Raw genomic sequence first — 57,671 nt, 5'->3', positions numbered from 1 at the left:
GGCACGACAACAGCCTGGCTGGCGTGCTGGAGCTTCGCGAACGGTCCTCTTTCTCTCCAATCCCGCTGCTGACGAACCCTTCCCTTTCTCTGGATGCTCTGCCTCAGGAGTACCCTCAGTACGGGACAAGCGATTTCAGACGGCCGGCCTATCAGGTTCTGCTGGCTGACGGCACCCGGACCACCGAACTTAAATACGCGGGCTACAGAATAACTTCCGGAAAACCTGCACTTGAAGGACTGCCTGCACTCTATACAGAAGCGGATCACGAAGCCAAGACGCTGGAGCTTACCCTTAATGACGACTATACCGGCCTGACCGTCAAGCTGCTGTATACAGTCTTCGCTGACCACAGCGCCATCGCCCGCTCGGTCCGGTTTGAGCATAACGGGCAGGCGCCGCTCCGGCTTGAGCAGGCACTTAGCGCCTCGGTTGATTTTGCCGATTCGGCCTACGATACGCTTCACCTGAGCGGGGCCTGGGCGAGAGAGCGCCATGTTCAGCGCCGCCGCCTTAGCGCCGGGGCCGCAGTTTCGCTGGAGAGCCGCCGGGGCTCAAGCAGTCATCAGGCCAATCCCTTTCTCGCGCTTCTCCGCCCCGGCGCGGATGAAGACCAGGGAGATGTCTATGGCTTCAGCCTTGTATACAGCGGCAGCTTTGCGGCAGTTGCAGAGGTCGAGCAGTTTAACCAGACCCGCGTGAGCATTGGCATTAACCCGTTCGATTTCTCCTGGCTGCTGGAGCCGGGCCAATCCTTCCAGACTCCTGAGGCTGTGCTCGTCTACTCCGGCGAAGGACTGGGCGGCATGTCGCGTACCTATCACCGGCTTTACCGGACCCGGCTGTGCCGCGGCGTTCACCGCGACAAGACCCGTCCGATCCTCGTCAACAACTGGGAAGCGACTTATTTCGATTTTGATGCCGACAAAATCGCAGCCATTGCCAAGGAAGCGGGGCCGCTGGGCATCGAACTCTTCGTGCTCGATGACGGCTGGTTCGGCAAACGCGACAGCGACAACAGCTCGCTGGGCGACTGGTTTGAAGACCGGCGCAAGCTGCCCGGCGGACTGGCTGACCTCGCCGGCCGGGTAAACGCCGAAGGCCTTCAATTCGGACTGTGGGTTGAACCGGAGATGGTGTCACCCGAGAGCGAATTGTACCGTAAGCAACCTGACTGGTGCCTGCACGCTGCGGGACGCCGCCGTACGGAAGCGCGCAACCAGCTCATTCTGGATCTCTCCCGTCCCGAAGTCTGCGATTATCTGTATGAGACATTGAGCGCTGTTTTTGCCAGTGCGCCGATTACCTATGTCAAATGGGACATGAACCGCAATATGACGGAGATTGCCTCCGCCTCTGCCAGCCCGGAGCGGCAAAAAGAAACCGCCCACCGCTATATGCTGGGCCTGTATGATTTGATGGAGCGCTTGACCTCACGTTTTCCGGACATTCTGTTCGAGAGCTGCTCCGGCGGCGGCGGCCGGTTTGACCCGGGAATGCTGTTCTATATGCCTCAGACCTGGACCAGCGACAACACCGATGCGATTGAACGGCTGGCGATTCAATACGGCACCAGTATGGTATATCCCGCCAGCAGCATGGGCGCCCACGTCTCAGCGGTACCGAACCATCAGGTGGAACGGATCACCTCTCTCGCTATCCGCGGCGATGTGGCGATGAGCGGCAATTTTGGCTACGAGCTGGACCTTACCGCCTTCACCGGGGCAGAAAAGCGTCTGGCAGCCCGCCAGATCGCCCAGTACAAGGAAATACGCGAACTGGTGCAGCAGGGCGATATGTACCGGCTGCTGAGCCCTTTTGAAGGGAGCGGCGAAACAGCCTGGATGTTCGTGAGCGAGGACAAAACAGAGGCCTTTGTAGCTTATTTCCGCGTGCTCGCAAAACCTAACGCGCCAATATCGCGTCTTCCGCTTAAAGGACTGGACCCTGAGCTGGATTACGTGATTGAGACAGGCGCCGCATCTGATGATGGCGCGGCGGATCACAGCGGAGCGGAAGGTTCAGCATCGGCGGGAGCCTCCGGCTCCGCCTTTCAAGAAGGATTCGGCGGCACGCTTCACGGCGGCGACCGCCTGATGCGTATCGGACTTGTCGTTTCCGATCTGCACGGAGATTTCGCCAGCTGCACCTACCGTCTGAGAGCCGCGCGGCGCTGATCCGGCGCTTCGTGCATTCAGCGGCAGAGGGCATGTCCGCAAGGGACTGCCCCCTATTATGAATGTTCGCCCTCCCGGTTAACACAACCCGATAATGGCCCCCTGCTTCCACAAATAATGTGGGGCAGGCGGCCATTTTTTTCAGCCATAACAGTATCCAAAGGGCCGATGCAGCAGACGTAATCGAAGGGACGCCGTATCAGATTGGCGGTAAGCATAGCATGCCGGTAAGCAGCAATTGGTGGTAGGCATCTGATTGGTGGTAAGCGTGAGCTTGCCCGGTCCGTCACCGTAACCCATAACCGAGGCCGTCTTGCTTCCCGTTTGGCTTACAGCACAGTCGGCGACGCTCCAACAGCGGCACTTCTGCCGTTGTTTCCGGGCAAACCCGACGGCAGGCTGCCATTTCCTAAATCCTTAGCAGGCCAGATGTAACTTTTTTACAAACAATGAGTCTATATAGTAGAGGTTCCAGATTAAGCGCTCTGGTTACAACTTAGAGAAGGAGGATTCGCAATGGGAAAGGGACAAATTCTCAAAACTCTCAGCGGTGCCATCTGTGCTGCACTGATGCTGCCGCTCGGAGTAGGCGGAGGGACAGCCCAGGCAGAAGAAGCAGCAGTAAGCATAAGAAATCCGTATTATCAGCAGGTGGAGGCAACGGTAGTACAACCTGCCTGGTCCCTGCCGGTTGCTAAGCCCAAGGTGGTAAATAACCTGGAGCCGGTGACAGCTGTCGCAGAGAACGGCAAGGTATTTATGTTGCAGCCAAACGGCAAGCTGGCCGCACTGAATGCTGCAAGCGGCGCCAAGCTGTGGGAATACGGCAGCCAGCTGGCTCAGCGGATGGTGTACAACAACGGCGCCATTTACGGAATGACCACTGCGGGTGCGCTCTACAAGGTCAAAGAGGACAACGGAAGCAAAGTTTGGTCTGCTGCACTAGGCTACGGAACTGCGGACAGCATTACGGTAACCGGGGGAACGGTGTATGTGACCCAAGGACAAAAAATGGCTGCAGTAGACGCAGCAACCGGCAAGGTCAAATGGCGGATTGCCGAAGATCCGAACAATTACTATTATGGATCAAAAGCGCTTGAGGCGGAGGGGGTTGTCGTTAGAAATTATGCCGTATCCGGCGCAATAACCGTGTCCCTGGTAGCCGTCTACGATAAAACGACCGGCACCAAGCTGTGGGAGGCTTCCAGACAGCAGGCTCCGCTGGCCATCAAGGATGGCGTTCTCTATTCAGAGCGTGAATTATTCATGCTGGATGATGATCCGGTGAACCGCAAAATCCAAATCGCCGCCTTCAATCTCCGTACCGGAGCACTCAAGGGAGAACGCACTTACAGCTGGACGGACAAAGCCGCAACGGACGGAGTGTATCACGGGGGCGGCTCCTATAGCTCTGCCTTCCTTAACGGGAACGATTTGTACATTCACCAAGGCCAGCGCCTGGTTCTATACGATTTCTGGAACTATGTGTCCGGCGCAGAGCCGGTGAAGAAATGGGCACAGGAAAGCTATGATCAGCGGAATCCGCTGAACCTTGTGCATCAGGACCGGATCTATTTCACCGATGAGCACAGCCATGGCCTGATTGCCATGAAGCTGGCTAACGGACAATATACACGCTTCGATCAGGGAGAGAATAATACGGTACAAGCCGCAATATTCGGCAAAGGGGTCTATGTCGGACAGTCCGACGGACTGCTGCATGCCTATGACCTCATAAGCTCCAAACCCGTATTTACCGTTCGCACCGGATCACCTGAATTTGCTCCGCTGCTGAAGACTGGCGGCATGCTGTTGGTTCAATCCGGCGGCAAGCTGCATGGGATCAAACTGCCCGCTTCCCTGAAATAAGGAGAGACCACAACAAAGAGCCTGCGCATGGCAGGCTCTCTTTTTTGAATATATCTGCTCCACCCTAAATCCTGTGCAGGCTGTTATGTGTTCAACAAACCGTTCTTCTTCCGTTCCTAGGCCGAGGCTTCAATAATCTGCCCTGCCAAAGCAAGCAAAGCCTCCTTGGTCAGATGCCCGCGGGTTTCCCGGATAATGTAATTGACACGGGTCTGCGGATTCATCCATGCCACCGACTTGTATTCCATTTTATCTATAGCTGTGTACATCACCTCTTGACCGCCCACGTCCAGCTTCTCCGACTGCGCCGTTGCCGGCTCGGATTCAACCGTCTTGTCATTGGGCCCTGCAGGTTCGGCAACGATGCCGAGAACTCCTCTTTTGCCGTTCTTCTCTGAGGGCATATTATAGATTAAGTTTACAGTGGTACGCTTCTCCTGCAGCTTCTTGACATATATTTTCTTGCCGGATGCCTTCCCCTCTGCGATCACTTGATTGTATATCTTCGCCTCTTCTTTTTGCGATAAATACGGAGCAATCTCTGCGACCCACAAGTTGTAGCCTTCCGGCTGCTGCTGGAGCCGCAAAGGTATGGCGGTGTTGCCCGCAGCATACTTCTCTGCGTATTCATTGTACGTATTATACCTAATTGAATACTTTGCACTCGAAGTGGATGATCCGGCAGAACTGGCTTGATATTCCTTGTCATTGATGTACACATATCTGATTTCTCCGGGCTTAAGCGTTTCACTTAATGCTTTCTTTTCCATATCTTTGAGATTCTTAAATTTCTTCATCTCTTGCTCCGTTTTCGCTTTCGCAGAGGCTTCGCCGGTCAGGGCTATCGTTTTGAATCCCGCCTTAATGGCGGGTCTTGCCGCAGACGGAGCACTGGAATTATCAGCGGCAGCCTCACCTGCGGGGGTGTACCCTAAGCCGAACAGCAGGGCCGTACTGGCCATAGCAATGAGCGTTTTTCTATAATGCATATTTTTAAATACCACCTTCCTGGTTGTGTAAGTCCCTTATATAACACCTATGTCGCTGCATTTGTGACGTCTTTATTTCCACCTGCGGCATCTTAGTTCATCATACCGGCAGCAATATGGATAACCTCCTCTTTAGTCAAGGAAGACTCCGGCGTGGTAGTCAAATTGTATAACATATTGTTTTCCGGGTCCGCCCAGACAAGTTTGTATTTATAACCCAATTTTACTTCCCCGTTTTTAGAGTGATCCATAAAGATCAGCTGGGTTCCGTTGACCAGAATGTTCTCCATGCTTGTATTTTTGGTCCACAACAAGCTTTCTATAATTCCGGTCTTTTCCTTGAGGCGTTTGACCGAAATATCCACCTTAGTCTGCCCCTTTTTGTAACTCAACCCGGAATTATCAAAATTAATGCTATCCAGAGGCTCTTTTCTCCAGGGGACCCGGAAGCCGCCTTCCAGCTTGATTCCACCGGTCAGGGCCAGCAATTCCTTTTCTTTGATCTCAAAATAAGGTTGAATCACCGCCTGGTCAAAAACGTACCCTTCCGGCATATACTCCGGCTGTTTCAAATCCGGTGCTGTGTACTTCTTTGCCTTGGCAACATAGCTGGAATAGTCCTTAAATAACATCATGCGGTTAACAACGCCAATCATGGGAGGCTCACCCCCAGCCTTTTCCTGTCTGAGCACATATGAAGCGAACTCCCCGGGCAGCAGCAATTTTTCTACAGCCTTGTATGCCTCTGAATATTTTGCCCTAAAAAGTTTTTCTTCTTTGCTTTCCTGAATCTGAGGAACTTTTTCCTCTGAAGGGGATACTGGCCTGTTGGATCTTACCACCTTCCCCCCTTCCTCCGTTACCACAAGCGGCTGGTAGGGCAGCACTTCAAACTGGAATTTGGCGGCTTGCCCAGGGCCTTCGACAAATAAGAAGTAGCCGCCTCCGAGCGAGGCAATCAGGACCAGCGCCGCTGCCCATCTCCCCGCTTGCCGCCTCAACGTTCGTTTGCGGTACCGCTCTGCCTCGACTACCGGCTCCATACTCTGCATAATATCGGAGGTGTTCCCCGCCTGCAGCTGAGAGGCATGCTCCATCATAAGGCGGTTATTACCAAGCCCGATGGCTTCCATTACAGAATCATGAACATCAACCAGCGGAAGCTGATCAGAATGATCCCCCTCCTTCAGAAACAACTCTTCGGAAGTCAATTCGTCCTTGCACATAACTGCTTCTCCCTCCTCACAATGGATTCCCTCAGCTTGCTCCTTGTCCGCTCGTAGCGTTTCCTTACTGTAACCGTGCTTTTACCCAGAATTTCAGCAATCTCCGCAAATGATTTATCTTCAAAAATGCGCAAAATCACCAGATTCCGTTCCTCGATGCTAAGCTTCTGCAGGGCTGCGGCGACAGATTCGCTGAACAGCCGGTTTTCTACCACTTGTTCAGCGCTCTTAGCCGTTACATCCTGCCTGAGCAGCCTTCGCAGCTGATTCTGGAACTTTTGCCGCCGCAGTTGGTTTAAGCAATGATGATAGGACACCCTATAGAGCCACGAGGTAAAATTAGCCTGCAGTTTGAAGTCCCAGATGTTCTGATAGGCCTTAATAAATATGTCCTGAACCGCATCCTCCGCCTCCTCCCTGCTGTTCAGCAAGCGAAAGCAGTAGACATAAATCCGTTGCTGGTAGAGTCTGATAACATCTGAAAAAAGATAGACCTCTCCCGCTTGTATCCGCTTTATCTTCTCTTCTATAGAATCCACAACTGTCTCCTTTCTGCTGTCAATACAGGTATAACACTTGAGCCGTCTGTTGCGTGACATTTTTTTGTGTTCCTGCTCCCGGTGATGGACACAACCCGATGAGAGAATATATTTTTTTGGATCTAATCTATGAAAAAGCTTCCGCTTTTGAGTAAAATGCTATATTATATTGTTCAAATGTATATTAAAAAATATTTATGTATATTAATTCGTTACATGTGATGTGAATTTAATATATTCACAGCAGCATTACTGTGCGGATTTATGGGAGGGATGCATAAACTTACAGACATTGGAGTCTTTTACTAGCAAACCTATTAATAGAGAGAACTAACTGGGAGGTAAATGATGTCTAAGAAATTATTATCCTTATTAATCGCGTTAACCCTGACGTTGTCCGGAATCCTTCCGGCAGCCTATGCCGGTGAAGTTGCAGCTGAGGCACAGCCGCAAGTTCAGACCGCCCCTGCATCTGCGGCTTCCGGCGCTTCGTCTACGGTTACCGCAGAAGTCTATCAACCGGCTGCACCTACAGTATCCACAGAAGTCTACCAAGCCTCGATGACCGAGGCCAGAACACTGCCTATTACACTGGCCCTTCCTGAGGGTGTGACAGCAAACCAGCTTACCTGGAACTTTGGCAGAACGGCGGAAGAGATGAAGCCGCTGGCACAGTGGAAAAAATGGAACAATGCTTCCAGTGTTAGAGCATATACAGGAGATCCTTTCATAAAAGTAAGCTATGAGCCTGCTTCGCCTTCTACGGTAACAGCTCTGGTATACTTCGATATGCCTTTCGGCGGCAATCTGTCGATTAGCGGCATCCGCGCCGAATATGTGAAGCTTGCAGGTACATACAACCTGACGGCAACCGCTCCTGACGGTCATGTGCTGGTACAGCAGCAAGTGAAGCTGAACCCTTATGATACCTATCATACATATGATGAGATCAAACCGGCGATTGATAGAATTACCGCTGACAGCAACAATAAATACGGCCGTTATGTGGAGTATCAGCAGATCGGAACGTCCACGCAAGGACGGGCGATCCACTTCTCCATCGTAGCCAAGGACAAAGCGTCCGTAGACCAATATTTGAACGAAACGCTGCCGCTGATGAACAATGACCCTGCTGCATTGCAGGAGATGATCAAAAACGGCCAGCTGCAAAATTATAAAGTGCCGATCTGGCTGAACAACATCCATGCGGATGAAGCCAATGGGGTAGATGTAATTATTAAGTTTTTGGATACGCTGATGACCCAGAAAATCGTAAACTATGATACCACCGACGCCAAAGGCAATGTTGTTCCGGTGGCACTGGATATCGATAAGGCGCTGGACAACGTGATTTTCCTGCTGGATTATGTGGAGAACCCGGATGGCCGTGCGCTCAACACGCGTGCAACTTCGACGCTGCTAGACCCGAACCGTGACAACTCCTACCAGACACAACCGGAGACTCAGGCAGTTACAGCGCAAATCGCCAAATGGACACCGCTGAGCTTCCTGGATATGCACGGTTTCGTGAGCGGCTTCCTGATTGAGCCCTGCACACCGCCGCATGATCCGAACATCGAATACGATCTGGTTTTGGACAATATGCTAGAACAGGCTACAGCAATGGGGAATGCAGGAATCGCTAATACCAAATACAATGCGTACCACATTCCTTATCTGGAAGCCGAGAAGCTGAAGAATGATCCGAATTATGCTAATCCTTACGGCAATGCGACCGGATGGGATGATGCTTCGCCGGCTTACACCGCAGTTTATGCGATGCACCAAGGGGCGCTTGGACACACCATTGAGGTGCCGGAGCTGAACGAGGATTCTCTGGATGCTTTCTACTATGCAGCACTGGCTGCTACCCATTATGTGCAGAATAACAAAGAAAAGCTGTTCCTGAACCAGCTGGAAATCTTCAAACGCGGCATGAACAATGAAGACCACAAAGAGGTCGACAAGTATTTGGTAAATGCTAAATATGAATCCATCGGCCGTAAGCGTGCAACGGAAGCAACGAACTTTTTCCCTGAATATTATGTGCTTCCAGTAGCCAAGGATCTGCAAAAAAACGAACTGGAAACGTACAAAATGGTGCAATACCTGCTTCGTAACGGTGTGAAGGTAGAGCAGACTACTACGCCAGTAACTGTAGATGGAGTCACTTATCCGTCAGGCACCTATGTAGTGAACATGCATCAGGCCAAACGCGGTTACGCCAACCTGGTTCTGTATGACGGGCTGGACGTATCCGACTTCAATGAAATGTATTCCGACACTGTGCAGAATTTTGCCGACATGCGCGGATTTGACCGGTACATCAGCCGTACAGCCGGCGCATTCACCGGCAAGACCCAGCAAGTCAGCAGCGTCGTTATTCCAACGACAGATCTGAATCAATACCGGTTTGAGCAAAATTACGTCATCCGCAACAGCAACAATGATGCGATCAAAGCGGTTAACGAATTGCTTGCGAACAAAAAAGCGGTAACCCTGCTCTCGAACGGCGGACCCGGCTATGAACAGGGCAGCTTCCTGGTCTCCAGATCGAACCTGAAAACTGTAGCGTCCAAGTATCTCTTGGACCTTGTGCCGTTCAGCGCATCAGCGGACAAGACAGGCAAGCTGCTCAAGCCGGCGAACGTAGGCATTGCCGGAGCACCTTCATTCATCCTGGCTGATCTTGGATTCAAGGTGACTACCGATACGGCTGTGGCTGATGTGCTGGTCAATGCGGGCACCAGCCTGATTGCCGGCGGTAAACCGTTCATCGGATATGGGCGTACGATGCTGAGCAGTATTAAATCCCTGAAAATTTTGCCGGGCCTGGATTACTCCAATCCGGTCAACAAATCTAATAACCCGGCAGCACATGAGGGCTTGTTCAAAGCAACCGTCTCACAGGACAGCGTAATTACGGCTCCTTATGCAGACAACGAATACCTGTATACTGTATCCGCCGCTTATATCACAGCTGTGCCGGAAGGTGCGGAAGTACTGGCGAAATACGGAACAGGCGAAGATTTCTTCAAAGCAGGCTGGTGGCCAAACAGCGATGCGGCAAAAGGCCAAGTGCTGGCACTGAATTACCAAAAGGATAATATCCATGTAACCTTGTTCGCAAACGATCTGCTGAACAAATATCATCCGCAGAACCAGTTCAGATTGCTGGCGAATGCAATCTATGCTTCGTCTCCGGCAGCTACGGAAGCAGACGGCATGGATAACGGTGCACTTGAGCCTGAACCGGCTTCACCGTCTAATCCGGGTTCAGGTGCACCTGCTGCAACCGCAACGCCAGCACCAACCGCAACACCGGCACCAACCGGAGCTCCGGCATCACCGCAGCCAACCGCAACAGCTGCACCAGCTCCGGCGGTCCACTTCACGGATCTGGGCAGAGTAGCATGGGCAGTATCTGCTATCGAAGAATTGACGGCTAAAGGTATCCTTAACGGCGTTGGCGGCAATGCGTTCGCACCGCTCAAAGAGGTAACCCGTGCCGAATTCATCACGATGATTGTCCGTGCCTTTGACCTTCAGACAGAGAATGCTTCGGCAACTTTTAGTGACGTGTCTGCTGCGGATTGGTCCTACAGCTATATTGCTGCCGGTGTCAGCAATGGCCTGATCAACGGTGTAGGCAACGGGAAGTTCGAACCGAAACGCTCCATCACGCGGGAAGAGATGGCCATCATCGCCGCAAACGCACTGACGAAGTTCAAAGGCAAATCGGTTACCAATGCCGATGCTGCGCTTGCGAACTTCAAAGACAAATCGAGCATTGCCCCCTACGGTAAAAACGCAGTAGCGCTGCTTACCCAGGAAGGCATTGTGAAAGGCATGACAGTTAGCACCTTTGCGCCAAAAGGTATTGCCAACCGTGCGCAAGCCGCTGTCATTATCAGCAATATCATCAACCTGCAATAATCCGAATGGATTATTAGCAGTGAACGTGAACAGGGATGCCCCCAGCCGCAAAGGCGAGGGGCATCCCTGTTTGCTGTGGAGCCGGGTTCATGCTACAACAGCCCGGCCAGTTTTCTTAACACAATATCTTCGGTATGTACAACTTCATTCATTCTAGTGTCTATTTCGTCTAAAATACTGTCATTTTTAGTTATATTATATTTTATAGACAGGTTCCGGATCGTTAAGGAGTGTTTTACAACCTTCTCATATTCACTAGCCAAATCGTACTTTCCCAAATTTAGATAATGCATTCGTTCTGCCATGCACTTCTTATGTTCCCATAAAAGGTGGGGAATACGGATATCCAGACTTTTAGTCCCCTTCATCTCTTGTACTTGCTTGTTCAGCTGCTGTATGTAGCTGTACACTTCATGACCAAATATCCAATATTGTATATTCTGCACATAAGCGTGCGGCCCATCCACCGGAATTTGATCCCAGTAAATCCCTTGATCAATAGGTTTTGAGGATAAATAACCTTCGATTTGATTTCGGAGATGTGTGGCGCTAAGTGTATATTCGCCTTGTTTGCTGTTTAGCACCCGGAACAACCTGCGGAAGTGCTCACAAATATCGCTTTCCCAGGCTTTTATGAGCTGCTGGTATGAAATCACCGTTTGTATAAACTTGCCATTATCCAGATTATCCGCTATGTAAAATACACTGGCTGCCTCATCATACCCGTATACAAGTACTGAATGTTCTTTGTGCATTTTTTGATAGCAGGTGCTTTGCGGGATATAGTATTGATCCAAATAGAGCCAAATGTACTGGTTCTGGTTCAAATAACCGGTTAAAACCTCCTTAATGTTGAATGAATATTGAGAGTAAATGGTTTTATGTGGCGGTTTGTACACCTCCAGCCATGGACATGACGTAGATCCTTCCCCATACTCAAAAAAAGTGAAATGATCCGTAAAATACAAAGTATCATCACAAGTGTTAATGCCTATGGATATAAAATTACTATAATACCAGGGCAGATAGCCTTCATCTTTTGCAATAATCGAAAATAGCGCAGCGTATACATTGTAAGTACTTAGCTTGGGTTCATACATTGGAAGAATCCTGCTCTTCATCTGCAATTCTCTCCTAACGCCCCTCCCATGAGGAGGCTTTTTTCATTTTACAATTTTCGACATTTTAGTGCGATATGACTATTTATTGATAAATTATGATAATTATTGGAGGATATTCACTGCTTTCGACGAATTAATATCAGCAGTTTATTATTTTCAACAAATCCATTTATAGACTTTATTCATTCAGATGATCCTCTCTATCCTGAAAGGAGTCGGCTATGAACTGGTACATTTTTTTTGTGAAGACAGGCGATGAACTTTGTGTAAAAGACTGGTTGAACAACACTTTTGACAGAGAAACACTGTATTCTATCGTCCCAAAGAGAATAGTTCCCGAGAAAAAGAATGGAAAGCTTCTATACGTGGAAAAAAATTTGTTTCCAAGCTACATTTTCGTAAAAACAGTCATGGATTTCTCCACTTACTACCTGATCAAAAGGAATTCCAAAATCATCAAGATGCTGAACTATCTGAACAAAGAAGATTTAACCTGCCACAGAACAATTGCCGCACACAAGAAACAGTCTGCTGTGACTACAGTAGATAAAGAGGAGCTTTACTTCAAAAAGATTCCCGAGGAAGAGATGTCGATTATTTTAAAGCTTTTGAATCAGGAGGAAGAGATTAATTTCTCCAAGGTCTACACCATCGAATCCAAGGTCTATGTGGAGTCCGGACCGCTAAAGGGACTGGAAGGCATTATCAAAAAAATTAACAAACATACACGCCGGGCGAAAGTCCTGGTATCGCTCATGGGTGATCAGCGTATCATCGAACTCGGTATTGAATTCATAGAACCTGTTGGCAGCAGAGAATTAATCATGTAATCTTTGGATGAAGCAGATACTGTCTTTCTCTATGCGCTCAGGCGAATGCCGGAAGGCTACCCTTAAGGGAGGTTCAACCGTGTTACAGATCTATGCAGTCGCTATATCCCATTTCCCAAATACTCAGCTTCTCCCCCTGCTCTCCTGTGTATCCAGAGAAAAAAGTGAAAAGCTCTCCAGGTTTCATCATCAGGAAGATCTGATTCGGGGGCTGATTGGGGACCTGCTTGTCCGAAAAATAATTTCGGAGACATTTGCTGTGCCGGTAAAAGGGATTGTTTTTGATACGAATTCATACGGCAAGCCCTGTTTGGCTATACCTGACAACAGCAGCTTTCATTATAATGTATCGCACTCTGGAGACTGGGTGGTCTGTGCCATAGATGACTGTCCTGTCGGGATTGATATTGAAAAAATACAGCCTGTTCAACTCGAGATTTCCAGGCGTTTTTTTGCCCGGGAGGAAGTTGAATTTATCGAGAAGGCCCCCTCTGATGAGCAAAGGCAAAAACGGTTTTTTGCGGTTTGGACGGCAAAAGAAAGCTATATCAAGGCGATCGGCCAAGGCCTCTCCCATTCCTTGAACAATTTTTCTACAGTCCGGGAAGGAAGTGTCGAAGGCTGGCGGGTATTTGATCATTGTAACTGGTATTTGAAGGCATATAACCTTGATGACAGGTACGCTCTTGCTGTTTGCGGACAGAGGTCCCAGGTTTGTGATACGGTCAGGGTGATTTCTCCCGATGACATTATCCGGTACGTTCTGGGCGATCCCCAGCAGCAAAATGTCCATTAGAACTGCCGGGCGTTAAGTGAATAACAGGCTCCGCCGAATGATGACGGAGCCTGTTCACTGTCATCTGGGCTAAACCCTGCTGGAAGCAACGCCAAGGTCTGGATTCCGCTCTTTTTTATACTCTTCCTGCAATAATCCATAGATCTCCACATCAACGATGCCTTTACCGGACCATAACGTGGCCTGCCTTAATGTTCCTTCATACTTGAAGCCGTTTTTCAATAATACGCGTTTGGAAACTTCATTTGCCGGCATCACTTCGGCTTGAATTCTGTTCACTTCCACTTCCTGAAACAGGAAACGGACAACGCGGCTGACAGCCTCTGAAGCAAGCCCTTTTCCCCAATGCGCTTCCGCTAAAAAATAGCCGATGGTTATCATATCTACTTTTTGATTAAAATCAAAAGCTTCTATGATCCCAACCAGTGTATCCTTGTCGTTATTAGCAAAGATTCCCCACTTCAATCTCGATTTTTTATGAAAATCTCTTTCAAAGTGTCCAATCATCGTTGCCACGGTAGCTTTATTATGTTTGGGTATAATACCGCAATACTCAAAAACCGTATCATTGCTATAAATGCCAAACACCTCTTCTAGGTGACGCTCTTCAATCTTTTGGAGTGTTAAATGCTCAGACACAAGCACTGGAAATTGGCTGAATAAATGGTGTGTATTCACTGCTGTCCCCTTTCATGTTGACGGAAGCACGCTCTGTCTTTTCAATAAATCTCCCAGACCGGTTTCCAGATTACTGGTAATCACCTGTATAATTTCTATAAAGCCGCTAATCAGCTCACCGATAGCTTCTTCTGAAAACAACGATTCAAAATAGGTTATCTCAATCCCCAGGCTGCTGCTCTCCTGCACTACAATGAAGTGAAGATCGAACTTGCCCGGGACACTGTCGTGCCCGAACGAAACCATGTCAATGGCGTCAATTTGTTCTGCTGCCTCCATTTCGGCAAATTGAAACATTACATTGAATAAGGGCCGTCCCTGGAGATTGTGGGAACCATTCAGTTTCTCCACCAGACGGTCAAGCGGATAATCCTGATTTTCATAGGCTTCAATCAGCTTGTCTTTCACCTGATACAAATATTCCTGAAACGACAGCTTGCGGCAGGCAAAAAAGCGGACCGCCAGTGTATTGACCAACATCCCGACGATGTTGTCCAAGCCCTCATGATGTCTTCCCGATGTTGGCATGCCTACGACGATATCCTCGCAATCCGACAGCTTAGACAGTAAAGCGGTGAATGCGGCCATCAGCACCATAAACAGCGTTGATTCTGTTGTTTGTGCCAGACGGTGCAATGCACAGGCGGTTTGTTCATCTATGGCAAAATAGGCGGTCCGGGAAGGATCTTCCCCTGCCCGGTGTTCCGTCCCGCGGCCATCCCATGGAAGCGCGGGGACAGGCTCATGGAATACTCCAAGCCAGTACTCCTCCTGCCTGTTCCATTGCTCGGTGCCCGCCAGTAGACTCTGCCTTACCGCATAGTCTTTATATTGGAGCTTCAGAACCTCCAATTCTCTGTTCTCATACAGAGCCGCCAGGTCCTTCAGCAGAATGCTTACAGACGTACCGTCTGTTATGATGTGGTGCATATCGATAATCAGTACGGTTTCTTCCCGGTCTGTAAGCCGTATAAGTGCGGTCCGGAAAAGAGGCGGCTTATCGAGACGGAACGGTCTGACAAAGTCCTGGATCAGGAGTACCGTTTCTGTTTCGCTTAGCTCATATACCGGAAAAGCAAAAGAAACGGCAGGATTGATCTTTTGTCTCAGCATGCCGCTGTCCGCGTCCAGCTCGATGGTCGTCCGCAGCGATTCATGCCGGTTGACCAGCTTCTTCAGGGCCTCTTCAAGCCGCCCGGCGTCAAGCATACCCTTAATTCTGCGGATGACAGGAACATTGTAAGCCGTGCCTCTTCCCGATAGCTTATCCGCCATAAATATACTTCTTTGCGCCGGGGATGCCGGATAATAAGTTTCCTGCTTGCGTTCTGCTCCCGACAGCATATCGATCTCCGCCAGCTCCCGGTCCAGGTTACCGGCCATATGTTCCACTATATTCACGTAGTGGTGAAGAAACCGCTCCATCGTGTCTCTGCGGAACAACTTCGTGCAGTACTCCAGGTTCAGTTGTAGGCTGCCGTCTTTTTTTTCGGCAGCTTCCAGCGTAAGATCAAATTTGGCAATGCCGTTATTGACCGGGTAAGCCGTCATCTGCACATTTTGGATATCCGGGGTATACCCTTCCATATTCTGCAGGACGAACATGGTGTCAAACAATGGATTCCGGCTGAAATCCCGGGGCAGCTGCAGCTGCTCAATCAATTGCTCAAACGAGAATTCCTGATGCTCATAGGCTTTCAGACAGCTCTCCTTCACTTCGGCCAGGAAGCTCCGCACGGTTTTGTCCCGCTGCGGGAAGCTCCGCAGCGCCACGGTGTTGACGAACATCCCCACTACAGGTTCAAGCTCCGCATGCCTTCTTCCTGCAAACGGCGAACCCACGATGATGTCTCCTTGCCCCGTATATTTGTGCAGCAGCACATCATACGCAGCCAGCAGCACGATGAACAAGGTCGTGTCCGTGGCCTCCGCGAGCCGCTTCACCTCTCTGGTCCGCTCTGCGTCCAGCCCGGCGTGTAGCTTATCCCCTTCGAAGCTTTGCACCACGGGCCGGGGATAATCCGGCGGCAGGTCCAGCACCGGCAGTTCTCCTTGGAACTGCTCCAGCCAATAGCGTCCCTGCTCCCGTATTGTCCCATCCTGCCTGTTCTGTGCGGATTGCCAGCTGGCATAATCCTTGTACTGCATCCGCAGCGGCTCCAGCACCGCCCCTTCATAGAGCGCCGTGAATTCCTTCAGCACAAGATCCTGGGACACGCCGTCGGTGATCATGTGATGCATATCCAGCAGCAGGAGATGCTCCTCATGGCCTGTCCGGACCACCTTGACGCGGAACAGCGGGCCTGTCCGCAGTTCAAACGGACGGACAAACGGCCCGATCAGGGAACGGTGATCCCCGCCGGGTACGTCCTCATACTCGAAAAATCCCCTGGCCTGGGGAAGCACGTTCTGGACCACGGTATCGCCGATCATTTCGAAGCAGGTCCGCAGCGATTCATGCCGCTGGCTGAGCGCCGCAAACGCCGCCTCGCAGCGGGCCGGGTCAAACGGTCCCTGCACCTGCGCGGCCCAGGTGACATTGTAGGCGGTGCCGATCGCCTCGAATTGCTGCAGGACGTACAGCCGCTCCTGCTGCGACGAGAGGCGATAATACGCCTGCTGCGGGTCTGCCCGCGGGATGGACACGAAGCGCTGCTTCGGCGCTTCCCGGATTACCCCCGCAAGCTGCCGGACCGTCGGCGACCGGAACAGCTTCTGAATCGGGAGGCTGACCCCGAACGCCTTCTTGATGCGGGCAAGCAGCGCAATCGCCTTCAGGGAGTGCCCGCCCAGGCGGAAGAAGTTATCCTCCGGGCCGATCCCCGCCACGCCCAGCACCTCCTGCCAGAGCCCGGCCAACCGCTGCCCGATCTCGTCCGTGAGCGCAGCATCCTCCCCGTCTGCCTCGTCTGCCGCAACACCGGTTCTCGTCATCGGCTCCGGCAATGCCCGGCGGTCCAGTTTTCCGTTGGGCGTCAGCGGCATGGCCTCCAGCAGCACCACGTGCTGCGGAACCATATAGGCGGGCAGCTTTTCTTCCAGCTCCCCGCGCACCTGCTCTGCGGTGGTTCCAATGGCTGCCACCACATAGGCGCACAGCGTGGTGTCCCCCGCCGCATCCTGCCCGGCGGTTACCACCGCTTCACGTACCCGGGGGCTGTCCAGCAGCTTCCGCTCGATCTCCTCAATCTCGATGCGGAACCCCCGCACCTTCACCTGGTGGTCCACCCGGCCGATGAACACCACATTGCCGTCCGGCCGCCGCTTCACGATATCTCCTGTCCGGTACACCGTCTCTTCCGGCAGGTCCGCGCTGTGCACGAAGCGTTCCTTCGTCAGCTCCGGGGCTTGGTAGTAGCCGCGTCCTACGCCGGCTCCCCCGATGCACAGCTCCCCTTCCACGCCTTCAGGGACAAGCTTCAGTTCAGAGTCCACCACATACAGCCGTACGTTGTCAATGGGGGTGCCGACGGGCAGTTCATCCCCGCCCGTCCAGTCTTCGCCCCGCAGCCGGTAATAGGAAGCGATATCCGTACACTCGGTCGGGCCGTAGGTGTTAATGATCTCTGCCCGGCACTGCCCGCTGCGAAGCCAGGGTCCCAGCTTGGTCATATGAACCGGTTCTCCGCCAAGGAACACTGCGCGTAGGCTGCTCAATTGATGATACCCACTGTCCGCCGCGCACTCCACCAGCGGGTAGAACGCGCTGGGCGTGCAGTTAATCACCGTGATGCCTTCCCGTCCGATGGTCTCCGCCATGTGTTCATAATCGTACAGGCCCGGCTCGAACAGCACCAGCCGGCCACCGGCCACCAGTGCCGCATACAGATTTTTCTGCGCCAGATCGAAGCTGGCCGAGGCAATTTGCAGGATGCGGTCCTTCGCAGTGAAGGCGAACTCCCGCGTGTACCAGTGGAGCAAATTGACAAACGAATGCGAACGGATCATGGCTCCCTTCGGATTCCCTGTCGAGCCTGACGTATAAAGCACGTACATCAGCCGCTCGGGTTGGTAGGCAAGCGGCAGACTTCCGTCCGGCAGCTCCGCCGCCAGCAGGTCCTCAATGGACACGGCTTCGGTTACGGCTTCCGCCACCCGGTCCCTGAACTTGTGCTGTACCAGCAGCAGCTTCGCCTGGGAATGGCGCAGCAAGTAACGGAGCCGCTCTGCCGGATAATCGGGATCAACGGGAGTGTAAGCCGCTCCCGCCTTGAGCACCCCGAGCAAAGCCGCCACCAGCTCCAGGGACCGCTCCGCCATGACGGCGACAACGTCCTCTTCCCCGATTCCCCTCGCGTGAAGCGCCTGCGCGATGCGGTTGGACTGCCCGTGAAGCTCCCGGTAAGTCAAGTGCTTAGCTCCCAGCGAAACCGCAATCTCCTCCGGGCGCTTCAGGACCTGTTCCTCCAGCAGCATGGCGATGCTCTTTTCGTAAGGATAGGGAACCGCTGTATTGTTCCATTCATGAACCAGCCGCTTGCGCTCTGCTCCCGACAGTATATCGATCTCTGACAGCTCCCGGTCCAGGTTACCGGCCATATGTTCCACTATATTCACGTAGTGGTGAAGAAACCGCTCCATCGTGTCTCTGCGGAACAATTTCGTGCAGTACTCCAGGTTCAAGCGAAGGCTGCCGTCTTTTTTTTCGGCGGCTTCCAGCGTAAGATCGAATTTGGCAATGCCGTTATTGACCGGGTAAACCGTCATCTGCACATCTTTGATATCCGGGGTATACCCTTCCATATTTTGCAGGACGAACATGGTGTCAAACAATGGATTCCGGCTGAAATCCCGGGGCAGCTGCAGCTGCTCAATCAATTGCTCAAACGAGAATTCCTGATGCTCATAGGCTTTCAGACAGCTCTCCTTCACTTCGGCCAGGAAGCTCCGCACGGTTTTGTCCCGCTGCGGGAAGCTGCGCAGCGCCACGGTGTTGACGAACATCCCCACTACAGGTTCAAGCTCCGCATGTCTTCTTCCTGCTAACGGCGAACCCACGATGATGTCCTCTTGCCCCGTATATTTGTGCAGCAGCACATCATACGCGGCCAGCAGCACGATGAACAAGGTCGTATCCGTGGCCTCCGCGAGCCGCTTCACCTCTCTGGTCCGCTCTGCGTCCAGCCCGGCGTGTAGCTTATCCCCTTCGAAGCTTTGCACCACGGGCCGGGGATAATCCGGCGGCAGGTCCAGCACCGGCAGTTCTCCTTGGAACTGCTCCAGCCAATAGCGTCCCTGCTCCCGTATTGTCCCATCCTGCCTGTTCTGTGCGGATTGCCAGCTGGCATAATCCTTGTACTGCATCCGCAGCGGCTCCAGCACCGCCCCTTCATAGAGCGCCGTGAACTCCTTCAGCACAAGATCCTGGGACACGCCGTCGGTGATCATGTGATGCATATCCAGCAGCAGGAGATGCTCCTCTTGGCCTGTCCGGACCACCTTGACGCGGAACAGCGGGCCTGTCCGCAGTTCAAACGGACGGACAAACGGCCCGATCAGGGAACGGTGATCTCCGCCGGGTACGTCCTCATACTCGAAAAATCCCCTGGCCTGGGGAAACACGTTCTGGACCACGGTATCACCGATCATTTCGAAGCAGGTCCGCAGCGATTCATGCCGCTGGCTGAGCGCCGCAAACGCCGCTTCACAGCGGGCCGGGTCAAACGGTCCCTGCACCTGCGCGGCCCAGGTGACATTGTAGGCGGTGCCGATCGCCTCGAATTGCTGCAGGACGTACAGCCGCTCCTGCTGCGACGAGAGGCGGTAATACGCCTGCTGCGGGTCTGCCCGCGGGATGGACACGAAGCGCTGCTTCGGCGCTTCCCGGATTACCCCGGCAAGCTGCCGGACCGTCGGCGACCGGAACAGCCTCTGAATCGGGAGGCTGACCCCGAACGCCTTCTTGATGCGGGCAAGCAGCGCAATCGCCTTCAGGGAGTGCCCGCCCAGGCGGAAGAAGTTATCCTCCGGGCCGATCCCCCCCACGCCCAGCACCTCCTGCCAGAGCCCGGCCAACCGCTGCCCGATCTCGTCCGTGAGCGCGGTATCGTCCCCGTCTGCCGCAGCACCGGTTCTCCCGACCGGCTCCGGCAATGCCCGGCGGTCCAGTTTTCCGTTGGGCGTCAGCGGCATGGCCTCCAGCAGCACCACGTGCTGCGGAACCATATAGGCGGGCAGCTTTTCTTCCAGCTCCCCGCGCACCTGCTCTGCGGTGGTGCCGGGTGCTGCCACCACATAGGCGCACAGCGTGGTGTCCCCCGCCGCATCCTGCCCGGCGGTTACCACCGCTTCATGTACCCGGGGGCTGTCCAGCAGCTTCCGCTCGATCTCCTCAATCTCGATGCGGAACCCCCGCACCTTCACCTGGTGGTCCACCCGGCCGATGAACACCACATTGCCGTCCGGCCGCCGCTTCACGATATCCCCGGTCCGGTACACCGTCTCTTCCGGCAGGTCGCCGCTGTGCACGAAGCGTTCCTTCGTCAGCTCCGGCGCATGATAGTAGCCGCGTCCTACGCCAGCTCCCCCGATGCACAGCTCCCCTTCCACGCCTTCAGGGACAAGCTTCAGTTCTGAGTCCACCACATACAACCGCACGTTGTCAATCGGTTTGCCGATGGGCAGCTCATCCCCGCCCGTCCAGTCTTCAGCCCGCAGCCGGTAATAGGAAGCGATATCCGTACACTCGGTCGGGCCGTAGGTGTTAATGATCTCTGCCCGGCACTGCCCGCTGCGAAGCCAGGGTCCCAGCTTGGTCATATGGACCGGTTCTCCGCCGAGAAACACTGCCCGCAAGCTTTTCAGTTGGTGGTAACCGCCGTCTGCCGCGCACTCCACCAGCGGGTAGAATGCGCTAGGCGTGCAGTTAATCACCGTGATGCCTTCCCGTTCGATCGTCTCCGCCATGTGCTCATAATCGTACAGGCCCGGCTCGAACAGCACCAGCCGCCCGCCAGCCACCAGCGCGGCATACAAGTTTTTCTGCGCCAGATCGAAGCTGGCTGAGGCAATTTGCAGGATGGTGTCCTTCGCAGTGAAGGCAAACTCCCGCGTGTACCAGTGGAGCAAATTGACAAACGAATGCGAGCGGATCATGGCCCCCTTCGGATTCCCTGTCGAGCCTGACGTATAGAGCACGTACATCAGCCGCTCGGGCCGGTAGGCAAGCGGCAGACTTCCGTCCGGCAGCTCCGCCGCCAGCAGGTCCTCAATGGCCACGGATTCCGTTTCAGCTTCGGTTGCGGTTTCGGCCTTAACACCAGCTTCGGCCTCCCCTTCGACATTAGCATCAGCTTCGACTTTAGCATCAGCTTCGGCCTCGGTTTCAGCTTTGGCATCAGCTTCAGCTTCGGCTTCCGCCACCCGGTCCCTGAACTTGTGCTGCATAAGCAGCAGCTTCGCCTGGGAATGGCGCAGCAAGTAACGGAGCCGCTTTGCCGGATAATCGGGATCAACGGGAGTGTAGGCCGCTCCCGCCTTGAGCACCCCGAGCAAAGCCGCCACCAGCTCCAGGGACCGCTCCGCCATGACGGCGACAACGTCCTCTTCCCCGATTCCCCTCGCGTGAAGCGCCTGCGCGATGCGGTTGGACTGCCCGTGAAGCTCCCGGTAAGTCAAGTGCTTAGCTCCCAGCGAAACCGCAATCTCCTCCGGGCGCTTCAGAACCTGTTCCTCCAGCAGCATGGCGATGCTCTTTTCGTAAGGATAGGGAACCGCTGTATTGTTCCATTCATGAACCAGCCGCTTGCGCTCTGCTCCCGACAGTATATCGATCTCTGACAGCTCCCGGTCCAGGTTACCGGCCATATGTTCCACTATATTCACGTAGTGGTGAAGAAACCGCTCCATTGAACCTTGCGAGAACAGGGCTGTATCGTACTCCAGTTTCAGCAGAATTCCATCTTCTTTCCTTTCGGGCATCAATGCAAAATCATATTTATCCAATCCGGTTTCGGCATCACCCGTCTGGAATAAGGCATCGAACAGGGGGTTTCTGCTTGGATCACGGTCAAGATTCAGCTTCTTCACCACTTCGGCATAGGGGGTGTTCCGGGGATTGCTGGCTTCCACACAAATAGCTTGAATACGATTTACATATTCCCGCCAAGTTGCAGCCCAATTCACTTGTCCCGCCAGAACGCTGAGGCCTGCGCCCCCTTCCCAGCCGGACTGCTGAACCGGACCGCAAGCCCATCCGACACAGACGGTATCCTGTCCTGTATATTTAGAGAGCAGCAAGATGTAACATGCAAGCAGCGCGGTTTCGGCAGATACCGCTTCGCGTTCCGCTAAGCGCTCCAGCCTGCATGCCAGCTCCCCGCTTGTCCGGAGCATGACAACCTCCCCTGCAAAGCTTCTGGCAGCCGGACGGACATAATCCAAAGGCATATTTAACGCATGCGTGCCGTTGCCTATAAGGTTATGCCAGTATTCGCCAATTTGCCCGTCACACGCCGGCTGTCCGGGCTGCACTTGCAAAGGTTCCCCTGTATGGCTAACACCTGAAGGCTCCTGTTCCATGATTCGCTCTCCTTTGGCGGTAAAATAGGCATAGGCATACGCTTTGCCGCTACTCTGTACCCTGAATACCTATGGTTTCAAAGACTGCAGCTAAACCGGCAAGATCCGGTTCCCTGAAGACAGAATAATGATCGCCTTCAACTTCCCGGAAGATGACGGGACGGTAAAAAAATGCGTTCCAACCGTTTGCTTCGACCCCTCTGGATTCTGCCGCCTTAATCAAATACGCCTGTGCGAATACCTTACGCGCCGGATTGTAATGAACATAGGCATTCTGCAGGTCGAGAAACAGATTCACATAATGGTAGAAGTCGTTTGTGTTGCGCTGCGCATACGCTGGAATTGCCCGCATAATTTCCACGGGGACCAGCGTTTCCAGTGCCTCATAGCCAAGGCCGCTTTCTTCCATGTGCCGGGCAAGCTTCTTGTATAAACCGTATAATGTGGTTTCATCCCTCAGCCCGGTTATCCATTCAAAAGCAGGCAGTGCCCCCTCCAGCTGCCGTCTGAAGCTTTCAATCTCTGCCTCATCGGGTGTTTGCAGATGCCGGTGCATTCCCGGGTGGGAGGAGTCAATCAAGGCGAGCAGGTTCACCTCATCGCCTTCAGCTTCAATCTGCTTGGCGGTCTCATACGCCAGCAGGCCGCCTAAACTCCAGCCGGCCAGCGAGTACGGGCCGTCTTCCTGAATTTTTTTGATTTTGGCAAGATAGGATTTGGCAAGCTCCTCCACAGTGACGCCGTGCCGCCATTGACCGTCGGTGATCTCTGCCGGGACACCGTAGCAGGTATACTTGTCGCCCAGACGGGCCGCAAGCCCGAAATAAGCGTCGATGCTTCCGCTGATATCGTGAATAAAAAAAAGAAAAGGAGCCTCCGCCGCCCCCTTGTGAATCAGGATCAGATCATGTTCACTGCTTAAAGGCGCTTGCGAAATCTCAGTCCGGATGTATGCCGCTATTTCAGCAATCGTCTGTTTCGTATAAACCTCGCTCACCGGCAGATCTATCCCCATCTCCTGACGGATTCTGGCTGCCATCAGGATAATCCTCAGGGAATTGGCTCCAACCGAAAACAGATTGGTACGGACGCCAACCGCTGCGAGGTGCAGCACCTCCCGGCAAATTTCTGCCAGCTTTAGCTCGATCTCATCTGCAGGCAGCTCATCTCCGGCCTGATTGGCTACAATCTCCGGTACCGGCAAAAGCTTCCTGTCGGCTTTTCCGCTGGAATTGAGCGGAATCTTCGGAACCTCCATGATATAATCCGGCACCATCAGCCGTGGAAGCTTTTGGCCGAGATAGCTTCTCAACTCCCCGGAGTCCAGTCCGTGCTTAGGCACATAATACAGGCAAAGCGCCTGATCCCCGGCGCCGATCTCCTTGACGGCTGCAACTGCAGCCTCAACCTCATGCCATTGGAGCGCTGTATTTTCGATTTCCCCCAGCTCGATGCGCACCCCGCGGATTTTCACCTGCTCGTCCATTCTGCCCAGGTACCCGATATTCCCATCCGGCATCCAACGGGCCAAATCGCCTGTCCGGTATATTCGATTGCCTTTGACCCAAGGGTCCTGACAAAATTTGTCCGCTGTCAGACCGGCGCGGTTCACATACCCGCGTGCGACCCCAATTCCGGAAATAAGCAGTTCGCCGGGAACTCCGATGGGCTGCAGCTCATCCTCCCCGTTAACGATGTACAAGCGGATATTGTCAATGGGTTTCCCGATCGGGATGTGGATATGGGAATCACTTTCCCCGGCGCCTGCGGAGCAATCAAACCATGAGACCTCCACAGTCGCTTCCGTCGGCCCGTAAAGATTGATCAGCCTGGTGGTGTTGGCCGGAAAGAGGGTTTGATTAAACAGGTTCACGGTGCCGGGAAGAAGCGCTTCCCCGCTCACGAACAGGTAACGCAGACTGGACAGCCGTTTCCCCTCCGCTGCCATACGCGGCTCCACATAGGACAGAAGGCCGTTCAGCAGGGAGGGGACAAAGTGTATGAGCGTAATCTGTTCACGGGCAATCGTTGCCAAGATCATTTCAGGGTCCTTTTCCGTGCCGGGCGGCAAAAAACAAAGGCTGGCCCCGTTATAATACCAGCCGAAAAGCTCCCAAACGGAAACATCAAATGTATAAGGTGTCTTTTGGAGGATACAGTCCGCCTCTCCGATTGGAAACTGCCTGTGCATCCAGGCAATCCGGTTGATCACGGAACGATGCTCGATCATGACGCCTTTGGGCGCACCAGTGGAGCCGGAAGTATAGATAATGTATGCCAGATCTCCGGGTCCGCTTCGCGGTGCGGGATTGCTATCGTCTCCCTGGTAGAGCGCCGGATCTTGGATATTGAGCCACCGGTATTCCGGTTTCAGGCCGTCCGGCCTGGTTGCCGAATCGATAAGCACAACTCCAGCCTGACTATCCTCCAATACAAAGGACACCCGATCCGGCGGATAGTCCGGACCTATTGGCAGGTACGCTCCCCCTGCCTTCAGAATCGCCAGGAGGCCGACCATCATCTCAAGGGACCGCTCCAGCCATATTCCGACAACCGAACCGGCACCCACCCCATTATCCATAAGCACCCGCGACAATTGGTTGGACCTTTGGTTCAGTTCCCGGTACGTGAGCGAGCGATCCTTATATTTGACCGCAATGCTGTCTCCGGATTTCTTTGCCTGCTGTTCAAAAACCGCCTGCAAGGTTTGCTCCACGGCAAGCTCTGAGGCGGTATCGTTAAATATATGCATAATCTGGTGCAGCTCTTCGTGTGACAGCAGACTGAACCGGCCCACCTTGCGCTCCGGTTCTGACAGGACCGCTTCCAGCAGTCCCATAAAGTGGTCCCCCATTCGCTCTATCGTGCCGGGATCAAACAACTCAAGATTGTATTCCATGTTCAGGCACGCGTCCCCGCCATCTAGCATGTAGAAGCCGCAGGCGATATCCAGCGTATTCCGGGTCTGCAGCACATCGTCTTCCCCAGGGATAAGTGATTCTAATATCGATTCCAGCTCCGTATGAAAATTTAATGAGACACGATACAGCGGATGTTCTGTCCTGGAGACCCCTTTCTGGCGGCAAATCTCTTCCTCTATTTCATTGACATCGCATTCCTGGTGCTCAAGTACGCTGATGAATTGCTTCTTCACCTGCTCCAGATATTTGGAAAAGGTCTGATCCGCAGCCACCTGAAACCGGACGGGTACCGGACGAATAAAAACACCGATGCTGTTCTCTAATCCGCTGTACCTGCGCGAGGAGAGTATGCCGAGCGAAATATCGGACTGTGCAGTATATTTAGAGAGAAGCAACCCGTACACGGCGGTCAAAAAAATACTCGGAGTGGCCTGATAACGGGTGGCTGTATTATAGATTTGTTCAATAAGCCCGCGCTTCAGACGGATATTCCGGACTCCGTAGGCCGATATCAAACGAGTGGAGCGCGGTCGGTCAAACGGTAAATTCAATTGCGGATGTTCACCGGCAAACATATCCAGCCAGAAGGCCCGTCTTTTTTCATACTCCACGGTTGCTTCCAGTTCCTTTTGCCATAGGCAATAATCGGCGTATTGCAGATGGAGAGGCGGGAGCAGCTTTCCCTGCCGGATGCATTCCAGTTCCTGATACACCAGCTTAATGGAATACGCATCAAAGATAATATGATGAAAATGGATAAGCAGCAGACAGCCTTGTTGGGGGACACGAATAAGTCCAATACGAAACAGAGGAAGCTCATGGAGCGAATAGGGCCGGTCGAATTCCTCCACACAATTGCGGATAAATGCCTCCTGCCGTTCTTTCTCCAGAGGCACTTCCCAGACCTTGACCCGGAACCACTGGGTTTCGTCATGCACCCTCTGCACGACTTCCTCATCTCTGATCTCGAATGTAGTCCGCAGCAGCCGGTGCCGCTTAATGATGGTGTAGAAAGCCTGCTCCAGATCGTCCGGATCAAGGTCATCATCCAGTTTGCGCATATCCATGACGTACTGCTCTATACCGCTGGCCGCGGAGAAATACATGTTTTTTTGAGTCCAGGAAACCGGGTAATAGGCTCTTTCCAAGGCAGGTTTAATGACTGAGAGCTTGTCTTTCTCTGAACTGCAAATATAGTCAGCAAGCTCCTTGATCGTCAGGTGTCCAAAAATATTCTCCAGGGAGATTTCGGTATCGAACTCGATTCCAATTCTGACCTCAAGCTCTAAGGCTTTTAATGAATGGCCGCCCACTTCGAAAAAATGATCGTTTATCCCAACCTCATCGATTTGAAGGACTTCTCTCCAAACCGCTTTGAGCTTTTCCTCGATTTCATCCCTAGGGGTCTGGATCGTTCGATGCATAGTCAGAATTCCTCCTTATCGACCGCGTGAACTACACACCACCTAAGAGGTGGGTGCTTCTTGGTCAATAGAGCTACTGCTCCAAGTTTACCCAAGCTTAGAGGCTAGTTCCTAGCCCAATCGTTGCCATCTTATATGGCTAATTGTAGTAAGTTTTTAGCTGCGTTTACATCTCTGTCGTGTTGTGCACTACATTCAGGACAAGTCCATTCACGTACCGCAAGGTTCTTCACTTCTGCGTTTTTGTAGCCGCAGCAGGAACATCTTTGGCTGCTCGCAAAGTGTTTTGGGGCAATCATCAATGTTCTCCCGTACCATTCTGATTTGTAAGTAAGCATCTCTCTGAACATGCTCCACGATACTTCGGATATGGCTTTCGCTAATTTGTGATTCTGCATCATGTTCTTTACACGCAAGTCTTCCATCACGATCACTTGGTTTTCGCGTATCATTTGGGTTGACGTTTGGTGCAAGAAGTCTTTACGCTGATTCGCTATTTTTTCATGAAGCTTGGCGACCTTCAAACGTGCTTTATTTCGGTTATGGCTTGGAATTTACGAATCCATCATAGCACAAATGTTCGTATTTATGGAAGATAATTTCCTTTGGATAAGAAAGACCGTTGCCATTCATCCCACCATTTTAGAAATGGGGGAATTCTGACAACTGATGGTTAAATTCTCGCTGCAACACCCGCTTGAATTTCACGGATCGTCTGCGCAATTCCTCTCGTCGCCTCCTCATCCCCCAGCAACGCGCGGTGATGAATCCAAATCACTTCCTCCGCTACCTTCTTGGAGGCCGGGCAATCCAGTTGATTCGGGAAGGAATAGCTGTCGTCCAGGCTGGCGGCAAACTCTTTGAAAATAGGCGTATCGTGGATTTGGGCATAGGCAATATATGCAGGGATTCCTTGCTCATTCAGCATCTCAACAAACCGCTCTCTGCTGATTCCGCCGAATTTCCCCGGATTGTAGTAAAACATGTACATATAATGTGTATGAAGCGTACATGCTTCCAGGCGGCCCTGCGGGACGATCCCCTCAATAGTTTGGATTTCCTCATTTAGAATCTGCGCATTGCGCTCACGCCGTTGGTTTTGTTCAGCGAGACGCCCTGCCTGCGGAAGCAGGACAGCCGCCTGGAATTCGGAAAAACGGTAATTGGTCCCTTCGACGAGATGCTGATATTTTTTGTCTCCGAAAGGACGGCCTACATTGTGATACAGAAAGGCTTGATCGTACAGCTCCTGGGAATTGGTGATGAGCGCCCCACCTTCCCCGGCCGTCATCAGCTTGAACTGCTGGAAGCTGAAAACCCCTGCATCCCCGATGCTTCCGGCACGTTTGCCCTTCCATTCCCCGCCGTGCGCATGGCAGGCATCTTCCATGATAAACAGGTTGAACTCGCTGGCAATGTCCAGCAGGCGGTCCATATCGCACAGATGGCCGGCCATATGAACGGGAATAATGCCTACCGTTCTCTCAGTGACGGCTTCCCGTACTTTCTCCGGATCAAGGCAAAAAGTGCCGGGATCAATATCTACGGGAACCGGGATGGCCCCAAGACTCATCAACGGCAATGCTGTGGAGATGAACGTAAATGCAGGAACAATAACTTCGTCGCCTTCTTTTACCTTGAAGCTCTTAAGGAGAAGGTCGATAGCGTTGGTACCGTTTGTCACGCCCAGTGCATACTTGGCATTATGCATTTCTGCAAATACCCGTTCAAACTCCTTCACCTTCGTCCCAGTCATGCGCCACCATTGATTGCTGTACAGCGTTTCCAGCAGTTCCTTCTCTTCACTTTCGGTGGCCATTGGCCAGTTTGGGAATCGGTTTGTCAGGTTACTCATTGTGAACACCTTCCATTTCTTTATTTTTTATGGATACTTGTTGCAGACCATAAGCAAGACCGCCCCAAAGCGCAGCATCGTCTCCGAGGACAGACAGTGATACCTGTACGTTTTTTTGCGGCAAGGTTCCCAAAAGCTGCTGGACGGCCTTCTCCAAGGAACGATAATCTTCAGGAAACCTGCTCACCATTCCGCCGCCTACCACCACCGAAACCGGGTCCAGCAAGCGGACGGCATTGGCAATCCCGATGGCAAGCAGCCTGATCGAATCTTGAATGATCCTCCGGGCCGCTTCATTTCCTTGAGCAGCCAAACGGAACACATCGCTTGCTTTCGTAATAGGCAAGCCTTTGGCTGCCGCCATCCGCTCAATTGCCCTTCCGGACGCATACAATTGCAAGCAGCCGAATCCGCCGCAGGGGCAAGGCTCTCCATTGGGGTCCACCGTAATATGGCCCAGTTCACCGCTGGCTCCCCTTGCCCCTTCATATACGTCCCCCTGCATAACCAGGGCGCTGCCAATCCCTGTTCCCACTACTACATACAGCAGAGGACTCACGGGATGGGCCAATCCAAAGCGGTATTCGCCCATAGCCGCCAAATTGGCATCATCAAACAGAATGACGGGCTTGCTTGTTGCGCTTGTGAATGCTTCACGAAAAGGAAACCCGTTCCAGGCAGGGCGGTTCGGCCAAGTGGTGATGGTTCCGGCCGCATCGTGCAATCCTGCCAGACCGGCCACCACGGTATGAATCTCCCCTTTATGGGCCTGCTCCCATCTGCCGATGACACCGGCGAGCTGCGAGACCGCTTCAAGCGGTTCCGTCCCAGCTCCCAGGTCAATTTTGACGGAGTCCTCCATTTTCATAACCTTCCTGTCGAAGATGGCCAGCCTCGCCGCCGAGCCTCCCATATCGATTGAGACCAGAGCATCGGTCATGTGGCCACAAGCCCTTTATGTGCAGATTGATAGAGAAGCTGAATCAGCCGGATGGCCTTTTCCCCATCCTCTGCGGTAATGTCAGGCTGCTTCGCCTCCCGGATGCACTCGGCGAAATGAGATGCTTGCCGCCGGAAATCAATGAGCACATCCGTTTTCGGCGGGAACGTAAACCATTCCGGCTCTTGGCCTGCCGGGGTGAACTGCAGGGATGGCTGTTTGTACAAGCCCTGATTGCTGAAGCCAAACAGGGTCCGCAGGCTCAGGCTGCCCCTGCTGCCTTTCAGGTGGATCTCCACAAAATCACCCTCCACATCATCCTGCCAGCTCACATGAATCCGGCCCAGCATTCCATTGGCAAACTGAATCATCCCTATAGCCGTATCTTCAACCTCAAGCGTCACTGATTCGTTGCTGCCGAGCCAGTTGGAATAATCGCCCTCCTGAGCCGGCCGGGAATGGAGGCCGGCCAGACAAGCAACCGGCTCCGGGGCATCCGTCAGAAAGAGCATCTGGTCAATCATGTGGCTGCCAAGGTCAATAAGCACACCGCCTCCAGACATCTTTTGCTGCGTAAACCAGCTTCCGGGGCGGGGAATCCCTTTTTTTCTGCGCCAGATGACCTCACATATCTGTACATCTCCAATCTGTCCCGATGTGATTCTTGAGCGCAATTCACGGATGTCGTCCCGGTAACGGTTCACGAATCCCATTAACAGCACAGCCCCTGAAGACTCTGCGATCCTTCGCAATGAGCCGGCTTCTTCGGCGGTTGTAGTCATAGGTTTCTCACACAGAACATGGATTCCTTGCTGCAGAAAGTGCTTGGCTAGTTCGTAATGCGTGTGGTTGGGCGTGCACACCAGGACAGCATCTAATGGGATTTCATCAATTTCAGAAAGGCTGGTGCACGCCTTCGCGCCTGCCTGTTCAGCCAAATGAGCGGCCCGGGACGCATCCGGATCATAAACAGCCCCAATGGATACGCCCTCCAGCGATAAAAAGCCGGGGAGATGACCATGCTCGGCAACCCAGCCTGCTCCGATCATTCCAATGGAAATAACTTTTGTATTGGACACTGCTCTCATCCTCTCATGTTTGGGACAAATGTCATTGGGAAAGCCGGATTAGGCCAGGACTGCCCTGGTTTTGTCTATTAAGTCTCTTTCCTTGTCGTACAGCTTGGCGAGCAGCCGCTTCAATGCGTCCATTTCACTCTGGGCCATCCAGTTCAAGTCCTTCATATATTTGAGTTTGTAATAATACTTAATCAGGGTGTTTCCATATACATTCCAATCATTGCACAGCTTTTTGTATTCATCCGTCAGACTGTGGAGCCGCCGTTCATCAAGCCCGTTTTTCCGGTAAAAAAGAAACGGCAGTTGAATCGTTGACCTGCGGTAATAGTACGGATTCTTGATGGCTAACGCCCTGTATTCGAAATCATCCTTGAGAAGGCCCAGCAACCGCTGTTCCAGCGTTTCCGCAAAATCCCGGATCACAGACAGTCCATACGACACCGTTACTCCAGTATCTGCTGAAGGCATTGCGTGATCAATAAACGGGCCTTGCTCCTCTTGTAAAAGAAATTCCAAACTGCTGCAAATCTGCTCCTTCGTATAGCTGGAAAAAAACTGCAGCTCCTGATCCTTTTTACGGACCAATACGAGATGATAGGTGCCGGTTTCGGACCTAACTGCGGCCATTGCCTCGTCAAAACGGTCATAAGGGAGCAGGTAGCTCTCCATTGTACTTGGCTGTATGCAATCTTCAATCAGCAGATAAGCGTTCGCTTCATCATCGTAGCCATATATAAATGCGGGGTGCTTAAGATGATTTTTACCTGCGTCAACGCCGGAGGGATAATAGAAACGGTCCACATCGGCAAAGATATAAAAACCCCTGTGCAAGCAGTCTTTGATGATCTGATGAACAGGGCCTTCTTTATCCGGCGTTACGGTTTCATAGTCCAGATAGGGAGAGAAATCGAGCGTCCTCACCATATCCAGAAGCGGAGTGACAACATTGCTGCTGCCGGGAGGAAAATCTATGTTCTCATTGCTGCTGCCATGTGCAAACAACCGGTACCTTGCCTTCGCCAGACATGGGGTATATTCAAAGTTTCTGTCATGCACCATTAAGATTGAGATCAGGTTGTTACTTACACAATCCATCCATGTTCCGTTAAAGGGCTCCACCTGGAGTGAAAACTTATTCAATAGGGTCCACCTCCCAATTCCGTTTACAACTATCTCTCTACGGTCTCACTGATCTCCTTAATCAACACCTCTGCTTCTTCCGCTGTAATGATTCCGTTTTCCAAATCACCCATAACTTGTTCGATTGTAATCTCCCGTTGATGCGGAACCGTTCTTTTGCGTTCCAGAAATGCAGCCATGTCATGAACCGTAGGGTAGGAAAAGACATCCGAGATGGCAAACAGGCCAGGGAAAACCGCATCCAGCTCCTTATGAAGCCTCACCGCAAGCAGGGAATTCCAGCCCAGGTCCTCAAAATTGGCAAAAATGCTCAACTCTTGCAAGTCCAGCACCCTTGCCAGAATTTGCACGATTTCTTTATGGCTCCGGGTCATTTGGAGCTGGTTCGCATCCTTAATGACAACCTCTGTCCGGTCTGGCTTCCCGGCAGGATGCTGCGCGTTGAGCAGGGATTTGCTCAGCTGCTTGTTCAAGCGCTCCGACAGCACATAATCATTCATCAGGCTCTGCCCGATAGTATCCCGGTTAAGCTGGCGTTTCAGCTGGCCCACGATCATCCGGCTCCGGCCACATTGCAGCAGCTCGGCATAAATGGCCGCACCCTGTCGGGGCGTGAGGCTCTCAAACACGCTGCGGCGGTTATCGACCTCATACGCCTGGGCCATCCCCACCTCCTGCCACAGCGGCCAGTTGACCGTGATCCCTTTCCTTCCCTGCTTCCTCATCCAGTCGGCGTACAGGTCCAGATAGCTGTTCGCTGCCACATAATCGCTCTGCCCCATGCCCCCCGTCACCGTGTTCATACTGGAGAACATCATGAAGAAATCCAGCTCATCTTCCTTCGTAAGCTGATCCAGTATCCACGTTCCGGTGACCTTGGCCGACAGGACCTCCCGGATTTGCCCGGCGCTCTTCCGGACCAGCAACCCTTCTCCAGCCACCCCCGCAGCGTGAACAACGCCGCGGATGGCTCCCGATCGGGTGCGTATCCGCTCCAGCAGGCTTCGCATCTGCCCTTCCTCAGCGACATCTGCGGCATGAATCTGCACCTCGGCTCCGTTTCGTTCCATCTCTTGAACCGCTGTGATTTGCCGGATGTGCTGCGCCTCGGCTCCTGCCGCGACGATCTCTGACCAGTTCTCCCGCGCAGGCAGCTCCCGGCGGCCAATGAGGTGAAGCTTGATCCGGTTCATCCGGCTCATCTGCTTCCCGATTTCCAGCCCCAGGCCCCCGGTCCCGCCGGTGATGACATACACCCTGCCTTCTTGGATGCCGGGATGCGCTTCATCCGGCGCAAGCGATGCCTCCCGCAGCCGCTCCACATAACGCTGCCCGTTCCGGTACGCCACCTGATAGGGCGCTTCCCGGCGGCTGAATTCGTTCACAATCCTCTCCGGCGGGGTGCGTCCGTCGACATCCACCAGGCGGATGTGCACCTGGGGAAATTCTTCCCGCGCCACCTTGCCCAGTCCAAGCAGGCATCCGTGATGCGGACGCAGGACCGCTTCCTCTCCCGTGACCTGATTCGCCTCGTCGCAGACAAGAACAAGCTTCAGGTCCCCGGAAGAAGGCTGCACAAACAGGCTGTCCAGCAGGGAATACAGACTGTAAAATCCCCGCTCTCCAGCCTCGTGCAGCTCCGCCTCTGTTGCAATCTCCCGTCCGGTGAGGCTCAGCAGATGAATAATGGTTTCCACATTCTCAGCTTTCAGACGATCCCATAACCGCTGATAATCTTCCCGGCTTTGAAGCTCCCTGCCGGAAATCTCCATCACCTGTCCATACTGTGCACGAATCTGCTCCAGGAGCCGGTCCGCCAGGTCTCCCTCTCCTGTGAAGACTGCGACCGTCTCCCGGGAGGTCTCGCGGTCAACATCGGGTGAGAGTTCACCCTCTTGCACAATCCAGTCCTTTTCGTAATACATCCCTGCTGGTCCTTGGGCCTGCACTTGCTTGATCGTATAGCCCTCAATTTCGGCAAGCACCTCCCCCGCCGGATTTAAGATGTCAATATCAAAGGTTGCCGTCTGATTGCCCTGTCCCCGGTCCTGCCTTCTCACTACGCTGTAGATGTCGGCGGGAATCCGGCCATAGACCCGGATTTCCTGATAATAAAAAGGCAGATACAGCTGGTCGTCAATGCTGCGGATGGCAATATTAACTGCATTGTCAAGCATCGCCGGATGGTAATGGTAATGGACAGCCTCTTCCCGAAAGGCATCGCCAAGCCCGACGGTAACCAGGCATTCCTCTGCCCCCGCCCTCAGCTCCTTGATATTGTTCCATCTTGCTCCGGTGGTAATATAGCCTCCGCTGGTTTCGACGCCCGTTATCTTCGGATACATGTGGAAGGCTTCCAGTAGAGCAGGGAGGTCGTACGGCTTGCGGTCCTGCAAAGGAAGGCATAATTTACCCTCCGCGTGTCTACGCCAGGTGCCGTCTGTCCGGTCCTTGCTCTCGATATAAAACTCGCTGTCTTCCTTGCCATTGCTCACGACAATCTGGAGATCATGAGTGTCCTCTTCTTCCTGCAGCGAGAACGGCTGCAAAAAGGCGAGCTGCTTGATGACAGACCGCCCGCCCTGACGCCTCCCGATCTCCAGCAGCAGCTCGATGTACGCCGTACCGGGCAGCACGTACTCCCTGCCGACCTGATGTTCATGCAGCACCCAGTCCGCTGCTGCTGAGAATGTTGCGGTATATACCACCTGCCCGGAGGTTTCGCAGACATTCCCCCGAAGCAGCGGATGCCCTGGCGCCTGGGGCAGATGCAAATGCTGCGGATGCCCCTGGCCGCGTTTTTCTGCCCAGCACCGGATGCGGTGGAACGGATAGGCCGGCAGGTTCAGCCGCCGGCAGGGTAAACCTTGATACATCAGGTTCCAATCAATGGTTGCCCCTGAGACATACAGCTCTCCTATGGAACGATAGGAAGCCGGACCCTCCTGCGGAAGGGCGAACGTTTTCAACAGCCGGGCTGCCTCAAGCGTTAAGGATTGCTTTTCCCGTTTCGTCAGCCTTCTTACCGGACCAGGCTCATCCGGCGCTATCCCGCCGTGCGCCGCCACCTCATGGCTTTGGCTGAGAACGTCCTGGCCGGAAGCGAGACTGTGTTTTTGCAGGTGCTCCAGTTTCTGAAGCAGGTCCGCATATCCGGTGAAGAGGATCACCAAACGATGGTTATAATGCCCGCGGCCCGTGCTGGCTGTGTAGCACAGGTCTTGCAGATTGATCCCGGCATGACGGGAGATATAGCGTGTGTAATCCTCCACCAGCCTTAAGAGCACCTGATCGTCTTTTGCCGATAACGGAAGTAAATACAGCGGTGCCTGATCGTGTGCCTCTGACAGCTTCACGATATCCGGCGCTTCCTGCACGATCATATGGCAGTTGGTTCCGCTGAAGCCAAACGAACTGATTCCGGCCACACGGGGAGTCTCCGCTGCCGTCCAATCCTGAAGCCGGTCGTTCACATAAACGGGGGAGGCAAAGAAATCGATAAAGGGATTCGCTGCAACAAAATTAAGACTGGCCGGAAGCTTCCGATGCTGAAAGGCCAGCATTACTTTCAGCAAGGAAGCCAGCCCTGACGCGCCTACCGTATGCCCGATGTTGGTTTTTACCGTGCCAATCGCACAAAACTGTTTTTTCTGCGTGTAGCGTGAAAAAGCCTTGGTGAGGCCATCGATTTCAATGGAATCTCCCAGCTGGGTTCCAGTGCCGTGCGCCTCCACATAAGTGATCGTCTGCGGATCGATTCCGGCCTCTTCCCAGGCTTGGCAAATGACCTCTTCCTGTGCGCGGGCACTCGGGGCCGTAATGCCGTCTGACGCTCCATCGTTGTTCACCGCACTCCCCTTGATGATCCCGTAAATGTGGTCCCGGTCCCGGATGGCCTGCTGCAGCGGTTTGAGGATGACGGCCCCGACTCCTTCGCCCCAAACCGTGCCGTTCGCCTGCTTATCGAAGGTCCGGATAAGATAATCCTGCGATTCGACCAAATCAAGCATCGGGTTTTTCACCGGGCTGTAATTGATGTGAATGCCCCCGGCGATTGCCAGATTGCACACGCCCGACTGAATGGCCCGGCATGCCTCATGAACGGCTACCAGGCCGGAGGAGCAAGAGGTATCGATCACAAGACTGGGGCCTTTCAGATTCAGCCCATAGGAAATCCGGCTTGAGAGAATGGCCGACCACGTGCCGGATAACAGCAGCGGGTCCTGTTCTGCGGCATTGTCTCTGTACCATTGGCCCCAGGTATGGTCCGTACCGATATATACGCCGGTATTGGTCCCGCTTAAATCCTTGTAATAATAGCCCGCATCTTCTATAGCCTGATAAGAAGCTTCCAGCATCAGTCTTTGCAGGGGGTCCATAAATTTAGCTTCGGCAGGAGAGAGTTGAAAAAAAGCAGGATCGAACTGGTCGATCCGCTCCAGGTACCCGCCTTTAAAAAACAATTGGTCTGCCTCGATTGCGTCGGGCAGGCCTTCACCAATGCAATCGCGGACCCGAGCATCGGGAAAATCACCGATACCGTTCCTTTGCTGCTGGAGACATTCCCAGAATTGTCCCAGATCCTCCCCTTTCGGAAATTTGCCGGCTATGCCGATAATGGCAATTTCCTTTTCCTTCACCGGTTCTTCATGCTTCTGCTGATGCTCCAGCAATACGGCGGCATCGTTTGGGGTCAGCTTTTGGGAGGCTACCAGTTCGAAAATCAGTTTTTCTGCTGCTGTCATGACACGCCTCCTGATTTCGTTTTGTACGTTTCAAGGGCTTCGTTCATCGAAATCTCCCGGTTCGCCAACCGCTGCAATAAGGCCAGTGTCGAGGGTTCTGCCGTATATGTCCCATTCTGCTGCTGCTGCCTTGTATCCAGGTAATCCGCCATTTCCGCAATGGTTGCATAAGTGAACACATCCGAGATGTTTACGATCTTGCCGTATTTGGTTTCCAGCCGTCTGAATAAATCGACGGCGAGGATGGAGTTGCCGCCCATATTGTTGAATTTGGCAGATAAGCCAATTTCATCGACACCAAGCACCTGTCCCCAGATCATGGCGACTTCTCTTTCGGTGGCGGACAGGTCCGCTTCATCCTTGTCAAGAATGCGTACAGGGAAAGGGTCCGAAACCTGCCGCTCTGTTTCCTCCTGTCGATGCTCCATACGGGTGCGGAAGGCACTCGCCAATGTATCCGACAGCACATAATCATTCATCAGGCCCTGCCCGATAGTATCCCGGTTAAGCTGGCGTTTCAGCTGGCCCACGATCATCCGGCTCCGGCCACATTGCAGCAGCTCGGCATAAATGGCCGCACCCTGCCGGGGCGTAAGGCTCTCAAACACGCTGCGGCGGTTATCGACCTCATACGCCTGGGCCATCCCCACCTCCTGCCACAGCGGCCAGTTGACCGTGATCCCCTTCCTTCCCTGCTTCCTCATCCAGTCGGCGTACAGGTCCAGGTAGCTGTTCGCTGCCACATAGTCGCTCTGCCCTATTCCCCCCGTCACCGTGTTCATACTGGAGAACATCATGAAGAAATCCAGCTCATCTTCCTTCGTAAGCTGATCCAGCACCCACGTTCCGGTGACCTTGGCCGACAGGACCTCCCGGATTTGCCCGGCGCTCTTCCGGACCAGCAGCCCTTCTCCAGCCACCCCCGCAGCGTGAACAACGCCGCGGATGGCTCCCGATCGGGTGCGTATCCGCTCCAGCAGGCTTCGCATCTGCCCTTCCTCAGCGACATCTGCGGCATGAATCTGCACCTCGGCTCCGTTTCGTTCCATCTCTTGAACCGCTGTGATTTGCCGGATGTGCTGCGCCTCGGCTCCTGCCGCGACGATCTCTGACCAGTTCTCCCGCGCAGGCAGCTCCCGGCGGCCAATGAGGTGAAGCTTGACCCGGTTCATCCGGCTCATCTGCTTCCCGATTTCCAGCCCTAAGCCCCCGGTCCCGCCGGTGATGACATACACCCCGCCTTCTTGGATGCCGGGATGCGCTTCATCCGGCGCAAGCGATGCCTCCCGCAGCCGCTCCACATAACGCTGCCCGTTCCGGTACGCCACCTGGTAAGGAGCTTCCCGGCGGCTGAATTCGTTCACAATCCTCTCCGGCGGGGTGCGTCCGTCGACATCCACCAGGCGGATGTGCACCCGGGGAAATTCTTCCCGCGCCACTTTGCCCAGTCCAAGCAGGCATCCGTGATGCGGACGCAGGACCGCTTCCTCTCCCGTGACCTGATTCGCCTCGTCGCAGACAAGAACAAGCTTCAGGTCCCCGGAAGAAGGCTGCACAAACAGGCTGTCCAGCAGGGAATACAGACTGTAAAATCCCCGCTCTCCAGCCTCATGCAGCTCCGCCTCCGTTGCAATCTCCCGTCCGGTGAGGCTCAGCAGATGAATAATGGTTTCCACATTCCCGGCTTTCAGCTGGTCCCACAATGGCTGATAATCTTCCCGGCTTTGAAGTTCCCTGCCGGAAATCTCCATCACCTGTCCATACTGTGCACGAATCTGCTCCAGGAGCCGGTCCGCCAACTCTCCCTCTCCTGTGAAGACCGCGACCGTCTCCCGGGAGGTCTCTCTGTCCACATCGGGTGAAGGGGGACCCTCTTGCACCATCCAGTCCTTTTCGTAATACATCCCTGCCGGTCTTTGGGCCTGCACTTGCTTGATCGTATAGCCTTCAATCTCGGCAAGCACCTCCCCCGCCGGATTCAGGATGTCAATATCAAAGGTTGCCGTCTGATTGCCCTGTCCCCGGTCCTGCCTTCTCACCACGCTGTAGATGTCGGCGGGAATCCGGCCATAGACCCGGATTTCCTGATAATAAAAAGGCAGATACAGCTGGTCGTCAATGCTGCGGATGGCAATATTAACTGCATTGTCAAGCATCGCCGGATGGTAATGGTAATGGGCAGCCTCTTCCCGAAAGGCATCGCCAAGCCCGACGGCCACCAGGCATTCCTCTGCCCCCGCCTTCAGCTCCTTGATATTGTTCCATCTTGCTCCGGTGGTAATATAGTCTCCGCTGGTTTCGACGCCCGTTATCTTCGGATACGTGTGGAAGGCTTCCAGTAGAGCAGGGAGGTCGTACGGCTTGCGAGCCTGCGAAGGAAGGCATAATTTCCCCTCCGCGTGTCTGCGCCAGGTGCCATCCGCGTAATCCTTGCTGGTGATAATAAACCCGTTATCGCCGTTCCCTTTTTTCAAGGTGATCTGCAGCTCGCGAGTCTCCCCTTCCTGCACAGAGAACGGCTGCAAAAAGGCAAGATCTTTGATGACGGACCGCCCGCCCTGCTGCCTCCCGATCTCCAGCAGCAGCTCGACGTACGCCGTACCGGGCAGCACATACTCGCTCCCCACCTTATGCTCATTCAGCATCCAATCTTCCTTGGCCGACATGCGGACTGCATAAGTGACTTGCTCCGGTGTTTCCCCGGCAACATGTGCAAGCAAAGGATGGACATTCCCGCCCGAAGCGGAGCGTTTGGGTTCAGCCTGTGCTTCCGGTTTGAGCCAGCAGCGCGTTTTCTGAAAAGGATAGACCGGCAGGCTCAAACGATTACAGGCCTTACCCTTGTACATATCCTCCCAATCGATTGTTCCCCCGGAGACATACAGTTCCGCTATAGCACGATAGGAGTTCTCTTTCTCTGAGTGCTCCATTCCCTTCAACTGCTGAGCTGACTGAAGCGTCGGTGTCAGTGCCTGCTTCTCTGTCAACCGCTCCAGTTGGTTAAGCAGATCTTGATACCCCGTGAAGACAATTGCCAACCGGTGGTTGTAATGCCTGCGCCCCGTACTGGCGGTATAACAGAGATCTTCCAGATCGATCTGGCTGCTTCCCTCTAACAACCGGATATACGCTGCAGCCAGTTCCCGCAGCACATTTTCTTCCTTGGCGGACAGCGGGAGCAAGTACATCGTCTCCCCGTGCTGCTGCTTCTGCGGGGGCGGCGGCGCTTCCTCCAATACCATATGACAGTTGGTTCCGCTTAGTCCAAACGAGCTGATACCCGCAAGCCGCGGCACTCCCGGGGTTGTCCATTCCTGAAGCCGGTCATTTACATACACGGCAGAGGTGCTGAAATTGATCGTCTGATTCGGTTTCATAAAATGAAGCGAAGGAAAAAGCTTTTTGCTCTTAAGGGAATAGATCACCTTGACAAGCCCGGCAATCCCCGCGGCATGATCGAGATGGCCAATATTCGTTTTCATCGATCCGATGGCGCAAAACTGCTTTTTCTGCGTATAACGGGAAAAGGCCCGGTCGATTCCTTCGATTTCGATGGGATCACCAAGTCTGGTCCCCGTGCCGTGCGCTTCGATATAGGAGAGGTTCTCCGGATTGATCCCGGCCTCTTCCCACGCCTGGCAGAGCACTTCTTCCTGCGCTTGCGGATCGGGAGCCGTGATGCCAATGGAATTGCCGTCCTGATTGATCGCGCTGCCTTTGATAACGGCATGGATATGATCCCTGTCCTGCAAAGCTTTTTTCAAAGGCTTCAACAGAACGGCTCCGGCCCCTTCGCCCTTTCCGGTTCCATTGGAGCTGTCATCGAAGGTTTTGGTTTTCTCATCGGATGACTCAATGCCGATTTTCAAATGGACATGGCTCTTTAACGGGAACAGCTGCAGCTTGATCCCTCCCGCCAATGCCAGATCGCAGGAGCCTTCAATGAGCTGTCTACACGCAAAGTGAATGGCGACAAGCGACGACGAGCAAGCTGTATCAAATACAACCGCAGGTCCCTTCAAATCCAGGTAGTGGGAAATCCGGCTGGCAATAACTGATTTGATATTCCCGGGAATGGCTACGCCCATGGCTTCCGGTACGAGCATCTGAATGCCTTTCTTATACTCCTCGCCAAAATCCGAGCTGTAGCCGATAAAGACGCCTGTTTTGCTGCCTGTTAATTGGGTTCCCCCATACCCGGCTTCCTCAATGGCTTCCCAGGCCAGCTGTAAAAACAAGCGCTGATTCGGGTCCATGAGGCTTGCTTCTCTGGGGGAAATATTAAAAAATGCAAAATCAAAGGGATCGATCTCGGAAAGATATCCGGCCTTGTCATACTGTGCGTGATCCTTCTCTACCTGAAACAGGGGAAGAAACAGGTCGGCCTGTTCCTTCCTGCCGGCAGGGAGTTCCTGAATGGAATCCACACCCAGGGTAAGAAGCTGTTCTACTTCTGATGTGCTGCCGGTATTGCTGAAGCGGGAAGCAACCCCGATGACCGCAATGTCTGTATCGGCCTCTTTTCCCTGATCCTGCCGGAGGTATTGAATCAGGTGCGCGGCAATGCTTTTATCCAGATGCCCGGACCCGACCTCTTGTAAGATATAGGAATAGATCTCGTCCTTTTTTTCCACGACCTCACTCTCCCAGTTTCTTTAGGATTTCCTCGACGGAGGTTTCGCCTTCGCTGTACTCATCCAGAAGTTGCATGATATCGCTGATGTCATCCTGTGTTTTTCCGGGTTTGGTTTTGGCGTCAGCCTGTTCGGGTTCTTGAGCACTCCCCTGGATGTAATCTGCCATGGCGCGGACCGTTTTGCACCGGAACAGATCAATGACCTTGACCCGCTTCATGTATTTCTGTTCGATTCTGGCTTGAAGCTGGACGATCAGATGCGAATTTCCGCCGATATCGAAGAAATTTTGTTCCGTCCCGATGTTCTCTATTCCCAGCAATTCGCGCCACACCTGCAGCAAAAATTCCTCCGCATCATTCTCCGGCAAATGCATCACCGCTTGTTCAGCGGGTTCCCTCAGAAGAGGCAGCGCCTGCAGCGCTTTTCGGTCGGTTTTACCATTGGATGTAGCGGGCAGTACTTCCAAACGGATAAACCGGGAAGGGATCATATACAAAGGCAAGGTTTGTTGTAAGCAGGCTTGAATCTCCCGGACCGGGATGTCGCGTGCCGCTGTATAGTAGCAGATCAATTTGTTCGACTCTCCTTCGTTTACCGCAACAACAGCAGCCGACTTCAGCCCTTCCAGTCTGTAGAGGGTATGTTCAATTTCGCCTGCTTCAATCCGGTAACCCCTTACCTTGACCATTCCATCTTTCCGGGCAATATATTCGAGCTGGCCACCCATGCCGTATTTACCTATATCTCCGGTGTGGTATACGATCTGATCCGTAAATGGGTGGGTGCGGAACACACCGGCTGTTGTCTCCTCGTCTCTGAAATAGCCCGGCGTGACACCGGCTCCGCTGATGCAAATTTCACCTGGAATCCCTGGCCCGCACAAGTTCCCGTCCTTATCCAGTATGAAAATCCGGTTGTTCGAAATCGGTTGGCCGAGCGGCACTACCGTTTTGCCTGTCAAATCGCTTGCGGCTTCATAATACGTTGCCCAGATCGTTGCTTCCGTAGGACCGTACAAATTGTATAGTTTGGCACGGGGAAAACTTCTCCGGATATCTCCTGCCAGCTTAGGGCTCCAGGCTTCGCCGCCAATTGCAACGGTATCAAAATGCTGCAAACACGCTATTTCCTTCTCATCCTGCGAAGAGAGTCCGAACAGAAACTGATTCATCAGCACAGGCACCGAGTGCCAGAAATTAATCTTGTGTTGATTCATATAAGCTAACAATAGTGCAGGGTCTCTGAGCCTGTCTGACGATACAACATGCAGGGTTGCCCCGCTGGACAGACAACCAAAGATTTCGAAGACTGAAATATCAAAGCTGATCGAGGTGACCAGCATCATGTGGTGCTGCGGTCCCAATTGGAACTGCTGTCGGCTCCACAAAAGATAGTTGATCACATTGGGCTGACTGACCATAACTCCCTTAGGGGTTCCCGTAGAACCTGAAGTATAAATGATGTACATCAGTTCCGAAGCGGCCTTGGACGGAATACGGGCCACGGGCTGCTTGCGGATATCAGAGTACTTATAGCAGGATAGATGATCCGCTGTTCCCGCCGGGGTGGAATCGCCTGCAACATCGATGACCGCCTTCAGAACATCACTGGCTAATTCCAGCAGCTTGGGAATAGACGCACCGTCCGAGACCACAGTTCTAAGCCCGCTGTGTCTGATCATATACGCGATCCGCTCAGGCGGGAAATCCGGATCAAGCGGGACGTATGGACGGCCAGACTTGAGAATGCCAAGAAGCACAGCAATCATATGGATGCCGCGTCCCAAATAGACGCCAACCGGCTCGGCCGGTTCCTGTTCAAGCTGCACCAGAAAGGCTGCCAGTTGATTGGACAGCTCATCCAGTTCCCTGTAGCTAACCCGTTCCCCCTCAAAGACCACAGCCGTTTGGTCAGGGTTCTGCTCCACTTGCGCCTCAAATAAACGGCAGACCTGGTCCGGCGGATTCATGGGAACCGGAAGGGGATGAAATTGGTTTATAATCTCCGCTTTGTGGCGGGCATCCAGCAATTCATAACGGCTAAGCTGTCCCTCAGGGTCCGCGATGACCTGGTTAATCAGGTGCGTTAAATAGCAGGCATAGTTTTGTATTGTCTCTTCTGTGAAAAGTGAGGTCTTGTACTCCAGCCTGACTTCGATTTGTCCGCCATCCATTTTGCAGATACAGCTCAAATCGTAGAGGCTCATTCTGTCATTGTCCTGGGGAACATTATCATACAGCTGAAAAATGGTAGAAAACACAGGGGTTCTGCTCGGGTCTCTTTCCGGATTCAGCTTTTCTACCAGCGTATTGAACGGATATCTGCCGTTGGCATAGGCTTTTAGGCATTTCCGTTTGACCTCCTCCAATACCCCGCCAAAGCTGCTAAGCTCCCGGAAATCCACACGAATGCATACCATATTCATAAATAATCCGATGATATTTTCCCATTCCTGCTGCTCTCTTCCTGAAACCGGGAACCCGACGATAATGTCCTCTTCCTGGCTGAGTTTCTTCAAAAAAAGAAAATAGATGGCAAGGACAGTCATGTACAGGGTCGATGAGCGGTTTTTTGCCAGCAAGCGCAGCTGCCCGGTCACCTCTTCTGAAACCGTGAATTTAATATAGCTTCCGTCATAGGCGATGGAATGCGGGCGGTCATAATCGGTTGGCAGTTCCAGAACCGGGAGCGGCTGGGCCAGCTCTTTCATCCAGTATCTTTCCATGTTCAGGTAATCCCCGGACCCGATCCAGAGCTTCTCCTGTTCTACCCAATCCACAGGCTGCAAGGCAATCGGCGCTAATTGAATGGGGCGCTTGGACCGGATTTGGTCATACAGCTCCATCCATTCGCGGAAAAATACCCCCATGCTCCATCCATCCGAAATGATATGATGCATATTGATATATAAGAGATAATCGCTTTCCTCATACCGGTGCAGCTCCGCCCGGAACAAATTTTGCTCCAGCTCAAAAGCGGTTGTATTCAGTTCCTCCAGACGTTTTGACGAGAGCAGCTTCTTATGCGGTTCCTGTGCATAATCCGTAAAATGGATCACATGGCTTTTGTCCGGCACAACGAACTGCTTCGGAATCCCGTTTACATTCTTGATTATGGTCCGCAGCGAAGAGTGGCGCCGGGTCAGGATGTCGAGTCCCTGCTGCAGGACCGCCAGATCAATCGCCTCGCGGATCTGCTTGACAACCGGTAAATGATAGGCCGTTGTCTGGGGATCATAGTTCTGCAAAAACCAAATCCGGTGCTGTGCCTTGGAAAGATCATAACCGGCGTTTGGAGCCTCTGAGCCTGCCGCCTTTGCGGTTGCCTCATTCCGTGAAGGAAGCGATTGCTCCAGGTAAGCCGCAAGCCCGGATACCGTTGGATATTCAAAAATTTCGGCAATACTCAGCTTCTGGTGCAGCTGTGTATTGAGGAGGTTAGCCATCTGCGTAGCCATGATGGAGTCTCCGCCCAGCTCATAGAAATTCTTCGATATATCCATTTTCTTCAGCCCGAATGTCTTCGCCCACAATTGCGCTACTGCTTGTTCCATTTCGCTTATCACGGCCCCGCTGTGGCCTATAATTGCAATGGTATCGGCCGCCGCAGCAACGGGACGGGGTTGTGCAAACCGATTGCCGGTTCTCCTAAGATCAGGTGATAGCTGCAGTGGAAGTTTACCGGTAACAGATTCATCCAGCTGATCCAAACGTATGTCTGCAATGATCACGCGGGGCTCCTCCAACTGGAGGGCCCGGCTGAACGCATGGACCGCTGTGCCGGTTTTTAGCGGCCGGTATATTTTGCTCCCCAGTGCGCCGTTATCCAGCGCCATGCCCGTCTCTTCCCAGGCAGCCCAGTTGAGGGTAAGCCCGCGAACACCTTTTCTGCGTAAAAAATGGGCAAACCCGTCAAGATAGCCGTTCCCCGCTGCATAATCACCCTGTCCGGGACTGCCTTCCAGAGTCGCTATTGAGGAGAACAGAACAAAAAAGTCCGGCTGCTCCTGCAGCAAGCTGTACAGCAGATAAGTGCCCTCAATCTTGGGTGCTGTTACCCGGGTAAAATCAGACCAGTCTTTGGTGAACAGATAACCGCTGCCGGCGATTCCTGCCGCATGGATGATCCCTTTGACCGGTCCATACGCTTCTCTTAGCTGCATCAGGCAGTGTTTAAGCTGCTGCCCATCACTGATGTCGCATGGGCATATCATGACCTGGCTGCCTGAGCGTTCGATTTCTTCCAGAAGCTCAATTTTCCGGCTTGTTCCCGGCTCTGTTCCGCTTTGTCTGATATCCTCCCATGCCTCACGGGGCGGCAGGCCGCTGCGGCTTAATAGTCCGAGCTTGACCTTGCTCTTCGAGGACAGGTACCTGGCAAGCTCCAGCCCGATCCCGCCGGTTCCGCCGGTGATTACATACAAACCGCCTTCCTGCAGCACAATCGGCTCTTCCGGCTCTTCTTCCACATAGCGGGCAAGTTCCTCGATAAATCGCTTATTCTCGCGGTAAGCCACCTGATTCGCAGTGCGCTCCCCGAAGATTTCCTCCAGTACCGCTCCCCATTCTGTCTCATCGCCCAGGTCGATACTGCGGCACTTCAGGTTAGGATACTCCGTATCCGCAACCTTCCCCAGATTGTAGAAGGCCGCATAGCAGGGCTCAAGCTCTTTTTCACCCCCGGTAACCTCATAGCCTTGTTTGCCCAGCAGCACCAACTCGATCTGCTCTTTGTATTTCGCCTGCACCAACGCTTTTATGATAAAAAACAGGCTTTGGACACTCTTTTCCTGGACCGCCTGCAAACTGGAGAGACTGTCTGCCCCGCTATCTTCGTCAAGGGCATAGCCATGAATCATCCGGCTTACGTTCCGGCCCTGCAAATCGGCAAACAACTGAATATAATCCGCTGCCGCATTACCGACTACATAACGGCTGTCCTTCTCTTTGCGATACGCCTCCCCTTGGACGACCTGAATCAGCTCAACGTCTCCGGCCTCCATGTGCCTGATGAATTCCCGGGTTGCCCTGCAATCGTTTCCGAACAGGAGTACAGTCCCCCCTATCCGGCTTCCTCCATCCGGCCGTGGAGACTTCACCCAATTGATCCGGTAGAAAAGGTCTTTTGAAATCAGCGCCGGAGAAACTTTCTTCAAGGTATAATTCTCCACTTCCGCAAAAACATTGCCTGCCTCATCGATCAGGCTAATATCGTAAGAGGCCGTCTCCCGGTGATCTCCGTGCGTCTCCCTTTTCCGTACATAGCTGAAAAAGGAAGCCGGCATCACCCCAAAGATGCGGATGGATTCATAATAGAAGGGAAATGCCGGCAGATCAGCCGCTTCTTCCCTTTGTCTCAGCAGATGCCAGAAACTGAGCGCCGTGTCCATAAGTGCAGGATGAAGTGAAAATGGTTCACGTGCTGAAGCCCCATCCGTTGATCCGATATGGAGTACAGCGGCACTTTCGTTCTGGTAAAACCTGCGGATGCACTTCCAGCTTGGACCATACTGAATTCCCGCTGTAAGAATCGGAGTAAATAGCTCAACACTCTCTTCGTTCATCACCTGAATCAGTGGCTCCAGCGCAATTACAGGCATCTTGGGCTCAGCCTGCGGATAAATCTCCCCTTGTGCATGGATGATCCAGTTCTCCGTGTGTCCGCCTTCCTTCATACTGGCTATCGTAAAGGCAGCATGATCCTGCTCCTCACGAATAATCGTATGCACAACCCTGGTCTCATCCGGCGGGCAGATCAGCATATTTTGCAAGGTGACCTGCCTCAACACTACATTCTCCCCGGCAAAGAAATATCCGCTTGCAGCCTTGGCCATTTCGAGATAGGCCACTCCCGGCCATACACCATTCCCGAGAATGCGGTGCTCTTGCAGAAGCCAATGCTCCTTGCCGGACAGCGTCGCGGCGTATATCCGCATTCCCGCTGTTTTGACGGTACACTCGCCCAGAAGCGGCCCCGGAACACCTGGGAATGCTCCTTCAGTTGGCGCAGGTGCCGGCCAGTGCCTTGTTTTGGTAAACGGATAGACCGGGAGCCGGGCAGTCTGTACGGCTTGTCCGGTCCATAGTGCGTTCCAATCCACACGCGTGCCCTGGACATATAATTGAGCCAGCTCTTCAAGAGAGCCCTCGGCAGCCTGTGCAGGGTTTTCAGCGATTTGCCGGACCAGCCGGCGGGCTTTGTCATAGGCGGCCCTCGTTTTGGCCTCCGACAGGTCCTGCTGGGCCATATTATTTTTCGCTTTTTGCCTGATGGGGAAATACCCGTAATACCCGATGGATTCAGGAAGCTGGTCCACATCGTTCAGAAGGACCGCAGCGATTTTCCGCCATAACTCAGAGGCATCCTTGGCGATAATGGCCAGCCGGTGGGCGAAATGCTCCCGGCCAAGCTGGGCCGTATAGACGAGATTCTGAAAATCCGCGCGCTGATGGGTTTGCAGAAATTGAGAGTATCTTTGCAGTAACTCCAGCAAACCGGACTTCGTTTTTGCAGATACGGGAAAAATCCGTGGTTGCTCCGGTTCCTCCCGCACCGTCTGCTGATCTTCCTGCTGCCATTCCTCCAGAAGCACATGACAGTTCATGCCGCTAAAACCAAAAGAACTGATGCCCGCGCGCCGTGGCCCCTGGGCAGCTTCCCAGGCAAGCGGCTTGTCCACCATATAGAACGGCGACTGGGAGAATGGAATATATGGATTCGGCTCTTCAAAATGAATCGTGGGAACCAGCTGCCGGTGCTTCATGGACAGGATGACCTTGATAAGGGAGGCCATTCCCGAAGCCCCCACGAGATGACCGATATTGGACTTTACAGACCCAAGTCCGCAAAATTGTTTTTTATTCGTATATTGATCAAAGGCCTGCTTCATCGCCTTCACTTCGATAGGGTCTCCAATTACAGTTCCTGTCCCGTGGGTTTCGATGTAAGAAATGGTTTCCGGATGTACTCCGGCCTTAGTCCATACATCAATCAGCAGCCGCTCCTGAGCTTCCGGATTGGGAGCTGTAATGTAGTTGGATGCTCCATCGCTGTTCACCCCGCTGCCTTTGACCACTGAGTAGATCCGGTCCTTGTCTTTGAGCGCTTCGCGCAACGGCTTGATCATGATGGCAGACAGCCCTTCTCCCCAAGTCGTTCCCGTGGCATTTTTATCGAAGGGGCGCACCTTGCCGTCATTGTTTTCCACAATTTTGAATGAAGAGTTAGCAAGCGGCAGCAGGTTGAGACTGATTCCGCCGACAATGGCCATTGTACATTCCTTATGCCTAAGCGATTCACAGCCCTGGTGCAGGGCAACTAATCCGGAGGAGCATGCGGTATCAATGACCTGATTGGGGCCGGTCAAATTAAAGAAAAAGGCAATCCTTCCTGAAATAAAACTGGGAAGATTGCCGGTCATAGCCAACTCGTTGGAAGAGTCGATGAATTGCTGATACAGTCCGGAAGAGTGGTGGTCCCTACCAATGAATACTCCTGTTTGTGTCCCGTATATTTTTTCACCCATATATCCGGCATCTTCAATCGCCTCAGCGGCCACTTCCAGCATCAGGCGCTGATGCGGGTCCATGAACTCGGCTTCCTTGGGGGACAGGCGAAAATATTCAGCATCGAACGAATCGACTTGTTCCAGATAGCTTCCTTTACCGTATACGGGCGTCTCCATCACTTTTTGCAATAAAGGATCGATATCCTTACGTCTCTTCAGCGGAAAATCCGTGATGCCATTGATTCCGTTAAGCAGGTTGTCCCAGTATTGCTCAAGCGTATCGGCAAAAGGAAAGCGGCAGGCGATGCCAATGATGGCGATATCATCGGCTGTACGGTTCTCCGCTTCCGCCGGGCCGCTGTTTAATTGGTGCAGAATTTTCAGCGCGAGCTTTTGGTCCAGACGGTTGGCCTTGACGCTCTCCAGAATTTCGGCATTCAACAGATCGATGTTACTCATCAATACGATTCCTCCGTTGGGATAGAAGCTCCACCAAATCTTCTACGGTTTGTTCATCGGAAGTAAGCTTGTCCATCATCGATTGCAGCTGCACATCAAGCGAATCCCCGGAAGGGGGAACCGGATCTGCGGCTGCGGATTTGGCAGGCTTCATTTGCTGCCGGTCACGCTGCTGCTTAATATAGCCGGAAAGCTCGGCCACTGAAGAATACGTGAACAAATCCGGCAAGTCGAGGATGCCCGGAAACTCCATTTCCAGCTTTCTGAGCAGTTGGGTTGCGATCAACGAGTCCCCGCCAATATCCAGAAAGCTGCTGTAGATATTCACCGACGGCAAATGCATCGTTTCTGCCCAGATTCGTGAGATGGCTTGTTCAATGTCATCATAATTCCCGTCGGCACGGCCTGTGATAGTAAACGGGAAGGTATCATGGACAGTCTGCTTGGGGACGCCCAGCCTGCGGATCAGTCCAGCCTCTATCCTTAAGAAGGAGCTTTCCTGCACGGCTGCAAGCATATCCAGGTTGAGTGAGCCGATCATCACCTGGCTGCGGTCCATGGCTATCGCTTGTCCAAAAGCGGCTATCGCCTCATGCGTTTTCAACGGCTTGCAGATGCCGCCGCCCGTTACCACACCGTAGTCCACAGCCATGCCAACCTCTTCCCAGACTGCCCAGTTCAGCGTGGTTCCGCGAATCCCCTGTCTGCGCAAATAGGGGGCAAATCCATCCAGATAGCCGTTTCCCACGATATAATCGCCCTGGCCCGGACTTCCTTCCAGTGTTGCAACCGAAGAGAACAGCATGAAAAAGTCGAGAGGCTCCTTGATGAGGTTATGCAGCAGATAAGTGCCTTCTATTTTGGGTTTTGTGACCCTGCAGAATTCCGCCCAGGTTTTGGTAAACAAAAATCCGCTGCCGGCCAGTCCAGCCGCATGGATGACTCCCTTCACCGGACCGAAGGCTTCCCTCAGCTTATCCAGACCGGCAGCAAGCTCCTGCTCAGCTGTGACATCGCATGGACACACCATCACCCGGCTTCCCGAGCGTTCGATCTCCTCCAGAATCTCCATTCTCCGGTTTCGCTTTCCGTCATTTTCGTTCTGCCCGCCGCGGCTTAACAGGCCCAGGCAAATCTTGTTCTGTGAGGACAAATACCTGGCGATTTCCAGCCCGATCCCGCCGGTTCCGCCAGTGATCAGATAGAAGCCGTTTTCTTGAAGCTCTAGCGGCTGTCCGGACACCGGTTCCCCTGAATAACGGCCAAACTCCTGAACATACCGTTCATTTTCCCTATAGGCAACTTGATAGACGTTCTGTCCATCCTCTATTTCTTCCAGTATGGCTGCCCATGCTGTCTGATCGTCCAGGTCAATACTGCGGCAGCTCACATTCGGGTACTCTGCCGCCACGGCCTTTCCGAGATTGAAGAAGGCGGTCTGGCAAGGTTCAAGCGCTTCCTCATGCCCGGTAATCTCAAAGCCATACTGCCCTAACAGCACCAGATCAATCGCCTGCTTGTATTTGGCTTGAACCAGCGACTTCACTATATAGAACAGACTTTGGATGCTCTTCGCCTGAAGTGCTTGCAGATGGCCAAGTCCGCTTGCTTCACCTCCCGCATCCAGAGCATAGCAATGAATGATTCTGCTGACTTTCCGGTTCTGCAGATCAGCGAATAAGCGTTGATAATCACCTTCCTCATTGCCGACCGTGTAGCTGGAGTCCTGCTCCCGGCTATACGTCTCACCGTGACGGACCCGAATCACCTTTGCGCCTCTTGCCGCAAGCAGCCGAATCAATCCGGCGGATCGTCCTCTTTCGTCTCCAAACAGAAGGACAGCGCCGTCCATCATGTTTCTTCCTGCTGGCAGCCGGGGTTCCTTCACCCAATGGAGCTGATGGAACAGATCCTTGGTGACCATTGCTGCGGGCACTTTTTTCAAGGTGTAGTTCTCAACTTCCGCGAACACATTCCCTTGCTCATCAATCAGGCTGATGTCGTAGGAAATAGTCTCCTTGTTTTCTCCCCCGGCTGCTCTTTTGCGCAAATAGCTGTAAAAGGCATCTGGCATGTTGTCATAGAACGTGAATTTCTTGAAGGAAAACGGAAGATACAACTCACGTAAAATAAACATTGTGACTGCATTCAATCCAGTATCGAGCAGAGCCGGGTGATAACCGTATGCCGAAAAATCCTCCGCATAACGTTCTCCCAATTTCACATGGACCAGCACACGGTCATCGCTTTGGGACAATTGCTGAATGTTGTTCCAGCGCGGACCAAATGCAGTGCGGCCTACAATGCTGCCAAAGTCCGGTTCGATGTGCTCCCATTCACTCTTTTCCTGGAGCTGTTGAATATCTACGCTGGCCGCCCCGGTGTGCTGGAAAGGTACGATTTTTCCTTCGGCATTCAGACTCCACTCATTATGGTTCTCCGCGTTGCCGGGAATAGCCCGGCTGGCGATTTGCAGCCGGAACTGGCTATCCTGTTTTTCCACCAGTGTATGGACTTGATGTCCCTCGCTCTCACCGGCAATCAAGGGATTAATAAAACGAAAATCCTGCAGGCTGAACGCAAGGTCTCCAACATGGCTGCGGCCGGTCTGGCGGGCCCATTCAATCAGTCCCGCCGCCGGTACGATATGGAATCCCATCATCAGATGCTCCCGCAGCAGCCATTGTTCTTCCACCCGCAGCTCAACTTCATAGACTGATTGCTGGTAGGTTTCCAATACTTTGCGGCCTGGGAAAACTTCACTTGGCGAAGACAGAGGCGTGCGGCTTCCCGGCGGTTGGTCCGCCTGCGGCCAACAGCTTATCTTCTGGAACGGATAGACGGGAAGCCGAATCCGCCGGTACCCGCCCGGCTGGTAACAAACCTCCCAATCCATCTCGGCACCTTGAACGTACAGGCCGCAAATTTCCGAAACCGATTGAATATCCTGACCGGAATAGGCCCCAAGCGCTGCACGTGCCTGTTCATGCAAGAGATTCAAGCCGGACTCGGTTATCTCCCCGGTGCTTTTGTACTTTTTGCTTTCCGGGACAATTTTGAATTCACCGTAATAAATCCCGTCCTCCGTGTGTCCGGTTATTGGATGCTCCTGGATGATGCGATGCAATTTTTCCTGCAACTCCTGTATATCCCGGACGATTAGCGCCAGCCGGTACGCATAATGCCCTCTTCCTGTCGCAGCGGTGTAACAAAGGTCCGCCAGCTCGATATCCCCGGCGCGCTGCATATGCTGCAGATAACGGGACACCCACTCGGCAAGGACCGTTTTCTCTTTGGCTGAAACCGTAAAGATATGATACGGGCGGCTTGCCGGAGCAAGTTTTGGGCTGACCGGAGCTTCCTCCAGCACGAGGTGGAGATTCGTCCCGCTGAAGCCGAAAGAGCTGATGCCTGCCCGCAGCGGAATATCCTCCTGTGCCCGCTTCCACTCTTGTTGCTTATTGACCATGTAGACCGGGGAGCCTACAAAGTCGATAAACGGATTGGGATCATCAAAATGCAGAGTGCTGACGAGTTTCTGATGCTTGAGTGACAGAATGGTTTTCATCACCGATGCAATCCCCGAAGCAGCCGCCAGATGACCAATATTCGATTTCACAGAGCCGATGCCGCAGAACTGCTTTTTGGAGGTGTATTTACGGAAAGCGTTGCTGAGCGACTGGACCTCAATCGGGTCGCCAAGAACGGTACCGGTCCCATGCGCTTCGTAAAAACCGATGGTTTCGGGCGCAATCTCCGCATTTATCCACGCTTGTGTAAATAAGTCTTCCTGTGCAAGCGCATTGGGTGCCGTAAGTCCGTTGGATCTGCCGTCGTTATTCACAGCACTCCCTTTGATTACTGCATGGATAGGATCACGGTCCTCAACCGCTTTATCCAGCGGCTTCAGCAGCAATGATCCGATTCCTTCTCCCCACAAGGTTCCATCCGCCTGCTTATCGAACGGCTTCAACAACTGCAGCTTGGATTCCACCAAACCAAACGCCGGATTTTTCATAGGAAAAAAAATCAGACAAACTCCGCCTGCAATCGCCATGTCGCACTCGTTGTTGCGGATCGCCTGGCAGGCATCATGTATGGCCAGCAGTCCGGATGAACAAGCAGAATCCAAGACGATGCTCGGACCCTTCAGATCCAGGAAATAGGAGATCCGGCTGGACAAAATCCCGGTATAAGACCCGGTTAAAGCAAGCTCATCCGTCTGATCCAGCAAGTGTGTATACATGTTTCCTACCGTATGATCCCTTCCGATAAACACGCCCGTTCTGGAGGAGACCATCCGGCGGCCGCCGTACCCTGCATCTTCAATGCTCTCCATAACGGTAGTCAGCAGCAGCCGCTGGATGGGGTCCATCATTTCTGATTCTTTATTGGAAATTTTGAAGTACCCGGAATCGAACTGGTCGATCTGCTCCAAATACCCGCCTTTTTCATACGTGATCTTCTGGAGCGAATCTGGCACACTCTTCTGGATGAACCCTTCGACGCCCTTTTGCCTGCTCTCGGGGAAATCGCCGATGCAATCAACCTCATAGAGCAGATTATTCCAGTATTCATCCACATTGGAAGCTCCCGGAAAGCGCCCTGCCATCCCGATGACCGCAATATCCTTATGCTGTTTCTTTACGCCTGCCTGTTTGATTTCTTTTAGAATAACCTTGGACTTGTCGACGGATAACTGCTGATCCTTGATCTGCTGATAAATGTACTTTTTGGTTTCCTTCATTCGTCTTCTCCCAGCAACTGCTCAACCTCATCTACATCCAATTCGCCATTGGCTAAGCGATGCAAGATCTGGTCAAGGTTGTGATCCTCTTCCTCCTGGCTTGGATTCGCTTTAGCGGATGAAGAGGGTTGAGCTTGCTCCATTCTGGAATATACATATTCAGCCATCTTGTTAATTGTGGGATACGTAAAAATATCCGAGATTCCCAGCATGCCCGGAAAAGCTTTTTCGAGTTCCTGCAGCAGATACACAGCAAAAATCGAATTGCCGCCAATGGAGGTAAACGCATCGTCCAGCGCTATGGACTCTGATTCCAGCAGGGTCACCCACAACTGGCGGATCAGCTCTTTTATGGACTGCAGCGAGCGGTTATGGGTTCTTCCTTCCGGCAGGCCGGCGGATGCTGTGGCAGAGAGGCTGGTTTGAGCAACAAGCTGCGGCTCCACGTAATTCATCAGCAGGTTATTGCCCTCATAAAAGAAGCTGCTGCGGAAATTCTTCACCGCATTTTCTTTGTTGATGGTTCCGATCACCACCTGCTTCTCGCCTGAAGCCAAGGCAGCGTCAAACGCGGACATCGCCACGCCGGTAGGCAGCAAATTGAAGATCAGCTCTTGATTGAACGTTTCATAATCATAGGCCATGCCAATCTCTTTCCAGGGTGCCCAGTTGAGCGTGATTCCGTTTTGATTGGCGGGCAGACTGTAAACAAAGCTATCCAGAAAACCGTTGGCCGCTACATAATCCCCTTGTCCGGGCGTGCCCTCCAGCGAGGACACCGAAGAATAGCAAACAAAAAATTCCAGCGGCTCTGTAATCAATTCTGCCAGATAGATGCTGCCTGCGATTTTGGGTTGAATAACCTCGCGGAAGCGCTGTTCCTCCCTATTGAACAAGAATTGATCTCCGGCTACTCCGGCGGCATGCACTACGCCATTAATGCTGCCAAACCTGCTTCGTACATCCTGCAGCACATTTTCCAGTTCGGTTCTGCGTGAAATGTCTGCTCTATAGAACGTATATGTACTGCCGTTCTCTTGGATCTGCTGCAGGATTTTGATCCGCCGTATAACCTCTTGCGCTTCTCCTTTTTGCAGAATATCCTCCCATTCCGCTTCATCCGGGAAGCCGGAGCGGCTGACCAGCGCCAGATTGACCGGTTTCTTATGCGCGAGATGAGCTGCGGTGGACAGCCCCAGGCCGCCTGTTCCGCCCGTGATCAGATAACAGCCCGAATCGGATAGAATCAGCTCTTGGGGCAGCGGATTGGACAGCGGAAGCTCCATCATCCTTTGGCCGTACCGTTCGCCTTTTCGATATGCGGTTACGTAATGGTCAGGCAGGTTGTCGAGCTCAGCCAGAAGCGCAGTGACCTCCGTTTCGGGGTCCAAATCAATACAGCGGCAGCGCAGATGGGCGTATTCGCTGCTGACCACCTTGCCGAGATGGTAGAAGGCGCTGTGCATCGGGTTCAGCGAAGGCTCGTTCCGTGTAACCTGATACGCCAGATCAGCAATGAGGACGAGATCGATTTTCTCCCGGATGTTCTGGGCAATCAGGCTTTTGGTCAGATAAAACAGACTGAACAGCCCCTTGTTCATCTCCTGCTCTACATCGCTGCCTGGAAGAGAAGGACCATGACTCCAAGAGAAGCAGTGGAGAATCCGCTGCACCCCCCTTGTCTGAATCTCCCCGCACAACCGGTCAAAATCCTGTTGGCTCCCGCTGATCCGGTAATGATGATCATCCTGTTTGTTGAAGCGCTCACCCATAACTACCGAAATAAACGGCATGTCTCGCTCTTGCAAAGCAGCCAAAAGCCTATGGGAAAGCGGATCTTGTCCGGCAAAAACAAGTGTAAGCGGCATACTGGCGTTAGCTTGCTCCCGTCTATGAAGCGGCGAACGCTCCCACCCCAGCCGGTGGAACATTCCTTTGGGCAATACTGGAGCGGAAGAGAATGCTTCGATATGCACCCGTTTCAACGAATATTCTTCAATCTCTGCAAAGACCTCCCCGGCTTCATCGAACAGCACGATATCGAATGAAACTGTTTCTTGCAGCTCTGTTGTCTGGTTATTTTTCATCTGCAGCATGCTGTAAAATCTGTGTGGCATGCTGCCATAAAACTTGATCCGCTTATAAGCAAACGGCAAAAATAACCCGTCACGAATCTGGCTGATGGGAATATTAACCGCACAATCCAGCAGGGAGGGATGCATGGTATAGGCGTAAGCTTCTGCGGCAAAAGGAGCCGGCAGTTCAAAAAAGGCGGCGATGCGGTCAGGCTCCACATAAATCTCTTTCATGCACTCCCAATGAGGGCCGGTCTGGACCGGAGCCTCTGCTCCGGGTTTATAGCCGGCAACGGATTGTCTCTTCGATTCCTGCAGAACCTCCGGGAGGGCAATCCGCCTCTTTGGCTCCTCCCTGTGCAGGATGCTCACTTTTCCTTTACAGTGAACCACCCATTCATCCGGCAGCTCCCCGGAAAGGGAGGTAACCATCACATCGGTCCCTGACTTTTGTTTAGTCAGCACAATGTGGACACTCTTTTGTTCATGCTCCTTCATCTGCAGCGGCTGCAGGAACATGAAATTCTCCATGATAAGCTCGCCCTGTTCAGGAACAGTTTGCTTCAGGATTTGGGCGGCGAGCTCCAGATAAGCGGTTCCGGGCAGCACATAATGGTCCATGATTTTGTGTTCAGCCACAACCCAGTGGGTATCGCAGGAGAACCGGGCTTCATAAATTTCTACCCCGTTGCTGCGGACCAGACATTGGCCGGCAAGCGGTCCCGTCTTTGGCATATACGCTTTGGGTTCGATCCAGCAGCGCGTTTCCTGAAACGGATAGGCAGGCAAGCTGATTAGCTGATAGCGTCCGTCCGCATACAAGCTTTGCCAAGGAATCGCTTCCCCCTGTACATACAACTGTGCCAATTGCTGCAGAAGTGAGCCGCGGTGCTGATCAACTGCAGCCCTCATCTCCTGGACGATCCCCTGTACATCAGGAGAGGAACCCGGGATTTTGGCGTTAGCCTGTTCATGCCCCGGCCGCACATAGACATGTTCCATGGAGATCTTCCCTGTTCCCGCCTGCTTAAGCGACTGGAGCTTCTCAAGCAAATCCATTCGGTTTCTGAACACGATTGCCGCCTTATGCACATGATGGTCCCGGCCGGTATTCGCCGTATAGCACAAGTTGTCCAGATCAACCGACTCTGACTGATTGATGAATTGGTGATACTCAGAGACGAGCCTGCGCAGCACATCACTGTTCTTGGCAGATAACGTCAACATGTTCCAGCGGTCTGCGCTGAGGTTCCCTGTACGCTCAACCGCCGCTGTCTCTTTGTATTGCTCCAGGATCATATGGCAGTTCGTCCCGCTTAATCCGAAGGAATTGATCCCGCATCTTCGGGGATGCTCACCGCTCTCCCAGGTGCGCACCGCATCATTCACGTAGACCGGGGAATCAGGGAAGCTGATATTCGGGTTCGGGGATTGGAAATGTATCGTCGGCGGCAATGTCTC

At 53.1% G+C, this 57,671-nt stretch carries 21 protein-coding genes and 1 pseudogene (2 of these 22 cut by a window edge); 5 read left to right on the top strand and 17 right to left on the bottom strand.

Annotated elements, in window-relative coordinates; translation table 11 throughout:
- Together PRIO_RS08755 and PRIO_RS08750 are read left to right on the top strand one after the other, a co-directional pair.
- On the top strand, nt 1-2,177 hold the 3' portion of the coding sequence (locus PRIO_RS08755) for an alpha-galactosidase (RefSeq protein ID WP_020434152.1). The gene continues 118 nt to the left of window position 1, outside the view; only the last 2,177 of its 2,295 coding nucleotides appear in the window; its start codon lies beyond the left edge, outside the window; its stop codon occupies nt 2,175-2,177.
- A 516-nt stretch (nt 2,178-2,693) separates the two neighbouring features.
- Nucleotides 2,694-4,046, top strand: a complete 1,353-nt coding sequence (locus PRIO_RS08750) for an outer membrane protein assembly factor BamB family protein (RefSeq protein WP_020434153.1) — start codon at nt 2,694-2,696, stop codon at nt 4,044-4,046.
- Nucleotides 4,047-4,162: 116 nt separating this feature from the next.
- Here the strand turns inward: PRIO_RS08750 and PRIO_RS08745 are convergent, their stop codons facing one another.
- The 3 genes from PRIO_RS08745 to PRIO_RS08735 form a co-directional block, all read right to left on the bottom strand.
- Nucleotides 4,163-5,035, bottom strand: a complete 873-nt coding sequence (locus PRIO_RS08745; protein WP_020434154.1) for a hypothetical protein — start codon at nt 5,033-5,035, stop codon at nt 4,163-4,165.
- Between the two features lie 92 nt (nt 5,036-5,127).
- Nucleotides 5,128-6,261 carry a hypothetical protein gene (locus tag PRIO_RS08740; RefSeq protein WP_020434155.1) on the bottom strand — a complete coding sequence of 378 codons (1,134 nt, stop codon included), beginning with the start codon at nt 6,259-6,261 and terminating at the stop codon, nt 5,128-5,130.
- Nucleotides 6,243-6,800 (bottom strand): RNA polymerase sigma factor, encoded by a 558-nt coding sequence (locus PRIO_RS08735; protein WP_039791309.1) that lies wholly within the window; start codon nt 6,798-6,800, stop codon nt 6,243-6,245. Before PRIO_RS08735 ends, PRIO_RS08740 begins: the two co-directional genes overlap by 19 nt.
- A gap of 345 nt (nt 6,801-7,145) precedes the next feature.
- Between PRIO_RS08735 and PRIO_RS08730 the strand changes: the two genes are divergently transcribed.
- Complete coding sequence (locus tag PRIO_RS08730; RefSeq protein WP_046501914.1) at nt 7,146-10,736, top strand: M14 family metallopeptidase; 3,591 nt, start codon at nt 7,146-7,148, stop codon at nt 10,734-10,736.
- A 92-nt stretch (nt 10,737-10,828) separates the two neighbouring features.
- On the opposite strand, the gene PRIO_RS08725 is transcribed toward PRIO_RS08730, so the two are convergent.
- The gene (locus PRIO_RS08725; RefSeq protein WP_046501913.1) at nt 10,829-11,857 is read right to left on the bottom strand and encodes a cysteine peptidase family C39 domain-containing protein; all 1,029 of its coding nucleotides are present in this window, start codon (nt 11,855-11,857) and stop codon (nt 10,829-10,831) included.
- 221 nt (nt 11,858-12,078) lie between these two features.
- On the opposite strand from PRIO_RS08725, the gene loaP reads away from it, so the two are divergent.
- Nucleotides 12,079-12,687 carry an antiterminator LoaP gene (gene loaP, locus PRIO_RS08720; RefSeq protein WP_046501910.1) on the top strand — a complete coding sequence of 203 codons (609 nt, stop codon included), beginning with the start codon at nt 12,079-12,081 and terminating at the stop codon, nt 12,685-12,687.
- Between the two features lie 79 nt (nt 12,688-12,766).
- The gene (locus tag PRIO_RS08715; protein WP_020434160.1) at nt 12,767-13,483 is read left to right on the top strand and encodes a 4'-phosphopantetheinyl transferase family protein; all 717 of its coding nucleotides are present in this window, start codon (nt 12,767-12,769) and stop codon (nt 13,481-13,483) included.
- 69 nt (nt 13,484-13,552) lie between these two features.
- Here PRIO_RS08715 and PRIO_RS08710 read toward each other — a convergent pair whose 3' ends face one another.
- The 13 genes and pseudogenes from PRIO_RS08710 to PRIO_RS33790 form a co-directional block, all read right to left on the bottom strand.
- A complete protein-coding gene (locus PRIO_RS08710; RefSeq protein ID WP_020434161.1) occupies nt 13,553-14,161 on the bottom strand; it encodes a GNAT family N-acetyltransferase in 609 nt (202 codons plus the stop codon).
- 12 nt (nt 14,162-14,173) lie between these two features.
- Entirely contained in the window at nt 14,174-22,681 is an 8,508-nt protein-coding gene (locus tag PRIO_RS08705) for a non-ribosomal peptide synthetase (RefSeq protein WP_052741429.1), read from the bottom strand.
- 49 nt (nt 22,682-22,730) lie between these two features.
- Nucleotides 22,731-27,026, bottom strand: coding sequence for a non-ribosomal peptide synthetase (locus PRIO_RS08700; RefSeq protein WP_020427438.1), 4,296 nt, complete (start codon nt 27,024-27,026; stop codon nt 22,731-22,733).
- 131 nt (nt 27,027-27,157) lie between these two features.
- Nucleotides 27,158-27,574 (bottom strand): annotated as a pseudogene (locus PRIO_RS08695) (RNA-guided endonuclease TnpB family protein); the annotation flags it as partial.
- A gap of 125 nt (nt 27,575-27,699) precedes the next feature.
- Entirely contained in the window at nt 27,700-28,845 is a 1,146-nt protein-coding gene (locus tag PRIO_RS08690; RefSeq protein ID WP_231869843.1) for a DegT/DnrJ/EryC1/StrS family aminotransferase, read from the bottom strand.
- A 28-nt stretch (nt 28,846-28,873) separates the two neighbouring features.
- Nucleotides 28,874-29,821: an ROK family protein gene (locus tag PRIO_RS08685; RefSeq protein ID WP_020425700.1), complete on the bottom strand. Its 948-nt coding sequence runs from the start codon at nt 29,819-29,821 to the stop codon at nt 28,874-28,876.
- Nucleotides 29,818-30,900 carry a Gfo/Idh/MocA family protein gene (locus tag PRIO_RS08680; protein WP_020425701.1) on the bottom strand — a complete coding sequence of 361 codons (1,083 nt, stop codon included), beginning with the start codon at nt 30,898-30,900 and terminating at the stop codon, nt 29,818-29,820. Before PRIO_RS08680 ends, PRIO_RS08685 begins: the two co-directional genes overlap by 4 nt.
- Nucleotides 30,901-30,948: 48 nt before the next feature.
- Nucleotides 30,949-32,040: a hypothetical protein gene (locus PRIO_RS08675; RefSeq protein ID WP_020425702.1), complete on the bottom strand. Its 1,092-nt coding sequence runs from the start codon at nt 32,038-32,040 to the stop codon at nt 30,949-30,951.
- A 29-nt stretch (nt 32,041-32,069) separates the two neighbouring features.
- Nucleotides 32,070-36,785 carry a type I polyketide synthase gene (locus PRIO_RS08670; RefSeq protein ID WP_046501905.1) on the bottom strand — a complete coding sequence of 1,572 codons (4,716 nt, stop codon included), beginning with the start codon at nt 36,783-36,785 and terminating at the stop codon, nt 32,070-32,072.
- Complete coding sequence (locus tag PRIO_RS33795; RefSeq protein WP_052741428.1) at nt 36,782-41,419, bottom strand: type I polyketide synthase; 4,638 nt, start codon at nt 41,417-41,419, stop codon at nt 36,782-36,784. Before PRIO_RS33795 ends, PRIO_RS08670 begins: the two co-directional genes overlap by 4 nt.
- 4 nt (nt 41,420-41,423) lie before the next feature.
- Nucleotides 41,424-49,388: a non-ribosomal peptide synthetase gene (locus PRIO_RS08660; protein ID WP_046501900.1), complete on the bottom strand. Its 7,965-nt coding sequence runs from the start codon at nt 49,386-49,388 to the stop codon at nt 41,424-41,426.
- Nucleotides 49,381-54,135 (bottom strand): SDR family NAD(P)-dependent oxidoreductase, encoded by a 4,755-nt coding sequence (locus PRIO_RS08655; protein ID WP_046501897.1) that lies wholly within the window; start codon nt 54,133-54,135, stop codon nt 49,381-49,383. The genes PRIO_RS08660 and PRIO_RS08655 overlap by 8 nt, the downstream gene beginning before the upstream one ends.
- Nucleotides 54,132-57,671: the 3' portion of a type I polyketide synthase gene (locus tag PRIO_RS33790; protein WP_052741427.1), read on the bottom strand. It continues 1,209 nt past the right edge of the window; 3,540 of the gene's 4,749 nt are visible here — the last part of the coding sequence; the start codon falls outside the window, past its right edge — the gene reads right to left on this strand; its stop codon occupies nt 54,132-54,134. The genes PRIO_RS08655 and PRIO_RS33790 overlap by 4 nt, the downstream gene beginning before the upstream one ends.

This window comes from Paenibacillus riograndensis SBR5 (genome assembly GCF_000981585.1).
Lineage (GTDB): Bacteria > Bacillota > Bacilli > Paenibacillales > Paenibacillaceae > Paenibacillus_AQ > Paenibacillus_AQ riograndensis.
The sequence above is the reverse complement of the archived record's forward strand: the minus strand, read 5'-3'. Positions and strand labels throughout refer to the sequence as shown.

Bases quoted from the DNA above. Each gene is read 5' to 3' on its own strand.
- PRIO_RS08685 (WP_020425700.1), bottom strand. From the start codon at position 29,821: ATGACCGATGCTCTGGTCTCAATCGATATGGGAGGCTCGGCGGCGAGG.
- PRIO_RS08725 (WP_046501913.1), bottom strand. From the start codon at position 11,857: ATGAAGAGCAGGATTCTTCCAATGTATGAACCCAAGCTAAGTACTTAC.
- PRIO_RS08750 (WP_020434153.1), top strand. From the start codon at position 2,694: ATGGGAAAGGGACAAATTCTCAAAACTCTCAGCGGTGCCATCTGTGCT.
- loaP (WP_046501910.1), top strand. From the start codon at position 12,079: ATGAACTGGTACATTTTTTTTGTGAAGACAGGCGATGAACTTTGTGTA.
- PRIO_RS08745 (WP_020434154.1), bottom strand. From the start codon at position 5,035: ATGCATTATAGAAAAACGCTCATTGCTATGGCCAGTACGGCCCTGCTG.
- PRIO_RS08670 (WP_046501905.1), bottom strand. From the start codon at position 36,785: ATGACAGCAGCAGAAAAACTGATTTTCGAACTGGTAGCCTCCCAAAAG.
- PRIO_RS08740 (WP_020434155.1), bottom strand. From the start codon at position 6,261: ATGTGCAAGGACGAATTGACTTCCGAAGAGTTGTTTCTGAAGGAGGGG.
- PRIO_RS08705 (WP_052741429.1), bottom strand. From the start codon at position 22,681: ATGGAACAGGAGCCTTCAGGTGTTAGCCATACAGGGGAACCTTTGCAA.
- PRIO_RS08730 (WP_046501914.1), top strand. From the start codon at position 7,146: ATGATGTCTAAGAAATTATTATCCTTATTAATCGCGTTAACCCTGACG.
- PRIO_RS08660 (WP_046501900.1), bottom strand. From the start codon at position 49,388: ATGAGTAACATCGATCTGTTGAATGCCGAAATTCTGGAGAGCGTCAAG.
- PRIO_RS08700 (WP_020427438.1), bottom strand. From the start codon at position 27,026: ATGCATCGAACGATCCAGACCCCTAGGGATGAAATCGAGGAAAAGCTC.
- PRIO_RS08690 (WP_231869843.1), bottom strand. From the start codon at position 28,845: ATGGCCACCGAAAGTGAAGAGAAGGAACTGCTGGAAACGCTGTACAGC.
- PRIO_RS08655 (WP_046501897.1), bottom strand. From the start codon at position 54,135: ATGAAGGAAACCAAAAAGTACATTTATCAGCAGATCAAGGATCAGCAG.